This window comes from Streptomyces sp. Y2F8-2 (genome assembly GCF_014905555.1).
In the GTDB taxonomy this organism is placed as follows: domain Bacteria; phylum Actinomycetota; class Actinomycetes; order Streptomycetales; family Streptomycetaceae; genus Streptomyces; species Streptomyces cynarae.
The window spans coordinates 171,873-226,014 of sequence record NZ_BNGS01000007.1 but is presented as its reverse complement, the minus strand read 5'-3'; the positions used below and the strand labels follow the sequence as shown (position 1 = coordinate 226,014).

The 54,142-nt window shown below is 71.7% G+C and carries 58 protein-coding genes and 5 tRNA genes (2 of these 63 only partly in view); 38 read left to right on the top strand and 25 right to left on the bottom strand.

Annotation, left to right across the window (positions count from 1 at the left end; genetic code table 11):
* On the top strand, positions 1 to 510 hold the final stretch of the coding sequence (locus SY2F82_RS24275; RefSeq protein WP_200421290.1) for a glycoside hydrolase family 10 protein. Its footprint begins 711 nt before the window's first position; the window shows 510 of its 1,221 coding nt (coding positions 712–1,221); its start codon lies off the left edge, out of view; the stop codon is at positions 508 to 510.
* 9 nt (positions 511 to 519) lie between these two features.
* On the opposite strand, the gene SY2F82_RS24270 is transcribed toward SY2F82_RS24275, so the two are convergent.
* Both SY2F82_RS24270 and SY2F82_RS24265 read right to left on the bottom strand, forming a co-directional pair.
* A complete protein-coding gene (locus SY2F82_RS24270; protein ID WP_200421289.1) occupies positions 520 to 729 on the bottom strand; it encodes a DUF1918 domain-containing protein in 210 nt (69 codons plus the stop codon).
* A gap of 149 nt (positions 730 to 878) precedes the next feature.
* Entirely contained in the window at positions 879 to 1,811 is a 933-nt protein-coding gene (locus SY2F82_RS24265; protein ID WP_200421288.1) for a DMT family transporter, read from the bottom strand.
* Between SY2F82_RS24265 and SY2F82_RS24260 the strand changes: the two genes are divergently transcribed.
* The 3 genes from SY2F82_RS24260 (at position 1,810) to SY2F82_RS24250 (ending at position 4,440) form a co-directional block, all read left to right on the top strand.
* Positions 1,810 to 3,252 carry a PLP-dependent aminotransferase family protein gene (locus tag SY2F82_RS24260; protein WP_200421287.1) on the top strand — a complete coding sequence of 481 codons (1,443 nt, stop codon included), beginning with the start codon at positions 1,810 to 1,812 and terminating at the stop codon, positions 3,250 to 3,252. The two genes, SY2F82_RS24265 and SY2F82_RS24260, sit on opposite strands and share 2 nt — an antisense overlap.
* 59 nt (positions 3,253 to 3,311) lie before the next feature.
* Positions 3,312 to 3,779, top strand: a complete 468-nt coding sequence (locus SY2F82_RS24255; protein ID WP_200421286.1) for a GNAT family N-acetyltransferase — start codon at positions 3,312 to 3,314, stop codon at positions 3,777 to 3,779.
* Between the two features lie 73 nt (positions 3,780 to 3,852).
* On the top strand, positions 3,853 to 4,440 hold the full coding sequence (locus SY2F82_RS24250; protein ID WP_200421285.1) for a histidine phosphatase family protein: 588 nt from the start codon (positions 3,853 to 3,855) through the stop codon (positions 4,438 to 4,440).
* Here the strand turns inward: SY2F82_RS24250 and SY2F82_RS24245 are convergent.
* Positions 4,428 to 4,901, bottom strand: coding sequence for a DUF6314 family protein (locus tag SY2F82_RS24245; RefSeq protein ID WP_374707201.1), 474 nt, complete (start codon positions 4,899 to 4,901; stop codon positions 4,428 to 4,430). The two genes, SY2F82_RS24250 and SY2F82_RS24245, sit on opposite strands and share 13 nt — an antisense overlap.
* A gap of 58 nt (positions 4,902 to 4,959) precedes the next feature.
* Between SY2F82_RS24245 and SY2F82_RS24240 the strand changes: the two genes are divergently transcribed.
* Complete coding sequence (locus SY2F82_RS24240) at positions 4,960 to 5,136, top strand: hypothetical protein (protein ID WP_200421518.1); 177 nt, start codon at positions 4,960 to 4,962, stop codon at positions 5,134 to 5,136.
* Here SY2F82_RS24240 and SY2F82_RS24235 read toward each other — a convergent pair.
* Both SY2F82_RS24235 and SY2F82_RS24230 read right to left on the bottom strand, forming a co-directional pair.
* Positions 5,123 to 5,560 (bottom strand): carboxymuconolactone decarboxylase family protein, encoded by a 438-nt coding sequence (locus SY2F82_RS24235; RefSeq protein ID WP_200421284.1) that lies wholly within the window; start codon positions 5,558 to 5,560, stop codon positions 5,123 to 5,125. The genes SY2F82_RS24240 and SY2F82_RS24235 overlap by 14 nt on opposite strands.
* Complete coding sequence (locus SY2F82_RS24230) at positions 5,557 to 5,988, bottom strand: MerR family transcriptional regulator (protein WP_200421283.1); 432 nt, start codon at positions 5,986 to 5,988, stop codon at positions 5,557 to 5,559. Before SY2F82_RS24230 ends, SY2F82_RS24235 begins: the two co-directional genes overlap by 4 nt.
* A gap of 171 nt (positions 5,989 to 6,159) precedes the next feature.
* Between SY2F82_RS24230 and argC the strand changes: the two genes are divergently transcribed.
* From argC to SY2F82_RS24205, 5 genes are read left to right on the top strand one after another with little or no spacing between them, the layout of a single operon-like run.
* Positions 6,160 to 7,188 carry an N-acetyl-gamma-glutamyl-phosphate reductase gene (argC, locus tag SY2F82_RS24225; RefSeq protein ID WP_200421282.1) on the top strand — a complete coding sequence of 343 codons (1,029 nt, stop codon included), beginning with the start codon at positions 6,160 to 6,162 and terminating at the stop codon, positions 7,186 to 7,188.
* Positions 7,185 to 8,336, top strand: coding sequence for a bifunctional glutamate N-acetyltransferase/amino-acid acetyltransferase ArgJ (gene argJ, locus SY2F82_RS24220; RefSeq protein WP_200421281.1), 1,152 nt, complete (start codon positions 7,185 to 7,187; stop codon positions 8,334 to 8,336). Before argC ends, argJ begins: the two co-directional genes overlap by 4 nt.
* Positions 8,333 to 9,268, top strand: coding sequence for an acetylglutamate kinase (argB, locus tag SY2F82_RS24215; RefSeq protein ID WP_200421280.1), 936 nt, complete (start codon positions 8,333 to 8,335; stop codon positions 9,266 to 9,268). Before argJ ends, argB begins: the two co-directional genes overlap by 4 nt.
* Positions 9,265 to 10,470 carry an acetylornithine transaminase gene (locus tag SY2F82_RS24210; protein WP_200421279.1) on the top strand — a complete coding sequence of 402 codons (1,206 nt, stop codon included), beginning with the start codon at positions 9,265 to 9,267 and terminating at the stop codon, positions 10,468 to 10,470. Before argB ends, SY2F82_RS24210 begins: the two co-directional genes overlap by 4 nt.
* A 7-nt stretch (positions 10,471 to 10,477) precedes the next feature.
* Positions 10,478 to 11,014, top strand: coding sequence for an arginine repressor (locus SY2F82_RS24205; protein ID WP_200421278.1), 537 nt, complete (start codon positions 10,478 to 10,480; stop codon positions 11,012 to 11,014).
* A gap of 208 nt (positions 11,015 to 11,222) precedes the next feature.
* On the opposite strand, the gene SY2F82_RS24200 is transcribed toward SY2F82_RS24205, so the two are convergent.
* From SY2F82_RS24200 to SY2F82_RS24180, 5 genes are all read right to left on the bottom strand, one after another.
* On the bottom strand, positions 11,223 to 11,960 hold the full coding sequence (locus SY2F82_RS24200) for an FAD:protein FMN transferase (RefSeq protein ID WP_200421493.1): 738 nt from the start codon (positions 11,958 to 11,960) through the stop codon (positions 11,223 to 11,225).
* A gap of 60 nt (positions 11,961 to 12,020) precedes the next feature.
* Positions 12,021 to 12,827, bottom strand: coding sequence for an FMN-binding protein (locus tag SY2F82_RS24195; RefSeq protein ID WP_200421277.1), 807 nt, complete (start codon positions 12,825 to 12,827; stop codon positions 12,021 to 12,023).
* A 29-nt stretch (positions 12,828 to 12,856) separates the two neighbouring features.
* On the bottom strand, positions 12,857 to 14,194 hold the full coding sequence (locus SY2F82_RS24190; RefSeq protein ID WP_200421492.1) for a ferric reductase-like transmembrane domain-containing protein: 1,338 nt from the start codon (positions 14,192 to 14,194) through the stop codon (positions 12,857 to 12,859).
* 124 nt (positions 14,195 to 14,318) lie between these two features.
* A complete protein-coding gene (locus SY2F82_RS24185; protein ID WP_200421276.1) occupies positions 14,319 to 14,864 on the bottom strand; it encodes an FMN-binding protein in 546 nt (181 codons plus the stop codon).
* Positions 14,865 to 14,871: 7 nt separating this feature from the next.
* Complete coding sequence (locus SY2F82_RS24180) at positions 14,872 to 16,221, bottom strand: ferric reductase-like transmembrane domain-containing protein (RefSeq protein ID WP_200421275.1); 1,350 nt, start codon at positions 16,219 to 16,221, stop codon at positions 14,872 to 14,874.
* 208 nt (positions 16,222 to 16,429) lie between these two features.
* Between SY2F82_RS24180 and SY2F82_RS24175 the strand changes: the two genes are divergently transcribed.
* Together SY2F82_RS24175 and SY2F82_RS24170 are read left to right on the top strand one after the other, a co-directional pair.
* Entirely contained in the window at positions 16,430 to 17,170 is a 741-nt protein-coding gene (locus SY2F82_RS24175) for a response regulator transcription factor (RefSeq protein WP_200421274.1), read from the top strand.
* Positions 17,167 to 18,669, top strand: a complete 1,503-nt coding sequence (locus SY2F82_RS24170) for a cell wall metabolism sensor histidine kinase WalK (RefSeq protein ID WP_200421273.1) — start codon at positions 17,167 to 17,169, stop codon at positions 18,667 to 18,669. Before SY2F82_RS24175 ends, SY2F82_RS24170 begins: the two co-directional genes overlap by 4 nt.
* Here the strand turns inward: SY2F82_RS24170 and SY2F82_RS24165 are convergent.
* From SY2F82_RS24165 to SY2F82_RS24155, 3 genes are all read right to left on the bottom strand, one after another.
* Entirely contained in the window at positions 18,656 to 19,360 is a 705-nt protein-coding gene (locus SY2F82_RS24165; RefSeq protein WP_200421272.1) for a L,D-transpeptidase, read from the bottom strand. The two genes, SY2F82_RS24170 and SY2F82_RS24165, sit on opposite strands and share 14 nt — an antisense overlap.
* 3 nt (positions 19,361 to 19,363) lie before the next feature.
* Positions 19,364 to 19,951, bottom strand: a complete 588-nt coding sequence (locus tag SY2F82_RS24160) for a pyridoxamine 5'-phosphate oxidase family protein (RefSeq protein ID WP_200421271.1) — start codon at positions 19,949 to 19,951, stop codon at positions 19,364 to 19,366.
* A gap of 136 nt (positions 19,952 to 20,087) precedes the next feature.
* Positions 20,088 to 21,005: a hypothetical protein gene (locus SY2F82_RS24155; RefSeq protein WP_200421270.1), complete on the bottom strand. Its 918-nt coding sequence runs from the start codon at positions 21,003 to 21,005 to the stop codon at positions 20,088 to 20,090.
* A 236-nt stretch (positions 21,006 to 21,241) separates the two neighbouring features.
* On the opposite strand from SY2F82_RS24155, the gene SY2F82_RS24150 reads away from it, so the two are divergent.
* From SY2F82_RS24150 to SY2F82_RS24125, 6 genes are all read left to right on the top strand, one after another.
* Positions 21,242 to 22,444 carry an argininosuccinate synthase gene (locus SY2F82_RS24150; protein ID WP_200421269.1) on the top strand — a complete coding sequence of 401 codons (1,203 nt, stop codon included), beginning with the start codon at positions 21,242 to 21,244 and terminating at the stop codon, positions 22,442 to 22,444.
* 97 nt (positions 22,445 to 22,541) lie between these two features.
* Entirely contained in the window at positions 22,542 to 23,972 is a 1,431-nt protein-coding gene (gene argH / locus SY2F82_RS24145) for an argininosuccinate lyase (RefSeq protein ID WP_200421268.1), read from the top strand.
* Positions 23,973 to 24,181: 209 nt separating this feature from the next.
* Positions 24,182 to 25,024, top strand: a complete 843-nt coding sequence (locus SY2F82_RS24140; protein ID WP_200421267.1) for an alpha/beta fold hydrolase — start codon at positions 24,182 to 24,184, stop codon at positions 25,022 to 25,024.
* Positions 25,025 to 25,085: 61 nt separating this feature from the next.
* Positions 25,086 to 26,096 (top strand): aldo/keto reductase, encoded by a 1,011-nt coding sequence (locus tag SY2F82_RS24135; RefSeq protein WP_374707200.1) that lies wholly within the window; start codon positions 25,086 to 25,088, stop codon positions 26,094 to 26,096.
* A gap of 81 nt (positions 26,097 to 26,177) precedes the next feature.
* A complete protein-coding gene (locus tag SY2F82_RS24130) occupies positions 26,178 to 26,729 on the top strand; it encodes a TetR/AcrR family transcriptional regulator (RefSeq protein WP_200421265.1) in 552 nt (183 codons plus the stop codon).
* Positions 26,726 to 28,288, top strand: coding sequence for an MFS transporter (locus tag SY2F82_RS24125; protein ID WP_200421264.1), 1,563 nt, complete (start codon positions 26,726 to 26,728; stop codon positions 28,286 to 28,288). The genes SY2F82_RS24130 and SY2F82_RS24125 overlap by 4 nt, the downstream gene beginning before the upstream one ends.
* A gap of 26 nt (positions 28,289 to 28,314) precedes the next feature.
* On the opposite strand, the gene SY2F82_RS24120 is transcribed toward SY2F82_RS24125, so the two are convergent.
* Positions 28,315 to 28,944, bottom strand: coding sequence for a 1-acyl-sn-glycerol-3-phosphate acyltransferase (locus tag SY2F82_RS24120; protein ID WP_236041779.1), 630 nt, complete (start codon positions 28,942 to 28,944; stop codon positions 28,315 to 28,317).
* 385 nt (positions 28,945 to 29,329) lie between these two features.
* Here SY2F82_RS24120 and SY2F82_RS24115 point away from each other — a divergent pair, with 385 nt between their 5' ends.
* The 3 genes from SY2F82_RS24115 to SY2F82_RS24105 all read left to right on the top strand — a co-directional run bounded on the left by SY2F82_RS24115 (position 29,330) and on the right by SY2F82_RS24105 (position 31,649).
* Positions 29,330 to 30,511 (top strand): glycerophosphodiester phosphodiesterase, encoded by a 1,182-nt coding sequence (locus SY2F82_RS24115; protein ID WP_200421262.1) that lies wholly within the window; start codon positions 29,330 to 29,332, stop codon positions 30,509 to 30,511.
* Between the two features lie 88 nt (positions 30,512 to 30,599).
* A complete protein-coding gene (locus SY2F82_RS24110; RefSeq protein WP_200421261.1) occupies positions 30,600 to 31,106 on the top strand; it encodes an RNA polymerase sigma factor in 507 nt (168 codons plus the stop codon).
* A 45-nt stretch (positions 31,107 to 31,151) separates the two neighbouring features.
* Positions 31,152 to 31,649 (top strand): GNAT family N-acetyltransferase, encoded by a 498-nt coding sequence (locus tag SY2F82_RS24105; RefSeq protein WP_200421260.1) that lies wholly within the window; start codon positions 31,152 to 31,154, stop codon positions 31,647 to 31,649.
* 37 nt (positions 31,650 to 31,686) lie between these two features.
* On the opposite strand, the gene SY2F82_RS24100 is transcribed toward SY2F82_RS24105, so the two are convergent.
* Together SY2F82_RS24100 and SY2F82_RS24095 are read right to left on the bottom strand one after the other, a co-directional pair.
* On the bottom strand, positions 31,687 to 32,118 hold the full coding sequence (locus SY2F82_RS24100; RefSeq protein ID WP_200421259.1) for a hypothetical protein: 432 nt from the start codon (positions 32,116 to 32,118) through the stop codon (positions 31,687 to 31,689).
* A 1-nt stretch (position 32,119) separates the two neighbouring features.
* Entirely contained in the window at positions 32,120 to 32,479 is a 360-nt protein-coding gene (locus SY2F82_RS24095; protein ID WP_200421258.1) for a hypothetical protein, read from the bottom strand.
* A gap of 451 nt (positions 32,480 to 32,930) precedes the next feature.
* Between SY2F82_RS24095 and SY2F82_RS24090 the strand changes: the two genes are divergently transcribed.
* The 8 genes from SY2F82_RS24090 (at position 32,931) to SY2F82_RS24055 (ending at position 43,979) form a co-directional block, all read left to right on the top strand.
* Positions 32,931 to 33,965: a methionine ABC transporter ATP-binding protein gene (locus SY2F82_RS24090; protein WP_200421257.1), complete on the top strand. Its 1,035-nt coding sequence runs from the start codon at positions 32,931 to 32,933 to the stop codon at positions 33,963 to 33,965.
* On the top strand, positions 33,962 to 34,699 hold the full coding sequence (locus tag SY2F82_RS24085; protein WP_200421256.1) for a methionine ABC transporter permease: 738 nt from the start codon (positions 33,962 to 33,964) through the stop codon (positions 34,697 to 34,699). The genes SY2F82_RS24090 and SY2F82_RS24085 overlap by 4 nt, the downstream gene beginning before the upstream one ends.
* Before the next feature lie 80 nt (positions 34,700 to 34,779).
* Complete coding sequence (locus tag SY2F82_RS24080; RefSeq protein ID WP_200421255.1) at positions 34,780 to 35,613, top strand: MetQ/NlpA family ABC transporter substrate-binding protein; 834 nt, start codon at positions 34,780 to 34,782, stop codon at positions 35,611 to 35,613.
* A 176-nt stretch (positions 35,614 to 35,789) separates the two neighbouring features.
* Positions 35,790 to 36,428 carry a GNAT family N-acetyltransferase gene (locus SY2F82_RS24075; protein ID WP_200421254.1) on the top strand — a complete coding sequence of 213 codons (639 nt, stop codon included), beginning with the start codon at positions 35,790 to 35,792 and terminating at the stop codon, positions 36,426 to 36,428.
* A gap of 128 nt (positions 36,429 to 36,556) precedes the next feature.
* Positions 36,557 to 37,765, top strand: coding sequence for a precorrin-6y C5,15-methyltransferase (decarboxylating) subunit CbiE (cbiE, locus tag SY2F82_RS24070; RefSeq protein WP_200421253.1), 1,209 nt, complete (start codon positions 36,557 to 36,559; stop codon positions 37,763 to 37,765).
* Positions 37,766 to 38,108: 343 nt separating this feature from the next.
* Positions 38,109 to 41,717: a nicotinate-nucleotide--dimethylbenzimidazole phosphoribosyltransferase gene (gene cobT / locus SY2F82_RS24065; protein WP_200421252.1), complete on the top strand. Its 3,609-nt coding sequence runs from the start codon at positions 38,109 to 38,111 to the stop codon at positions 41,715 to 41,717.
* A gap of 147 nt (positions 41,718 to 41,864) precedes the next feature.
* A complete protein-coding gene (cobA, locus tag SY2F82_RS24060; RefSeq protein WP_200421251.1) occupies positions 41,865 to 43,097 on the top strand; it encodes a uroporphyrinogen-III C-methyltransferase in 1,233 nt (410 codons plus the stop codon).
* A gap of 63 nt (positions 43,098 to 43,160) precedes the next feature.
* Positions 43,161 to 43,979 carry an RNA methyltransferase gene (locus tag SY2F82_RS24055; RefSeq protein ID WP_200421250.1) on the top strand — a complete coding sequence of 273 codons (819 nt, stop codon included), beginning with the start codon at positions 43,161 to 43,163 and terminating at the stop codon, positions 43,977 to 43,979.
* A 57-nt stretch (positions 43,980 to 44,036) separates the two neighbouring features.
* On the opposite strand, the gene SY2F82_RS24050 is transcribed toward SY2F82_RS24055, so the two are convergent.
* A complete protein-coding gene (locus SY2F82_RS24050; RefSeq protein WP_200421249.1) occupies positions 44,037 to 45,347 on the bottom strand; it encodes a serine/threonine-protein kinase in 1,311 nt (436 codons plus the stop codon).
* A 196-nt stretch (positions 45,348 to 45,543) separates the two neighbouring features.
* Between SY2F82_RS24050 and SY2F82_RS24045 the strand changes: the two genes are divergently transcribed.
* The 4 genes from SY2F82_RS24045 (at position 45,544) to SY2F82_RS24030 (ending at position 47,789) form a co-directional block, all read left to right on the top strand.
* Positions 45,544 to 45,819, top strand: a complete 276-nt coding sequence (locus tag SY2F82_RS24045) for a hypothetical protein (protein ID WP_200421248.1) — start codon at positions 45,544 to 45,546, stop codon at positions 45,817 to 45,819.
* Positions 45,820 to 46,018: 199 nt separating this feature from the next.
* Positions 46,019 to 46,225 (top strand): hypothetical protein, encoded by a 207-nt coding sequence (locus SY2F82_RS24040; RefSeq protein ID WP_103840860.1) that lies wholly within the window; start codon positions 46,019 to 46,021, stop codon positions 46,223 to 46,225.
* Between the two features lie 269 nt (positions 46,226 to 46,494).
* Positions 46,495 to 47,412, top strand: coding sequence for a phosphotransferase family protein (locus tag SY2F82_RS24035; protein WP_236041763.1), 918 nt, complete (start codon positions 46,495 to 46,497; stop codon positions 47,410 to 47,412).
* A gap of 86 nt (positions 47,413 to 47,498) precedes the next feature.
* A complete protein-coding gene (locus SY2F82_RS24030; protein ID WP_103840864.1) occupies positions 47,499 to 47,789 on the top strand; it encodes a zf-TFIIB domain-containing protein in 291 nt (96 codons plus the stop codon).
* A gap of 45 nt (positions 47,790 to 47,834) precedes the next feature.
* Here SY2F82_RS24030 and SY2F82_RS24025 read toward each other — a convergent pair.
* The 5 genes from SY2F82_RS24025 to SY2F82_RS24005 all read right to left on the bottom strand — a co-directional run bounded on the left by SY2F82_RS24025 (position 47,835) and on the right by SY2F82_RS24005 (position 48,291).
* Positions 47,835 to 47,906, bottom strand: a tRNA-Val gene (locus SY2F82_RS24025).
* 35 nt (positions 47,907 to 47,941) lie between these two features.
* Positions 47,942 to 48,013 (bottom strand) — tRNA-Val (locus SY2F82_RS24020).
* 19 nt (positions 48,014 to 48,032) lie between these two features.
* A tRNA-Val gene (locus tag SY2F82_RS24015) sits at positions 48,033 to 48,104 on the bottom strand.
* A 1-nt stretch (position 48,105) separates the two neighbouring features.
* A tRNA-Cys gene (locus tag SY2F82_RS24010) sits at positions 48,106 to 48,179 on the bottom strand.
* A 39-nt stretch (positions 48,180 to 48,218) separates the two neighbouring features.
* Positions 48,219 to 48,291 (bottom strand) — tRNA-Gly (locus SY2F82_RS24005).
* Positions 48,292 to 48,470: 179 nt separating this feature from the next.
* On the opposite strand from SY2F82_RS24005, the gene SY2F82_RS24000 reads away from it, so the two are divergent.
* The 3 genes from SY2F82_RS24000 (at position 48,471) to SY2F82_RS23990 (ending at position 51,317) form a co-directional block, all read left to right on the top strand.
* On the top strand, positions 48,471 to 49,517 hold the full coding sequence (locus SY2F82_RS24000; protein ID WP_200421246.1) for a chorismate-binding protein: 1,047 nt from the start codon (positions 48,471 to 48,473) through the stop codon (positions 49,515 to 49,517).
* 100 nt (positions 49,518 to 49,617) lie between these two features.
* On the top strand, positions 49,618 to 50,439 hold the full coding sequence (locus SY2F82_RS23995; protein WP_200421245.1) for an aminotransferase class IV: 822 nt from the start codon (positions 49,618 to 49,620) through the stop codon (positions 50,437 to 50,439).
* Positions 50,440 to 50,492: 53 nt separating this feature from the next.
* Positions 50,493 to 51,317, top strand: coding sequence for an N-acetyltransferase (locus SY2F82_RS23990; RefSeq protein WP_200421244.1), 825 nt, complete (start codon positions 50,493 to 50,495; stop codon positions 51,315 to 51,317).
* Positions 51,318 to 51,329: 12 nt separating this feature from the next.
* On the opposite strand, the gene SY2F82_RS23985 is transcribed toward SY2F82_RS23990, so the two are convergent.
* Positions 51,330 to 51,854 carry a DsbA family protein gene (locus SY2F82_RS23985; protein WP_200421243.1) on the bottom strand — a complete coding sequence of 175 codons (525 nt, stop codon included), beginning with the start codon at positions 51,852 to 51,854 and terminating at the stop codon, positions 51,330 to 51,332.
* A gap of 274 nt (positions 51,855 to 52,128) precedes the next feature.
* Between SY2F82_RS23985 and SY2F82_RS23980 the strand changes: the two genes are divergently transcribed.
* A complete protein-coding gene (locus tag SY2F82_RS23980; RefSeq protein ID WP_200421242.1) occupies positions 52,129 to 52,572 on the top strand; it encodes a hypothetical protein in 444 nt (147 codons plus the stop codon).
* A gap of 181 nt (positions 52,573 to 52,753) precedes the next feature.
* Entirely contained in the window at positions 52,754 to 52,906 is a 153-nt protein-coding gene (locus SY2F82_RS23975) for a hypothetical protein (RefSeq protein ID WP_200421241.1), read from the top strand.
* A gap of 218 nt (positions 52,907 to 53,124) precedes the next feature.
* Here the strand turns inward: SY2F82_RS23975 and SY2F82_RS23970 are convergent, their stop codons facing one another.
* Positions 53,125 to 53,682 (bottom strand): CGNR zinc finger domain-containing protein, encoded by a 558-nt coding sequence (locus SY2F82_RS23970; RefSeq protein ID WP_200421240.1) that lies wholly within the window; start codon positions 53,680 to 53,682, stop codon positions 53,125 to 53,127.
* A 259-nt stretch (positions 53,683 to 53,941) separates the two neighbouring features.
* On the bottom strand, positions 53,942 to 54,142 hold the 3' portion of the coding sequence (locus tag SY2F82_RS23965) for an SsgA family sporulation/cell division regulator (RefSeq protein WP_003959770.1). It continues 213 nt past the right edge of the window; only the last 201 of its 414 coding nucleotides appear in the window; its start codon lies off the right edge, out of view — the gene reads right to left on this strand; it ends in the stop codon at positions 53,942 to 53,944.

Below are 54,142 nucleotides of genomic sequence, written 5' to 3'. Positions count from 1 at the left end.
CTGGTGCGCGAGACTGCGAGCCGTGTGCGGCAGACCAGACCGGCAGCGCGCTTCGGGATCAGCCCCTTCGGGGTGTGGCGCAACGCCGGCACCGACCCCCGCGGCTCGGACACCCGGGCCGGGGTGCAGACGTACGACGACCTGTACGCGGACACCAGGACCTGGGTGAGGTCGGGGTGGCTGGACTACGTCTGCCCGCAGATCTACTGGAACATCGGCTACGCCGTGGCCGACTACGCGCGACTCGTGCCCTGGTGGGCAGGTGTCGTCCAGGGCACGGACGTACAGCTGTACGCGGGTGAGGGGCTGTACAAGGCCAGTGCCGCGGCCGAGCCCGCCGCCTGGCAGGACCCGGCCGAACTCTCCCTGCACCTCACTCTGGCCAGGCGCTACCCGCAGGTCCGCGGGCATGTCTTCTTCGCCGCTCAGGACGTGGCCCGGGACCCGATCGGCGCGATGACGCGAGTGGTCGCCGATCACTACCGACAGCCGGCGACGCCGCCGCGCTGAACCCGGTCCCTAGTGTCCGATCGGCCGCCCGGCGTCCTCCTTGTGGCGGATCTCGGTGTCCGGGCCGGGTGAGCACACCCCTTCGTGCCCGTCCTGGAAGCGGACCCGGTACGGCGGGTTGCCGTCCGCGCCCATCACTTCGACGATCTCGCCGACCTTGTCGTGCTGCCCGACGATCCTGCCGTGCTGCACCAGCTTGTCGCCCACAGTTGCGCGCATCTGTTGGGCCCTCCTCGTCGCGTTGCGGGAGTGTCGGTCCCGTTTTCAGGCGGCTCGCCTCCGGAACGCTACAGCCCCTTCGGCTCACTCGCTGCGGCCGCGAGCCGCGGCCGGTGGCGCCGGACGTCCCGGTCCCACCCCTGCCCCGGTCAGCCCCGCGCCCGCTGGGTGACCGCGATGCACACGAGGACCGCGGCGGCCGTGAGCGGTGCGGCCGGGGTGAGGTGCTCACCGAGGAGCAGTACCGACCACACCAGTGTGAGCAGGGGCTGGGCCAACTGCAACTGACTGGCCTTGGGGATGCCGATGGCGGCCATGCCCCGGTACCAGACGACCAGCCCGAGGAACTGCGATCCGGCCGCCACCCACAGCAGCCCGGCCACGCCGTGCGCAGTGAGGTGGACCGGCTCGTACGACAGCGCCACGGCCGCGGCGGGCACGGTGAGCGGCAGGCACAGCACCAGGGCCCAGCCGATGACCTGCCAGCCGGGCATGACCCGGGCCAGCCGGCCGCCCTCGGTGTAGCCGGCGGCGCAGATCAGCAGGGCGCCGAAGAGGTAGGCGTCCGCGCCGGTCAACGCGCCGCCGCTCTGCTGCACGGTGAAAGCGATGACGGCGGCGGCGCCGGCGAGGGCGGCGAGCCAGAAGGTGCGGGAGGGCCGGGTGCGGACGCGCAGTGCGGAGAGGAGGGCGGTGGTCAGGGGGAGCAGCCCGACGACCACGGCGGCGTGCGCGGTGGTCGAGGTCTTCAGGGCGAGGGTGGTCAGCAGCGGGAAGCCGAGCACCACGCCGGCCGCGACCACGGCGAGCCCCGCCCAGTGGGCCCGCGCGGGCACCGGAACACGGAGTGCGAGCAGGCACCCGCCGGCGATGAGGGCGGCGAGCACACTGCGCGCGGCGACGAGCGACCAGGCGCCGAATCCCTCGAGCCCCCAGGCGGTGGCGGGGAAGGTGAGCGAGAAGGCGACCACGCCGAGGGCGGCCTGGAGGGTTCCGGTGCGGCGGCGGGCCGTGTCGGCCCCTGTGACGGCCGCGGTCACCGCTATCGATGTAGGAGCAGTAGCGCTATCCTGTGTCCTCATGCAAGAGAGTAGCAGCGTCTCCGACCTGGCGAAACGTCTCCGGTACGAGCTGAAGCGCTACTCGCCCGGAGAGAAGCTGCCGTCCAGCCGTGCGCTCGTCGAGCGGTTCCGGGTGAGTCCGGTGACCGTGTCGCGCGCGCTCGCCCAGCTGGCCGCCGAGGGGCTGGTGGTCACGCGCCCGGGAGCCGGGGCCTTCCGGGCGGAACCGCGGGCCGCGGCCCCGGCCGTGGGAGACACCGCCTGGCAGGAGGTCGCGCTCAGTGCCGATGCCGCCGCCGAGCTCGTGCCGCGCAGCGTCGACGCGTCAGGAGTGGTCGTCTCGCTGGCCGCCCCGCCCGCCGGTGTCATCGAGTTCACCGGCGGCTATCTGCACCCCTCACTGCAGCCCGAGCGGGCCATGGCCGCGGCCCTCTCGCGCGCCGGCCGCCGCCCCGGCGTCTGGGCCCGGCCGCCCGTCGAAGGCGTCGCCGAACTGCGCGAGTGGTTCGCGCGGGGCATCGGCGGCGCGACCACCGCCGCCGACGTGCTGATCACCGCGGGCGGCCAGTCCGCGCTGACCACCGCACTACGTGCCCTCGCACCGCCCGGCGCCCCCGTCCTCGTCGAGTCGCCCACCTATCCCGGCATGCTCGCCATCGCCCGCGCGGCCGGCCTGAGGCCCGTACCCGTGCCGGTGGACGCGGACGGGGTCAAACCCGTCCTGCTCGCCGACGCGTTCCGCGCGACCGGAGCCCGTGTCGTCGTCTGCCAGCCGCTGTTCCAGAACCCGACCGGTGCCGTCCTCGCCCCTGAGCGCCGACGCGAGGTGCTGCGCATCGCGCGCGACGCCGGAGCGTTCGTCATCGAGGACGACTTCGTCCGCCGACTGGTGCACGAGGACGCCGGCCCCCTGCCGCCCCCGCTGGCCGCCGAGGACCTCGACGGCGTCGTCGTGCACGTCAACTCCCTCACCAAGGCGACCTCGCCCAGCTTCCGGGTCGGCGCCCTGGCCGCCCGCGGCCCTGTCCTGGAACGGCTGCGCGCCATCCAGATCGTCGACACCTTCTTCGTGCCGCGCCCCCTCCAGGAGGCCGCGCTGGAACTCGTCGGCTCGCCCGCATGGCCCCGGCATCTGCGCGCCGTCGCCGCCGAGTTGAGGCACCGCCGCGACACGATGACCGCCGCCCTGCGCCTGCACCTGCCCGAACTCGCCCTGCCGTACATCCCGTCCGGCGGCTACCACCTCTGGGCACGCCTGCCCGAGGGCACCGACGAGTCCGCCCTCACCGCGGGCGCCCTGCGCGCCGGCGTCGCGGTCACCCCCGGCCGCCCCTACTTCAGCGCCGAACCCCCGGCCCCGCACCTGCGGTTGAGCTTCGCGGCCGCCGCGGGGGAGGGGGAGATCACCGAGGGTGTACGCCGCCTTCGCGCGGCCTGCCACGAGGTGTTCCGGACCCGGTAGCGAGAGCCGTCCGCCCGAATTGGTTCGACAGCACCGCCCCGACCTGCGAGTCTCCCGTCATGACAGCCACCACCGACGCGCCCCGCCTCCCGGACGGCTACGAATTCTCCGCCGACTCCGCCCGGATCGACATCGACCGCACCCACCGCTGGCTCGCCACCGACGCGTACTGGGCGATCGACCGGCCCCGGGACAAACACGAGCGCGCCGTCGCGAACTCCCTCAACTTCGGGGTCTACGACACCGCTTCGGGCGAGCAGGTGGCGTACGCGCGCGTGGTGACCGACGAGGCGTCCTTCGCCTGGCTCTGCGATGTCTACGTCGACCGTTCGGTACGCGGCAAGGGCATCGGCACCGCCATGGTCGGTGCCGTCCGCGACCACCTCGCTCCGCTCGGGCTGCGCCGCTTCCTGCTGGCGACGAGCGACGCGCACGGGGTCTACGCCAGGCTCGGGTTCGAACCGCTCGACCGGCCGGACCAGTGGATGGTGCATCGGTTCGACACGTCGAACAAGGTCCGTGTGTGACGTCGGCGATACCGTTGGTAACTCCTGAGTAATCCCTCTTGACCTGCGCACTTGCGCGCTCGACGATCGCCGCATGCATCTTCGGGTCACGTTCGTCGCCGCCGCGCGCAGTTCCTCGCTGCTCGCGGAGCGCTTCGAGGACGACCGGCCGCTGGACCAGGCCGGCTGGGACGAGGTGCAACGTGTCGCCCCCGACCTGGTGCCGCTGGCGGCGGCCGAGCTGCGCTACTGCTCGCCCACGCCACGCAGCCGGGCGACCGGGGACGCGCTCGGGTACGCGCCGCTGGTGCAGCCGGCGCTGCGGGACTGCGACATGGGCCGCTGGCGTGGGTTCACGCTGGGCGAGGCGATGGCCCGGGAGCCCTCGGCGGTGGACGCCTGGCTCGCGGACCCGCGCTCCGCGCCGCACGGCGGTGAGTCGCTGCTGGCGTTCATCTCCCGCGTGGGCGGCTGGCTGGACACGCGCCCCGTGGAGGACGGCAGCCGTATCGTCGCCGTGGCCGAGCCCTCGGTGGTGCGGGCGGCCCTGGTGTACGCGCTGAGGGCGCAGCCGTCGTCGTACTGGAACATCGACGTCCGCCCCCTGTCGACGGTGACGCTGGCCGGGCACGGAGGCCGCTGGAACCTGCGCCTCGAGGCCCTGTCACATCAGCGCGCCTGACGTTCCGGCGGCCGGCGCTCGCGTGTGTAGTCGGTGGTCAGGAGCAGGTCCTTCGCGGGCCCGCCGACCCGCCACACCGTGCGCCAGTGATCCTCGTCGTACACGGTGAACTCGCCTCGGTAGCGGTCCGCCGCGCACGGATGCTCGGCGACGTGGTGGCCGGTCGTGAGGTCGAGGTGGTGGAACGGGCGGCCGTCCGCGAACGCGACGTCCGAGGTGCCCGGCGAGGCCCCGGGCAGGAACAGCAGCGTCCGCTCGGCGGGCCGGGACGCACCCTGCCAGAGGAACGTGCCGGACTCGTGGTGCAGCAGCCCGCCGCCCTCCCTCGGTGAGAACACCGTCGTCCCGCTGAACCGGCCTTCCTCGCCGCTCGCGAGATCCCGCACGGCGCGCTCCACGTGCCATCGCCCGGCCAGGTGGGCCAGTACGTCCTCGACCGGCCAGAAGGTGTCCACCGCCATGACTCTCCGCCCTCCTGTCCTCGCACGCCCATTGACGCGATCATGCCGCCTCTCCATCTTGCCGTTCGAAGTGCACTACGACCTGCAGGTGAAGGCCACCAAGAAGTCCGGCAAGGAGGGCTTCCTCGTCGCCTTCGGCGTCAAGGACACCGGGAACTACTACTGGGTCGCCGACAGGTTCACGTACGCCTTCCCGGCCGACTCGATCACCTTCCTCAGGATCAAGCAGACGTAGCCGCTGCCGGCGCGGGCTGCTGCCCCAGCGGCAGCAGCCCGCGCTCGGCGAAGACCTTCTTCGCGGCGAAGGTCGCGTTCAGCGCCTTCGGTATGCCGCAGTACACCGCCGAGTGCAACAGGGCCTCGACGATCTGCTCGGGTGTGAGGCCCACGTTCAGTGCCGCGTTCACGTGCACATCGAGCTGGGCCTCGCAGCCGCCGAGCGCGGTGAGCATGCCCAGCGTCACCAGCTGGCGGTCGCGTGGGGCGAGCCCGGGCCGGTCGTAGATCTCGCCGAAGGCCCAGGAGACGATCTGGTGGCCGAGCTCGGGACTGATGTCGGCGAGCGAGTCGACGACCCGCTGCCCGGCCTCGCCGTCGACCTTCCTCAGGACCTCGAGGCCGTGGGCGAAACGCTCGTCACGGGTGGTGCTCTCGCTCATGTCCGCTCATCCGTTCCCGGCTGCGGGGGCATGTCGCCCAGCAGCCGTTCGTAGTGGTCGATCTTGTCGTCCAGCGCGGCCGCGTTGCGGCGCAGTGCGCGAATCCGTTCCGCCAGCTCCGCGCGGTGCTTCCGCAGCATCGCGAGCCGGTCCGCGACCGTGTCGTCCCCCTGCGTCCGCAGCTGCGCGAAGCGCTGCATGTCGGCGATCGACATGCCCGTCTCGCGCAGTCGCAGCAGGAACTCCAGCCAGGCCAGGTCGGCCGCGTCGTAGCGCCGCTGGTTGCCTGTGGTCCGGCCGACCCGCTCGATCAGGCCCGCCCTCTCGTAGTAGCGCAGGGTGTCGTGCGAGAGGCCGGTGCGCTCGGCGACCTGGGCGATGGTCAGGGTCGGTTGCCGATCCGGCGGCAGGGGTTGTCCGCTGGTCATGACAAGACCGTAGAACCTGGAGCACGCTCCAGGTCAAGCGATGCCCGCAAGCGGTGGGTGGCCGTGTGATCGTCGACGCAACCGGTCACACGGCTCGTCATGGAACCTGATCTCCGGGATTGCATAAACCTGCGGCGATACGTATAGTCATGCCATCCAGGAGGAGGTTCCATGACGGTACGTGCCGCAGTCGCCGGAGCGAGCGGATACGCGGGTGGAGAGGCTCTGCGTCTGCTCCTCGCGCACCCCGAGGTGGAGATCGGCGCCCTCACCGGCAACTCCAACGCCGGCCAGCGGCTCGGTGCGCTGCAGCCGCATCTGCTGCCCCTGGCCGACCGGGTGCTCGCCGAGACCACCCCCGAGGCCCTCGCCGGGCACGATGTCGTCTTCCTCGCCCTGCCCCACGGACAGTCCGCCGCCGTCGCCGAGAGGCTCGGGCCCGACGTCCTCGTCATCGACATGGGTGCCGACTTCCGGCTGAAGGACCCGGCCGACTGGGAGAGCTTCTACGGCTCCCCGCACGCCGGTACCTGGCCCTACGGCCTCCCCGAACTGCCGGGTGGCCGCGCTGCGCTGGAGGGGTCCAAGCGCATCGCGGTACCCGGTTGCTACCCGACGGCCGCCTCCCTGGCGCTCTTCCCCGCGTACGCCGCCGGGCTGGCCGAGAACGAGGCTGTGATCGTCGCCGCCTCCGGCACCTCCGGCGCGGGCAAGGCGCCCAAGCCGCACCTGCTGGGCAGCGAGGTCATGGGGTCCATGTCCCCGTACGGCGTCGGCGGCGTCCACCGGCACACCCCCGAGATGATCCAGAACCTCAGCGCGGCCGCCGGGGAGCCGGTCACCGTCTCCTTCACGCCCACCCTCGCGCCGATGCCCCGAGGCATCCTCGCCACCTGCAGCGCCAAGGCCCGGCCCGGCGTCACCGGCGAGTCGGTGCGCGCCGCCTATGAGAAGGCCTTCGCCGACGAGCCCTTCGTGCACCTGCTCCCCGAGGGGCGGTGGCCGGCCACCGCGTCCGTCTACGGTTCCAACGCCGTTCAGGTGCAGGTCGCGTACGACGCCGCCGCGCACCGCATCATCGCGATCAGCGCCATCGACAATCTGACCAAGGGCACCGCGGGCGGTGCCGTGCAGAGCATGAACATCGCGCTCGGCCTCGACGAGACCACCGGGCTTTCGACGATCGGAGTCGCACCGTGAGCGTCACGGCAGCCAAGGGATTCCAGGCTGCGGGCATCGCCGCCGGAATCAAGGAGAACGGCAACCCGGACCTGGCCCTCGTGGTCAACACCGGGCCGCGCCGCGCCGCCGCGGGCGTCTTCACCTCCAACCGTGTGAAGGCCGCGCCCGTGCTGTGGTCCGAGCAGGTCCTCAAGAGCGGCCAGGTCTCGGCGGTCGTCCTCAACTCCGGCGGCGCCAACGCCTGCACCGGCCCCAAGGGCTTCCAGGACACCCACGCCACCGCCGAGAAGGTGGCCGAGGTGCTCGGCCGCGGCGCCATCGAGGTCGCCGTCTGCTCCACCGGCCTCATCGGTGTGCTGCTGCCCATGGACAAGCTGCTCCCGGGCGTGGAGACCGCCGCCGCTCAGCTCTCCGAGCACGGCGGCGAGAAGGCCGCCATCGCCATCAAGACCACCGACACCGTCCACAAGACGTCCGTCGTGACGAAGGACGGCTGGACCGTCGGCGGCATGGCCAAGGGCGCCGGCATGCTCGCCCCGGGCCTCGCCACCATGCTGGTCGTCCTCACCACCGACGCCGACCTCGACAGCGAGACCCTGGACAAGGCCCTGCGCGCCGCCACCAAGGTCACCTTCGACCGCGTCGACTCCGACGGCTGCATGTCCACCAACGACACCGTGCTGCTGCTCGCCTCGGGAGCGTCCGGGACCGCCCCCGGGTACGACGAGTTCGCCGAGGCCGTGCGCGAGGTGTGCGCCGACCTCGGCCGGCAGCTCATCGGCGACGCCGAGGGGGCCAGCAAGGACATCAAGGTCGAGGTGATCAACGCCGCGACCGAGGAGGACGCCGTCGAGGTCGGGCGCTCCATCGCCCGCAACAACCTCCTCAAGTGCGCCATCCACGGCGAGGACCCCAACTGGGGCCGCGTCCTGTCCGCCATCGGCACCACCAGGGCCGCGTTCGAGCCCGACCAGCTCAACGTCGCCATCAACGGCGTGTGGGTGTGCAAGAACGGCTCGGTCGGCGAGGACCGCGAACTGGTCGACATGCGCTACCGCGAGGTCCACATCGTGGCGGACCTCGCCGCCGGCGCCGAGACCGCCACCATCTGGACCAACGACCTCACCGCCGACTACGTCCACGAGAACAGCGCGTACTCCTCATGAGCGACACTTCTCCCAAGTCCGGCACGACGCGCAGACACACCGCGCTGCCCAAGGCCGAGATCCTCATCGAGGCGCTGCCCTGGCTGGTCCGGCACAACGGCAAGACCGTCGTCATCAAGTTCGGCGGCAACGCCATGATCGACGACGAGCTGAAGGCCGCGTTCGCGCAGGACGTGGTGTTCCTGCACCACGCCGGACTCAAGCCGGTCGTCGTGCACGGCGGCGGCCCCCAGATCAGCGCCGCCCTCGACCGGCACGGCATCGTCAGCGAGTTCAAGGCGGGCCTCAGGGTCACCACCGAGGACGCCATGGACGTCGTACGGATGGTGCTCGCCGGTCAGGTGCAGCGCGAACTGGTCGGGCTGCTCAACCAGCACGGCCCGCTCGCCGTCGGCCTCACCGGCGAGGACGCGCACACCATCACCGCCACCAAGCACCAGCCCGAGATCGACGGCGAGCTGGTCGACATCGGGCGGGTGGGCGAGATCACCGCGATCGACACGGGCGCGATCGAGGCCCTGCTCGCCGACGGCCGCATCCCGGTCGTCTCCTCCATCGCCCGCAGTCAGGACGACGGACATGTCTACAACGTCAATGCTGATACGGCGGCTGCGGCACTCGCTGCGGCACTGGGCGCCGAAACCCTCATGGTCCTCACCGACGTCGAGGGCCTCTACGAGGACTGGCCGAACTCCGACGAGGTGATCAGCCGCCTGACCGCCTCCCAACTGGAGAAGCTGCTGCCGGAGTTGTCCTCCGGCATGGTGCCGAAGATGGAGGGCTGTCTGCACGCCGTGCGGGGCGGCGTCCGCACCGCGCGCGTCATCGACGGCCGGGTCCAGCACTCGATCCTGCTGGAGATCTTCACCGACGAAGGCATCGGCACGATGGTCGTGCCCGACAAGAAGCCGGACGAACAGGGGGAGTCGTGAGCAACGAGGAACTGACCGCGCGGTGGCAGGGCGCGCTCATGAACAACTACGGCACCCCGCGGCTGCCCCTCGTCCGCGGTGAGGGCACCGAGCTGTGGGACGCCGACGGCAAGCGGTACCTCGACTTCGTCGGCGGTATCGCGGTCAACGCCCTCGGTCACGCCCACCCCGCGGTCGTCGAGGCCGTGAGCAAGCAGATCGCCTCCCTCGGCCACGTCTCCAACCTGTTCATCGCCGAGCCGCCCGTCGCCCTCGCCGAACGGCTCCTGCAGCTCTTCGGCCGCGACGGCAAGGTCTTCTTCTGCAACTCGGGTGCCGAGGCCAACGAGGGCGCCTTCAAGATCGGCCGGCTGACGGGCCGCCGGCACATGGTCGCCACCCAGGGCGGCTTCCACGGCCGCACCATGGGCTCCCTCGCGCTGACCGGCCAGCCCGGCAAGCAGGAGCCGTTCCTGCCGCTGCCCGGCGACGTCACCCACGTCCCCTACGGCGACGCGCAGGCCCTGGCCGCCGCGGTCACCGAGGAGACGGCACTCGTCATCATCGAGCCCATCCAGGGCGAGAACGGGGTCGTGGTCCCGCCCGCCGGATACCTGAAGGCGGCCCGCGCGATCACCGCCGCCACCGGGGCGCTGCTCGTGCTCGACGAGGTGCAGACCGGCGTCGGCCGTACCGGGCACTGGTTCGAGTACCAGGCCCACGAGGGCGTCCTGCCGGACGTCGTCACCCTCGCCAAGGGACTCGGCGGCGGGCTGCCGCTCGGCGCCACCGTCGCCTTCGGCCGCGCCGCCGAGCTGCTCCAGCCGGGCCAGCACGGCACGACCTTCGGCGGCAACCCCGTCGCGTGCGCCGCCGGCCTCGCCGTGCTCGACACCATCGCGGCCGAGGGCCTGCTGGAGAACGTCAAGCGGCAGAGCGAGAAGCTGCGGGACGGAATCGAGTCGCTGGGCCACCCGTTGATCGAACATGTCCGGGGCGCGGGCCTTCTGCTGGGTATCGTGCTCACCGAGCCGCTCGCGCCGCAGGTGCAGCAGGCGGCTCAGGACGCCGGCCTCCTGGTGAACGCGCCCGCCCCGAACGTCGTACGGCTGATGCCGCCGCTGAACCTCGGCGACGACGAGGTGCAGGCGTTGCTCCAGGCGCTTCCCGGTGTCCTCGAGGCAGTGCACCCAGCGAATGGGGACGGACGATCCGGAGAATGAGACGACGATGAGTCAGGCGCAGGACCACGAGCACACGGGGCCCGCCGTGCCGCAGACCCGCACCGCACGCCACCGCCGGATCGTGGACATCCTCAACCGGCAACCGGTGCGCTCCCAGAGCCAGTTGGCGAAACTCCTCGCCGACGACGGGCTGAGCGTCACGCAGGCGACGCTCTCCCGGGACCTGGACGAGCTGAACGCGGTGAAGATCCGCAACACCGACGGCGACCTGATCTACGCGGTGCCGAGCGAGGGCGGTTTCCGCACGCCTCGTGCGCCGCTGGGGGGGTCGGCCAAGGAGGAGCGGATGCGGCGGCTGTCGCAGGAGCTGCTGATCTCGGCGGAGGCCTCCGCGAACCTGGTGGTCCTGCGCACCCCTCCGGGGGCCGCGCAGTTCCTGGCATCGGCGATCGACCAGGCGGAACTGCACGACATCCTGGGGACGATCGCGGGGGACGACACGGTGCTGCTGATCAGCCGGGAGCCGACGGGAGGGCAGGCGCTGGCGGACCACTTGCTGCGGCTGGCGCAGAACGGGCACTGAACCCGACGCAACTGCGGGCAGTCGTGCCTCCCCCGGTGCCCCAACGGCCTGGGGGCCCCAGGCGCGGCAGGGATGGGCGCTGGGGGTCCTCCCTGCTCGAAGAGCTTGGCTGGGGGCCCCTGCTCGAAGAGCTTGGGGAGGCCCCGCAAGCGCGGGCAAGCGCAACCCCCCCACGGCCGGCCCCGGCGCCGGGCGCCCAGCCCGACGCTCACCCCAGGCGCGCGGCGAGACCCCCCGTGCACCGCACCTCGTCACCGGCGGTGATCAGCAGCGCCTCAACGTCCGGCAGTGACTCCAGCCACGCCAGCCCCGCCCGTGACCCCATCGCGAACGCCGCCGTGGCCCAGGCGTCCACCCAGGTCAGGCTGGGGCCCACCACCGTCACCGCCACCAGGTCGGTCACCGCTGAGCGCCCCGTGCGCGGGTCCACGATGTGCGCGCCGCGCTCCGCGGTCCCCGAGGTGGCCACGGCAAGCTCCTCCGCGCCGGCCGCGGACACCACCGCCGCCAGCCCGCCGGGCCGCAGCGGGTCCGACACACCGACCCGCCAGGGCCGGTGCGGTTCCGGCATGCCGTACATCTGCACGTCCCCGCCGCCGTTGACGCTCACCCCGCTCGCCCCGGCCGCCGCCAGACGCCGGGCCGCGCGTTCCACCGCCCAGCCCTTCACGATCCCGGTCGGATCGATCCGGCCACCGAACCGGGTGCTGAACCAGCCCTCGCTGATCTGTTCCGCCTCCGCCCCCAGGGCCAGCACCTCGGCGACCTCCGGGTCACAGTCCTCCGAACTCACCTCACCGCGGGCGAGCCGCGATATCTGGCTGTCCTCGCGGTAGGGGCTGAACACCTCGTCCACCCGGTGGAGATGGGCGATCGCCTCCTCCAGCGCTGTCTGTACGGCCTCGGGTTCGCCGCCGCGTACGTCGAAGGAGAAGACGGTGCCCATCACCTCCTCCGCGTGGCGCAGCACGGGCGGAGCCTCGGGGTCGGTCACCTGGTCCGCCACTCAGCCACCGGCCTTGTCCAGGGCCGACTGCAGGGACTGCTTGTATCCGGTGCTGGTATAGGTCGCGCCGGAGACCGCGTCGATGTTCGCATTCTGTGCGCTCACCGCCTCCTGGTTGAGTTTGGGCACGGCCATGGCGGTCTTCTGGTCGCTGAGCCCGCCCTTGGGCGCCTGCACCGCCTCGGCTTTGGTGATCTTCCCGCCGCTCACGGTCACGCGGACCTGGACGGGGCCGTACTGCGTCTGCGCCACGTTACCGGTGACCGTACGCGCCTGGGCCGCCGCCCCTGTCGACCCCGCCGCCCCGGAACCGCCCGCGGACCCGGACGAGGCCGCGCCGCCGGAGGTGGCCTTCGCCTTGTCCAGGGCCGACTGCAGGGACTGCTTGTATCCGGTGCTGGTATAGGTCGCGCCGGAGACCGCGTCGATGTTCGCACTCTGTGCGCTCACCGCCTCCTGGTTGAGTCTGGGCACGGCCATGGCGGTCTTCTGGTCGCTGAGCCCGCCCTTGGGCGCCTGCACCGCCTCGGCCTTGGTGATCTTCCCGCCGCTCACGGTCAGGCGCACCTGCACCGGGCCGTACTGCGTCTTGGCCACCTCACCGGTGACGGTCCGGGTGCCGGTCTGCTGTCCGCTGCCGCCCTGCGGCGACTCCTGGGCGGCGGCGGTCTGCTGCGGTGCGGCACCGCCTCCCGCCTGGGCCGAGGCGGGACCCGAGGCCGGCTTCAGGGACAGCAGCAGCACGATCCCGGACACGGTGGCGGCGGTGGCGAGCACGACACGCCGCACGGGGTGGCTCTTCCTCATCTTCTTCCAGGCTCCTGGTTTCCCGTCGCTCACATCTCGAACGACTCGTGATGGATGCGGCGGGCGGGGACCCCCGCGCCGCGCAGTGCTTCGTACACCTGCTGCGCGAAGCCGGGCGGCCCGCACATGAAGACGTCGTGGCGGTCGATGTCCGGCAGCTTCCGGCTCAGGGTCTCCGCCGAGATGTCGGGGCGCTCCCCGTCCGGGCTGTTGACCGCGTACATCAGCCGGGCGCCGCGCTCCTCCGCGATCTGCGCCAGCTCGTCCCACAGGGCCAGATCCTGGGTGGTGTTGGCGCGGTAGAGGAGCGTGATGTCTCCGGGAGCGCCCGGCAGGGTCTCGAACAGGGCCCGCATCGGCGTGATGCCGACACCGCCGGCCACCAGCAGCACCTTGCCCCTGCTGCGCCGGTCGGCGGTCAGGGCCCCGTACGGGCCCTCCGCCCACACCCGCGTCCCGGGCTCGAGGTCCCGCAGCGCGGAGCTGTGGTCACCGATCGCCTTCACCGTGATCCGGAGCATGTTCGGGCGGGGCGCCGCCGACAGCGAGTACGGGTGCGAGCTGAACCGCATCCCGGGCGCGAGGAACCGCCAGCGGAAGAACTGCCCGGCCTCCGCGCCCATCCGGTGCAGCTTCCGCCCGGTCATCAGCACCGACACCACCCCGGGCGTCTCCTCGATGACCGCCTCCACCCGCAGCCGGTGCCGCAGGTTGAGCCGGATCGGCGTGAGGATCCGGTACCAGATCACCAGCGCGGTCACCGACCCGTACAGCGCGTACCAGGCGGTCTTCGCCTCCGGCTGCACGGCGAACTCGTTGCCCGTCGAGAGCTGGTGCCAGAACGACAGGTACGTGGCCGCGTAGGTGAGCAGATGGACGTGGTACCAGAGGTCGTAGGAGATCCTGCGCCGGACCGGTCCGATCGAGAGCAGGCCGATGAGGACCAGCAGGCCCGTGCCGATGGCGGCCTTGCCCACGTCCGGCAGCTGGTCGATCGAGTCGATGGTCTGCTGGACGATCCCACCGAGCCCCCTGCCGCTCTGCAGCGCGTAGCCCCACATGGTCAGGAACAGGTGGGCGAGGACCAGGCAGACGGTGTACCGGCCGGTCATGGCGTGCCAGCGGGCGACCCGGTCGGAGCCGACCCGGCGCTCCAGCGCGGGCACCCGGGCCATCTGCAGCACCACGAGGGCCATCAGATAGCCGGCGAGCAGGCCGGTGATCCGCCCCGCGTTGAGGATTCTGCTGTTGTTGTCGGCGATGGACGGCGTGTTCGTCCACCACAGCCAGATGACGCCCGCCGCGCCCGCCCAGACGGCGAGCAGCAGCGGGACGGCGGGGGAGCGGCGTGGGCGGATGGCGCGCATCGTCTGGCGCCGCGCGGCGCGGCCACCGGCGATCGTGGACACGGTCTCCTCCGTGTTCCTCCATGGGACGGGTGAGGCCAGTGGCCCCCTTGGCCCAGAGGTACGTGGCGGAGCCGCCGTGCGTTCAACCCTTCACGGAGTCCAGCGCCGACTGGAGTGACTGCTGGTAACCCTGGCTCGTGTAAGTCGCACCGGAGACCACGTCGATGTTCGCGCTCTGCGCCGTCAACGCCTCCCGGTTCAGCTGGGGGACGGCGTAGCTGTTGATCTCCTGGTCCCTCGGGTTGTCCTGGGGGTATTCCACGGCGGTGACGTCGGTGAGCTTGCCGTTCTTCACCGTGATCCGCACCTGGACGGGGCCGTAGCGGGTCTGGGCCTCTTCTCCCGTGACGGTCTTGGTGCCGGTGGACCCGGCGGATCCGCTCGTGCTGCCCGAGTCGCTGGAACCGGTGGATCCACTGGAGCCGGTCGAGCCGGTCGAGCCGCCGGACCCACCGGACCCGCTCGACCCGTTCGACCCGGCCGCACTGCTCGACGGCGCGGGCGCGGCCACGGCGATGCCGGGCGACGAGTGCGGCTTCATCGACAGCAGCAGCACCATCCCCGAGACGGTCGCGGCGCTCGCCAGCACGATCCGGCGCAGCGGGCTGTTCCTCTTCAACGCGTGCATGACGGCCTCACAGCTCGAACGACTCGTGGTGGATACGGCGGTCGGGGACCCCGGCCGCCCGCAGCGCCCCGTACATCTCCTCCGCGAACCCGGGCGGGCCGCACAGATAGACGTCGTGATCGGCGAGTTCGGGCACCGCGCCGTGCAGCGCGCCGGGGGTGAGGCGGGGCCGCGAGCCGTCCTCGCCGTTGAGGGCGTACAGCACCTTCGCGCCGCGCCACCGGGCTATGGACTCCAGCTCGCCGCCCAGCGCCAGGTCCTGCGCCGAGCGCGCCCGGTACAGCAGCGTCACCTCGCCCGGCAGCGTCTCGAACAGGGCGCGCAGCGGGGTGACGCCGACGCCGCCCGCGATCAGCAGGGACCTGCCGGTGGTCTGCCGGTCGGCGGTCAGCGACCCGTACGGGCCCTCCGCCCACACCCGGGTGCCCGGCCGCAGGAGGGCCACCGAGGCGCTGTGGTCCCCGAGCGCCTTGACGGTGATGCGCAACTGGGTGCGGCGGGGCGGCGCCGACAGCGAGTACGGCGTGGACGTCCAGCGCAGCCCGTCCGTGAGGAACCGCCAGCGGAAGAACTGGCCCGGCTCGGCGCCCAGTTCGTCCAGGTGCCGGCCGCGCATGACGACGGACCACACGCCCGGCGCCTCCTGGTGCACCGACTCCACCCGCAGCCGGTGCCGCAGGTTCAGCCGCACCGGCGTGAGGAGGCGGAACCACAGCACCAGGGCCGCGACGCCCAGGTACAGCGCGTACCAGGCGGCCTGCGCGAACGAGTTCCCGGTGAACTCGGCGCCCAGAGCCGGCTGATGACCGAAGGCGAGGAACACCGCCGCATACGTCAGCAGGTGCACGTAGTACCAGAACTCATGGCTGACCTTGCGGCGCACGGCCCGCGCCGAGGTGATCCCGACGGCGAACAGGATGATCGTGCCGATGGTGGCCTTCAGCATCTCCGGGTAGTCCAGGACCACCGTGACCGTTTCGTGCACGAGCGAGGCCCGGTCCTGAGCGGCGTACCCGGTCAGGATCAGCACGATGTGCGCGACGAGCAGACAGACCGTGTACCGCCCGGCCATCGCGTGCCAGCGCGCCACCCGGTCCGAGCCGATCCGCCGCTCAAGAAGCGGTACCCGGGCCATCAGGCCCACGAGCACCGCGCAGGAGTACCCGCACAGCAGCCCCGCGATCCGCCCGGCCCCGGTCAGCCAGCCCGCCGTGCCCACCACCGAGCCGGTGTTCTGCCACCACAGGGCGACCACGGCGGCGGCCCCGGCCCACAGCAGGGCCAGCAGGGGGGCCGCCGGAGAGCGCCGGACGACCGGCGACAAAGGTGGCGCCTGCTGCTGGTAGACCGTGGTCATGATCTGTTCCTTTCGGGCGTTTCGACGCCGCAACTGTGCAGGCGGAACTTCTGAGGCGGCTCTGAGGAGCCTGAGCCTGCGCTGAAGACGGCGGCGGGGAAGCGCCCTGGTCAGGGAATCTCGGCGGGCGCGCCCGGGACGCTCATAGGGAACTCAGAGCGGCCCGCGTCCTCGGCCGCTGCCGGCAGAGTGGATCCTTGTAAGTGCGATGAACACACCCCGCTCCGGCCGCCCCGCCCTCGCCCGCCCCGACGGCACGCCCTTGCGCGTCCTCGTCGTCGACGACGACCCCGATCTCGCCGAGGTGCTGTCCGGGGCCCTGCGCTACGAGGGCTGGGAGGTGCGCACCGCCGGTGACGGCGCCGCCGCCGTCGCCGAGGCCCGTGACCTGATGCCCGACGCCGTCGTCCTGGACGTGATGCTCCCCGACACCGACGGCTTCGCCGTGCTGCGTGAGCTGCACCACGTGAAACCGGACGTGTGTGTGCTCTTCCTCACCGCCCGCGACGCCGTCGAGGACCGCATCGCCGGCATCACGGCGGGCGGCGACGACTACGTGACCAAGCCGTTCAGCCTGGAGGAGGTCGTCGCGCGGTTGCGCGGCCTGCTGCGCCGGGCCGGCATGGCCCGTCAGCTGGAGGACGGGCCCCGGCTGACCGTCGGCGACCTGGTCATGGACGAGGAGGCCCGCGAGGTCACCCGGTCCGGCGAGCTGATCGAGCTGTCACCGACCGAGTTCGAGCTGCTGCGCTTCCTGATGCGCAACCCGCGACGCGTCCTCAGCAAGGCCCAGATCCTCGACCGGGTCTGGTCCTACGACTTCGGCGGCCAGGCCCATGTCGTCGAGCTGTACATCTCCTACCTGCGCAAGAAGGTGGACGCGGGCCGCGAGCCCATGATCCACACGGTGCGCGGGGCCGGGTACGTGCTGAAGCCGGTGGCCCGGTGAGGGCCCGGCCGCGCGAAGCGGTACGGCGCCTGCCCCGGCCGCGGACCCTGCGGGCCCGGCTCACCGCCGGGCTCGTCCTGCTGCTGGCGCTCAGCTGCGCCGCCGTCGGGGTGGCCGCCGTGATCGAGCTGAACGGTTTCCTCACCGGCCGGCTGGACCAGCAGCTGCGGGACGTCGGCCCGCGGTTCGCGGCGAGCCTGGAGCACGGCGTCAAACCGTCGGACCACGACGGCGACGAGCACGCCGACACCCGCAAACAGTCCTCCGGGACCTTCGGCGCCCGGCTGGTCGGGCGCAGGGTCACCAATGTGGGGCTGGTGCACCCCGGCAGCGACAGCACCGATCTCAGCGCCCCGCTGAACGCGGGGGACGAGCGCACGCTCGCCGCGGTGCCCGTGGACGGCAGGGGCCACAGCGTCTGCCTGTCCTCGCTCGGTGAGTACCGCCTCGTGGCGAGCAGCGGCATGGACGGTGACGTACTGATCACCGGACTGCCGCTCGAGCCGGTGGATGCCGCGGTGCACCGCCTGGAACTGGTCGCTGCGGTCGTCTTCGGCGCTGCCCTCGCGGTCACCGGTGTCGCGGGCGCCCTCTGGGTGCGGTGGTCCCTGCGTCCGCTCAGCCGGGTCGCCGCGACCGCCACCCGGGTCAGCGAACTCCCGCTCGCCAGCGGCGAGGTGGCGTTGCCCCCGCGCGCCCCCGAGAGCGACCCGCGCAGCGAGGTGGGCCGGGTCGCCGGCGCCTTCAACCGCATGCTCGGCCATGTCGAGGACGCGCTCACCAAGCGGCACGCCAGCGAGGAGCGGCTGCGCAGCTTCGCCGCCGACGCCAGCCACGAGCTGCGCACGCCGGTCGCCTCGGTCCGGGGGCACGCCGAGCTGGCGCTGCTGCATCCGGGTCCGGTGCCGCCGGAGGTGACCCGTGCCCTGGAGCGGATCGCCGCGGAGTCGGGGCGCATGGGCGAGATGGTCGACGATCTGCTGCTGCTGGCCCGCCTGGACGCGGGCCGCCCCTTGGAGCGGCGTCCGGTCGACCTCACCCGTCTGGTCCTCGACGCGGTCACGGACGCGCGGGCCGCGGGTCCCGGCCACGGCTGGACGATGGAGCTGCCGGAGGAGCCGGTGACGGTGACGGGGGACGCCTACCGTCTCCATCAGGTGCTGGCGAACCTGTTGGCCAACGCGCGTTTGCACACACCTGTGGGCACCAAGGTGACCGTATCCCTGGAGACGGACGGCACGGCAGCCGTCCTCACGGTCCACGACGACGGACCGGGAGTACCCGCCGAGATCCAGTCGGGGGTGTTCGAACGCTTCACCCGGGCCGAGCACCGCCGCCGCCCGGAACACCGGGGCGGCGGAGCGGGCCTGGGCCTGTCCATCGTGGCGGCGGTGACGGAGGCGCACGGCGGGAGCGTGAGCCTGGAGAGCCGTCCGGGGGCGACGACGTTCACGGTGCGCCTGCCCGTCGCCGGCCCGGGCCGCTCTAGTAACGAGTGATCGCGGTCGCCCCGCTCACCGTCCCGATCGCGATGTGCGGCCGGCGCCCGGGTTCCGCCCACGTCAGGATCCGCTCCATCGCGTCCTCCGGCACCGACACACAACCCTCCGTCGCCCCCCTGCCGTTGACGTGCAGGAAGATGCCGGCGCCACGGCCGCGCACCGGCAGGTGGTAGTTGAACCCGATGACGAGGGCGTAGTCGTACTGCGGGTCGTACGCGATCAGGTGTTCCGACTCGGAGGCGCGGCAGTCGGCCGGGAGGGGTTCCGTCCAGCGGTTGTACGAGAGCGAGTCGTTGTCCTGGCACCACCAGGTGTGCTCACGCACCCGCCGGTAGGGCTCCCTCGCACCCGAGGGCGCGGCCTTGATGCCGAACGCGAACGGCAGGTCGTACAGGCCCGTCGGTGTCGTGCTCGTGCCCTGCCGACGTGAGCCGCCCTCGACGAGCCCCTTCGCCCCGAAGCGCGCGGGTGCCGAACCCGCCTTGATCCAGCGCCCGCCGGAGCGGTCCCACCAGCTGACCGTGCCCGAGGTCGCTCCGGTCGTGGCGGCCTCCGCGGTGATCAGCTGGGTGCCGCCGCCGGTGTCCGCCATCCGCTCGGGCAGCGGGGCGTCCTCGGCGGGGTCCGGTGCGGCACCGAGCAGGAAGAGGGAGGCGGAGGCGAGAGCGGCGACGACACCGGGGCGCATGCCTCAGAACGTAGACGGAGGCAGGGGCAACGGCAGTCCCGGCAGGCCGTCGAGACTCGTTCGGACGTGTTCTTTCCTCCGGAAGTACTCATCGAGGGAGGCGTCGTCCTCGCGCGCGAAGCGCTTGGCGTGCAGGTCGCGGTCCTCTTCATAGGCCATGAAGGGCACCGCGTAGCCACAGGTGTCCCGGATGAGCTCGGCCGTCACGACGATGACGGCGCGCAGACCGTGCAGGGTGGGATCGATGTCCGGGAAACGCGTGAGCAGTTCCTGGAAGCGGGGGTCGTCGCGGAAGACCGGCTCGCCGCGGCCGTGCACGCGCACGATGTTCGGCGGGCCCTGGAAGGCGCACCACATGAGGGTGATCCGGCCGTTCTCGCGCAGGTGCGCGATCGTCTCGGCGTTGCTTCCGGCGAAGTCCAGATAGGCCACGGTGCGTTCGTCGAGCACGGCGAACGAGCCCTTGAGGCCCTTGGGGGAGAGGTTGACCGTGCCGTCGGCCGACAGGGGGGCGGTCGCGGTGAAGAACAGGGGTTGTGCCTCGATGAACGTGCGCAGTCTGCCGTCTATGCGCTCATAGGTCTTTCCCATGTCCACGAGTATCGGGGCACATCGTTCGACTGTCTAAGGAATTCACCGGAATCACTGGGGACCGCCTCGAACGGCGGCGTCCGGTCGCTCGTGGCCGCCCCGGCCGGCGCGCGGGGCGGCCACGACGCCTGTCACGTCACTTGGTGAGCGTGCAGGCGGCCAGGGAGTCCAGGCCCTGCGGCTTGGCGGACGTCCGTCCGATCGCGATGGCGATGCGGTCGATGGTGGACTTCCGCTTGTCCGCCAGCGGGCCGAGGATCGCGTTCTGGACGAAGTTGGGTCCGCCCTGGCCCACCGAGGAGGCGAGCCGCTTGTCGGCCTCGTCGATCTGGGTGTTGAGCAGGGTCAGGTTGCGGTCGACCTCGGCCTGGGCGGAGGCGGGGATCGCGGGCAGCTTCGACTTGACGTCCGGGCAGGAGACGGTGCCCGCGGCGCCGGCACCGCCGCCGGCGTTCCCGTTGTTGCCGCCCTTGCCCGCGTTCCCGTTGCCTGCGTTTCCGTTGCCTGCGTTTCCGTTGCCCGCGTTCCCGCTGTCGTTCTTCCCGTCGGTCTGCTGGGTCGCCGCCGCGCCCGGCGCGGCGGTGTTCGTGCCGCCGCCGCTCGCGGCCCCGCCGGTGTTGAGGGTGCACGGCGCCAGCGCGTCCAGTCCCTGCGGCTTGGCGGCGGTGCGGCCGATCGCCGTCGCGATGCGGTTGATCGTCGCCACCCGCTTGTCCTTGAGGGGACCGAGGATCGCGTTGTTGACGAAGTTGGGTCCGCCCTGGCCCACGGTGTCCACCAGGCGCTTGTTGGCCTCGGCGATCTGGGTGTCGAGCAGCTGGAGGTTGCGGTCCACCTCGGCCTGGGCGGATGCGGGGATCGCGGGGAGCTGTGACTTCACGTCCTGGCAGGTGATCGTGCCGGGCCCCGCCGCCAGGGTCCGGGCGCCGTTGCTCTTGGACGTCTCCCCGGCGAGGGCGGAACCGGCGATGACCGCGCCGGAGAGCACCACAGCGGCGGCGCCGCCGATGATCGCCACGCGGCGCTTGTTGTACTTCGGAAGAGCCCTGGACATGAAGATGCCTCACTCGGGTCGGGGTGACTGCTGTGACGGACGCGGCGGTCACGGGTGTGACTGCCGTGAAAACGCGGCGCCTGCGTTCGGCGAGAGATACGGGAAAGCGATTGCTCCCGTTCAACGGATTCGCAAAGAGCCGCTCGCACAGCAGGTCGTGAGCGTGCCGCATTGACGAATCATGCAGAGTTCTGCATACTCATGCATGTCAGTGAGCGCAGTGTGAGGAGAATCCCGTGACCGAGCGCGTCGTACTCGCCTACTCGGGCGGTCTGGACACCTCCGTCGCCATCGGCTGGATCGCCGAGGAGACGGGCGCCGAGGTCATCGCCGTCGCGGTGGACGTCGGCCAGGGAGGCGAGGACCTGGACGTCATCCGCAAGCGCGCGCTCGCCTGCGGTGCCGTGGAGGCCGAGGTCGCGGACGCCAAGGACGAGTTCGCCGAGGAGTACTGCCTCCCGGCGATCAAGGCCAACGCCCTCTACATGGACCGCTACCCGCTGGTCTCCGCGCTCTCCCGGCCGACGATCGTCAAGCACCTGGTCGCCGCCGCCAGGAAGCACGGCGCCACCACGGTCGCCCACGGCTGCACCGGCAAGGGAAACGACCAGGTCCGCTTCGAGGCCGGCATCGTCGCCCTCGCACCGGACCTGAAGTGCATCGCCCCGGTCCGGGACTACGCGATGACCCGCGACAAGGCCATCGCGTTCTGCGAGGAGAAGAACCTCCCCATCGCGACCACCAAGAAGTCCCCGTACTCCATCGACCAGAACGTCTTCGGCCGCGCCGTCGAGACGGGCTTCCTCGAGGACATCTGGAACGCCCCGATCGAGGACATCTACGAGTACACCTCCAACCCGGCCGTCCCCCGCGAGGCCGACGAGGTGGTCATCTCCTTCAAGGAGGGCGTCCCGGTCGCCGTCGACGGCAAGCCCGTCACCGTCCTGCAGGCCGTCCAGCAGCTCAACGAGCGCGCCGGCGCCCAGGGCATCGGCCGGATCGACATGGTCGAGGACCGTCTTGTGGGCATCAAGTCCCGCGAGGTGTACGAGGCCCCGGGTGCGATCGCGCTCATCACCGCCCACCAGGAGCTGGAGAACGTCACCGTCGAGCGTGAACTCGCCCGGTACAAGCGGCAGGTCGAGCAGCGCTGGGGCGAACTGGTCTACGACGGCCAGTGGTTCTCCCCGCTCAAGCGCGCCCTGGACGGCTTCATCAACGAGGCCAATCAGCACGTGAACGGCGACATCCGGATGACCCTGCACGGCGGCCGCGCGGTCGTCACCGGCCGGCGTTCCGAGTCGTCGCTGTACGACTTCAACCTCGCGACCTACGACACGGGCGACACGTTCGACCAGTCCGCGGCCAAGGGCTTCATCGACATCTACAGCCTGTCGTCGAAGATCGCGGCACAGCGCGATCTCGCAGGCGAAGCCTGACGCGGATACGGCCAGACCGGCCCACTGGCCCGACGACCGCCTCCTCACCAGCCGTGGGGAGGCGGTGGCACACCGACACCCTCTAGGAGCGACCCAAGTGAGCAGCAACACCGGTGACGTACGGCTCTGGGGCGGCCGTTTCGCCGACGGCCCCGCCGAGGCCCTGGCGAAGCTGTCCGCGTCCGTCCACTTCGACTGGCGGCTCGCGCCGTACGACATCGCCGGCTCCCGGGCCCACGCGCGCGTGCTGCACAAGGCGGGGCTCCTCACGGACGACGAGCTGACGCGGATGCTGGCGGGGCTCGACCGGCTCGAGGCGGACGTCGCCGACGGCTCCTTCACCGGCACGATCGCCGACGAGGACGTCCACACGGCCCTGGAGCGGGGTCTGCTGGAGCGCCTCGGCCCGGAGCTGGGCGGCAAGCTGCGCGCGGGCCGTTCCCGCAACGACCAGGTCGCCACCCTCTTCCGCATGTACCTGCGCGACCACGCCCGGATCATCGGCGGTCTGCTCGCCGACCTCCAGGACGCCCTCATCGGCCTGGCGGAGGCCCACCCGGATGTGGCGATGCCCGGCCGCACCCACCTCCAGCACGCCCAGCCGGTGCTCTTCGCGCACCACGTGCTCGCCCACGTCCAGTCGCTGTCCCGGGACGCCGAACGGCTGCGCCAGTGGGACGAGCGGACGGCGGTGTCGCCGTACGGCTCCGGTGCCCTGGCCGGGTCCTCCCTCGGCCTGGACCCGGAGGCGGTCGCCGAGGACCTGGGTTTCGAGCACGGCAGTGTGGCCAACTCCATAGACGGCACGGCATCCCGTGACTTCGTCGCCGAGTTCGCCTTCATCGCCGCGATGATCGGAGTGAACCTCTCCCGGATCGCCGAGGAGGTCATCATCTGGAACACGAAGGAGTTCTCCTTCGTCACGCTGCACGACGCCTTCTCCACCGGCTCGTCGATCATGCCGCAGAAGAAGAACCCGGACATCGCCGAGCTGGCCCGGGGCAAGTCCGGCCGCCTGATCGGCAACCTGACGGGCCTGCTGGCGACGCTCAAGGCCCTCCCGCTCGCGTACAACCGCGACCTCCAGGAGGACAAGGAGCCGGTCTTCGACTCCATCGACCAGCTCGAGGTCCTGCTGCCGGCCTTCACCGGCATGATGGCCACGCTGACCGTGCACCGCGAGCGCATGGAGGAGCTGGCCCCGGCCGGGTTCTCGCTCGCCACCGACATCGCCGAGTGGCTGGTCAAGCAGGGCGTGCCGTTCCGGGTGGCGCACGAGGTGGCCGGTGAGTGCGTCAAGGTCGCCGAGGCCGAGGGCAAGGAGCTGGACGGACTCACGGACGAGCAGTTCGCGAAGATCAGCGCCCATCTCACCCCCGAGGTGCGCTCCGTCCTCAACGTCCCCGGCGCCCTCGCCTCCCGCAACGGCCGCGGCGGCACGGCCCCCGAGGCGGTCGCCGTGCAACTCGCCGAGGTGAAGGCGGACCTCGCCGCGCAGCGGAACTGGGCCACGGCCAAGCAGGCGTAGCAGGAGTTCCTCCCGAGGGGCCCGGACATCACGTCCGGGCCCCTCGTGCTGTCCGGTTCCGTCTGGTCGTGCCGTCCGTCGCGCCGATAACGGATGGGTTTCAGCCACTGTCCGAATCCTTGACGCCCGTCTACTCGGAGGTAACTATTCCGGTTGCGGTCGGCAATGCCGAACATTGGTCGGCCGGCACCGAGTACGAAAGGGACATCATGCGCGAACCAAGGGGAAGAAGCGGACGGCAAGCAGCCCGGCTCCTCGCCGTCGCGGTGACCGCGGTGCTGTGCACCGTCGGCCTCGCCGCGCCGGCCGGCGCCGACACCGTCGACATCGCGCCACCGGGCGCCAACGACTGGTCGTGCAAGCCGGACTCGGCCCACCCGCAGCCGGTGGTCCTGGTGAACGGCACCTTCAAGACCTCCTCCGAGAACTGGCTGACTCTCTCGCCCGCGCTGGTGAACGCCGGTTACTGCGTCTTCTCCTTCGACTACGGCGACATGGAGACCGCCCCGATCCCGGACTCGGCGGCCCAGCTGCGGGACTTCGTGAACGCCGTGCTCGGCGCGACCGGCGCCAAGAAGGTCGACATCGTCGGCCACAGCCAGGGCGGCATGATGCCCCGCTACTACGTCAAGTTCCTCGGCGGTGCGACCAAGGTCGACGACCTCGTCGGCATCGTCCCCTCCAACCACGGGACCACCAACCCGCTGGCCCTCGCCGCCGGCGCCACCGTCTGCCCCTCCTGCGTCGACCAGACCGCCGGCTCGGCCTTCCTGGCGAAGCTCAACTCCGACCCGGAGACCCCGGTCGGCCCGGACTACACGGTGATCACCACCCGGGACGACGAGGTCGTGGTTCCGTACACCAGCGCCTTCCTCGACGGCCCGGCCTCGTACGTCACCAACGTGCTGCTCCAGGACCGCTGTCCGCTCGACACCACCGAACACGACCAGGCCCCCAAGTCGCCCCTCGTCGAGCAGTGGGTGCTCGACGCCCTGAACCGGAAGGGTCCGGCCGACCCGGCCTTCGAGCCACGCTGCGTCGGCACGGGCTGAATCGGAGCGCCGGTAGATTGGGGCGGGTCACCGGGTCCGCCGAGAGTGCAAGGAGCCCGCCATGCCGTTCAGCCTTCCCCAAGCTCTCGGCTTCGCTCGAGCAGGGGAGAACCCAATGGCCGACGCCACCACGGCCACCGCGCACATCGGCCTCGGTCTGGCCGCCGTCGGCCGCCCGGGCTACATCAACCTCGGCCGTGACCGGGACCTTCCCGCCGACCGCACCGTCGACGCCCTGCGCGAGCGCACGCATCAACTCCTGGACGCCGCCTACGCGCAGGGCGTCCGCTATTTCGACGTGGCCCGCTCCTACGGCCGTTCGGAGGAGTTCCTCGCCGAGTGGCTGTCCGCCCGCCCCGGCATCGACGACGTGGTGGTCGGCAGCAAGTGGGGCTACACCTACACCGCGCAGTGGACCACCGACGCCGAGCGGCACGAGGTCAAGGACCACAGTGTCGCCACCTACGAGCGGCAACGCGCCGAGACCGCCGCCCTGCTCGGCGACCGGCTCGACCTCTACCAGATCCACTCCGTCACCCCTGACAGCCCGGCCCTGACCGACAAGGAACTCCACGCCCGGCTGGCCGAGGCGGCCGCGCACGGGCTCACCGTCGGTTTCTCCACCAGCGGTCCGGCGCAGGCCGACGCGATCCGCGCCGCGCTCGGCGTGACGGTCGACGGCGAGCCCCTCTTCCGTACCGTCCAGTCCACGTACAACCTGCTGGAGACCTCCGCCGAGCCCGCCCTCGCCGAGGCCCACGACGCCGGGCTCACGGTGATCGTCAAGGAGGGCATGGCCAACGGACGGCTGGCGGACCCGCACGCGCCGGACGCCTTGAAGGCCGTGGCCGCTCAGACGTCCCTCGGCTGCGACGCGGTCGCCCTCGCCATGATCCTGCGCCGGCCCTGGGTGGGCGTCGTCCTCTCCGGCGCGGCCACCACCGGCCAGCTCGCCTCGAACCTGCAAGCCGCCGCCGTCGACCTCGACGAGGACCAGCTGGCCCGCCTCCAGACGCTCGTCGAGGACCCGCGCGCGTACTGGGAGCGCCGCGGGCAGTTGCCCTGGCACTGAGAGCACGCCGAAATCCGGCACCGGTGAGACGAACATGCCTGTTGTGAGACAGCAATGTCTCACATGGTCTATGGTTGTCTCATGGCCCTCGACCGTGACCACGTGCTGCGCAGCGCAGCCGCCCTGCTGACCCGCAAATCCACGGCGACCATGGACGAGGTCGCCAAGGCGGCCGGGATCAGCCGGGCCACGCTGCACCGCCACTTCGCGGGGCGTGACGCGCTCGTACGGGCCCTTGAGGTGCTCGGTATCGAAGAGTGCGAGGCGGCGCTGGACGCGGCCCGGCTGGACGAGGGCTCGGCGACCGACGCCGTACGCAGGCTCGTGCGCGAGATCCAGCCCGCGGCCGGGCTGCTCGCCTTCCTTTACGGCGAGAACCAGCTGTGGGAGGGCGAGGGCCAGAACGAGGGCTGGTTGCGGATCGACACCCGGATCACCGCGGTCTTCCTGCGCGGCCGGCACAGCGGCGAGTTCCGCGTCGACCTCCCCCCGGCCTGGCTCACCGAGGCGCTGTACGGACTGATCGCCTCGTGCGCCTGGGCCGTACTGGACGGCCGTGTGGCCGCCAGGGACTTCCCCATCATGATCGCCGAGCTGTTGCTCGGCGGCGCCCTACGGAGAGAGGAACCATGACCAGCACCCTGCAGCATGGGGGTGCCCCCCGCTCGAGCGAAGCCGAGAGCTTGAGGGAGACAGCGCCGCAGGCGGAGAAGCGCCCGGGCCGGTGGCTCGCGCTCTGCGTCCTCGTGCTCGCCGTGCTGCTGGTGGCCGTGGACGCGACCGTCCTCGGCCTCGCGACCCCCTACATCAGCGAGGACCTGAAGCCCTCCGGCACCCAGCTCCTGTGGATCGGCGACGTCTACTCGTTCGTCATCGCCGGTCTGCTCGTCTCCATGGGAAGCCTCGGCGACCGCGTCGGCCGCAAGCGCATCCTGCTCGGCGGCGCCACGGCCTTCGGCGCGATATCCGTCCTGAACGCCTACGCCCGGTCGCCGGAGACCATGATCCTGGCCCGGGCGCTCCTCGGTGTCGCGGGCGCGACCCTGATGCCGGCCACGCTCGCCCTGATCCGCAACATCTTCCACGACCCGCGCGAGCGCAGCCTCGCCGTCGGCATCTGGGGCGCCACCGCCTCGGCGGGCACGGCGGTCGGCCCGATCGTCGGCGGTCTGCTGCTCGAGCACTTCTGGTGGGGCTCGGTCTTCCTCATCAACCTGCCGGTGATGGCGGTCCTGGTCCTGGTCGGCATCAGGACCCTGCCCGAGTCCCACGACCCGGACCCGGGCCCGTGGGACCTGGCGAGCGTCGCCCTGTCGCTCGTCGGGATGATCGGCGCGGTGTACGCCGTGAAGGAGGCGGCCGCCCACGGATTCACCTGGCCGGCCTTGGGCACCGGGCTCCTCGGTGCCGCCGCGCTCCTCGCCTTCGTGCGTCGCCAACTGACGCTGCCGGTTCCGCTGCTGGACATGCGGCTGTTCCGGCGCCGGGGCTTCAGCGGTGCGGTGCTCGCGGACCTGCTGACCGTGCTCGGCATGTCCGGACTGGTCTTCTTCCTCTCCCAGTACCTGCAACTCGTCCAGGGCAGGCGCCCCTTCGAGGCCGGTCTCGCCGAACTGCCCGCCGCCCTCGGCGCGGTGGCGGCGGGCCTGGTCGCGGGCGCGGCGGCCCGGCGCTACTCGGTACGGGCGGTGGTCTCGGGCGGCCTTGCCGCGGTGGGCCTGGCGCTGGCCGTCCTCACCCTGCTCGACCGGACCACGGGCTACTCGCTGATCGGGACCGCGCTGCTGGTCGTGGGCGTCGGCGCGGGCCTGTCGTTCACCGTCACCGCGGACGTGATCCTCGCCGGCGTGCCCAAGGACCAGGCGGGCGCCGCCTCCGCGGTCTCGGAGACGGCGTACGAACTCGGCGCTGCCCTCGGCATCGCCCTGCTCGGCTCGATCGTGACCGGGATCTACCGGGACTTCCCGGCGCCACCGGGCACCCCGGCCGAGGCGCACGCGTCACTGGGCGGCGCGGTGGAAGCGGCGGCGAGCCTTCCGCCGACCACCGCCCAGGCACTGCTGACGTCGGCCCGCGAGGCGTTCGTCGAGGGCCTCAGATGGGCGACGGGTGCCGGAGCGGTGATCCTGCTCGCGACGGCGGTGGCAGCGTGGTTCCTGCTCCGGGGCCAGCGGCTGGAGAGTACGTCGTAAGCCGTTGCGGGCTGGGCCCCCTGCGGCTACGCCGCCTTCGCCTTCGTGGCGTACATGTCCACGTACTCCTGCCCCGAGAGCCGCATGACCTCCGTCATCACGGAATCGGTGACGGCCCGCAGCACATAGCGATCCCGGTCCATCCCCTCGTACCGGGAGAACTCCATCGGCTCACCGAACCGCACGGTGACCCGCCCCGGACGGGGCATCCCCCGCCCGCCGGGCTGCAACTTGTCCGTGCCGATCATCGCGAAGGGCACCACGGGCGCCCCTGTCATCAGCGTCAGCCGCGCGATACCGGTGCGGCCCCGGTACAGCCGCCCGTCGGGCGAGCGTGTGCCCTCCGGGTAGATGCCGAAGACCTTGCCCTCCTCCAGCACGCGGCGCCCGGTCATCAGCGCGGCCACACCGCCGCTCGCGCCGTCCCGGTCGACCGGGATCATGCCCACGCCCGTGAAGAACCAGGCCATCAACCGGCCCTTGATGCCCTTGCCCGTGACGTACTCGTCCTTGCCGATGAAGAACACCTGCCGCTTGGTCACCAGCGGCAGCACGATCGAGTCGATGAACGTCAGGTGGTTGCCGGCCATGATGACCGGGCCGTCGGCCGGGATGCGCTCCGCGCCCTCCACCTGTGGGCGGAACATCAGGCGCATGATCGGTCCGAGCACTGCCTTGATGAGCGCGAAGCGGGACAACGGGCCCTCCGGTGTCAAGGGATGCGGTATGAGTCTGTGCAGGTGAGGACGATACTCGGGACGACCGGGGTGTCGCACACCGGGTTCACCGAGTGGATACGCGTCATTGACGAGTGTTTACCTGCGATGGTGGTTTTTGTTGCACGTTCGTCATCCGCCGGACGGGTGTGGCGAACGCCGCACCGACGGTTGACGGGCCGTCAGTCCGGGTATCCGCCAACGCCGTCACCATGCACACAGGAGGACGGCCCCCGTCCGCCGCGCGTTCCCGCACACGTCTCCCGGCCGTCACTCGTCCGCACCTACGATCGAGCCGTTTCGACGGGTGTGGCGAGAGGAACACATGAGCGCGCAGGAGTCTTACGGGCAGGGGCAGGGGCAGGGGCAGGGGCAGGGGACGGGCCGGCGGGCGCTGCTCGGGGCCGCGGTGCTCGGCGCCGGCGGAGCAGTCCTCGGGCTGCCCGGCGTCGCGCGAGCGGACGCGCGGCACACGGCCGGCGGGCTGAAGGGCCTGCCCGTGCCGACGATCATCGGTCACCGCGGAGCCAGCGGCTACCGCCCCGAGCACACGTTCGGCTCCTACAATCTGGCGCTCGACCTGGGCGCCGACATCGTGGAGGCCGGTGACCTGGTGCCCACCAGGGACGGCCACCTGGTGTGCCGGCACGAGCCGGAGATCGGCGGGACCACCGACGTCGCCGACCACCCCGAGTTCGCCGACCGCAGGAAGACCAAGGTCCTGGACGGTGTCTCCACCACCGGCTGGTTCACCGAGGACTTCACGCTCGCCGAGCTGAAGACGTTGCGCGCGATCGAGCGCATCCCCGCCACCCGTCAGCACAACACCCTCTACAACGGTCGCTGGGAGATCCCCACCTTCGAAGAGGTCCTGAAGTGGCAGGACGAGCAGACCCGCAAGCGCGGCAAGCAGGTGTGGATCTACCCCGAGACCAAGCACCCCACCTACTTCCGCAAGCAGGGTCTCGACATGGAGCAGTTGCTCTCCAAGGCACTGCGCAAGCACGGCAAGGACCGTAAGAACTCACCGGTCGTCATCCAGTCCTTCGAGCCGAGCAGCATCCAGCGCCTGAACAAGCTCGTGGACAACCCGCTCGTGGTGCTCCTGTCCGCCGCGAACACCCGCCCCTTCGACTTCGTCGAGTCGGGCGACCCGCGCACGGTCGCCGACCTCATCACGCCGAAGGGCCTGAAGGAGATCGCGTCCTACGCCCAGGGCATCGGCCCCACCCTCGACCTGGTCATCCCGAAGGACGCGAAGGGCAACCTCACCAAGCCCTCCACTCTGGTCGCCGACGCGCACGCCGCGGGCCTGATCCTGCACCCGTACACGATGCGCGACGAGAACACCTTCCTGCCCGCGAACTTCCAGAAGGGCACCGACCCGACGGCCTACGGCGACGTCTTCGGCGCCTTCCGGACGTACTTCGCGACCGGCATCGACGGCGTGTTCACCGACAACGCCGACACCGGCGTCCTCGCCCGCGAGGACTTCCTGCGCGGCTGAGCGGTCGACACGCGCCACGGGTACCCCGTCGGGGTGACTCCCGTCCGCCCCGGCAACCCGCCGCCGGGGCGGACGCGTCCCGTCGCGTATGAGGCACGAGATGGTCAGCACCCTGCGTCCGCTGCTCGCCGCCGAGGCCTCGGCGGAGGCGCACGCGGCCGGGATGGAGCCGAGCGATCTGGAACAGGCGGTGTGGCTACGGCTCCTGGAGCGGCTGGAGACCGACCGGCCGCTCGCCGACCCGCAGGAATGGCTGCGCCGGGCGGTGCGCCTGGAGGCACGCCGCGGCCGACGCGCCGCCCGCCTCGAACTGCCGTACAGCGGTGACCCGGCCGACGACACCCGACCCGGCCCCGAGCAGCAGGCGCTCCTCGCGGCCCGCCGCCGGGCACTGCACGCCGCCGTACGCCGCCTGCCCGGCCGCTGTCCCCGCCTCATGGCGGCGTTGCTCTCCCCGCACGACCTGACCTATCGGGAAATCGCAGGGGAGTTGGGTATCTCACAAGGGAGTCTTGGTCCGGAGCGCTCCAAATGCCTGGGATGTCTGCGTCGATTGCTTGCGGCGGAGGTTGCGGCGCCCGGACCGCGGGGATAGGAGTGAGGGACGACCGGTGATCAGGTGAGCGGGAGGCGTGCGCACATGGGCATGAGCGTGACCATCTCTGTGGCGACCGAGCAGGACGCCGAGCAGATCTTCAAGCTGCAGTACCTGTGCTTCCAGAGCGAGGCCGCGCTGTACGGCAACTACCGCATCGCCCCGCTCGTCCAGACCCTGGACTCGGTTCGCGAGGAGGTCGCCTCCGACTGCGTCTTCGTGGCGCGGCTGGGCGACGAGGTGGTCGGCTCGGTACGCGGCCGCCTGACGGAGGACGGGGCCGCCCTGATCGGCAGGCTCTGCGTGCACCCCCGGCTGCAGGGCCACGGCATCGGCGCCCGGCTGCTGCGCGCGGCCGAGGCGGCACTGGTGGAGCGGCACGGCGCGAAGAAGTTCCGCCTCAGCGCAGGCCACCGCAGCGAGGGCAATCTGCGCCTGTACCGCCGGGTCGGCTACGAGACGGTGGGCACGGCTCAGGGAGCGGACGGCGTACCGATGATCGTCCTGGAGAAGCCGGCGAGTACGTACGCCACGACGGCGTAGGGGAAGAGCGCCCCGAAAGGGGCGCGTCCCGCCGGGCTCAGGCCGCCTCCGCCTGACGCGCGGCCCCCTTCCGCAACCAGTACATGGCCGACAGCGGCAGCAGCACCGGAATGAAGACGTACCCCATGCCGTAGTCCGACCACACGGTCGCGTCGGGAAAGGCGGACGGCTCGACCAGGGTCCACGTCCCGACGGTGAGCACACCGACCAGCTCGGCCGCACAGCACACCAACGCCGCCCGGCGGGCCGTCTCGCCGCCACGCACCAGCGAGTACGTGATGAATCCGTAGACGACGCCGGCGACCGCGGACAGGGAGTACGCGAGCGGAGCCTTGTCGAACTGCGTCGAGATCTGTACGACCGACCGCGACACCGCCCCGACCACCATCACCCCGTACAGCCACACCAGCAGCATGCCGGGCCCGCCGATGAGCCGCGTCCTGGTCGGCTTCTCCTGCGTGGCCGTCATCTCAGCCTCCCCAGATGTCATAGAGCCGCACCTCCAGCACGGCGAGGACCACACCGCCGGCCGCGACCGTCACCGAACCCCACCGGGTGCGCTCGGCCAGCGACATGAAGCCCGCCGCCGGGATGCACGCGAAGGCGCCCAGCAGATACGCCACGAAGATCGTCGTGCCCTGCGCAGGCTTCTCGCCCCGCGCCAGTTGGACGATGCCCACGACCAGCTGGACGAGGGCCACCAGCGTCACCACGGCCATGCCGATGAAGTGCCAGTCCTTCGTGGGCTGATCACGGTACGCGGCCCAGCCGCACCAGGCGGCGAGCAGCAGCGCGGCGACACCGGTCGCCAGCGTCAGGGCATCAAGCATGCCGCGACCCTATTACGGGCCAAAAGCACTGATGTCCCCGCCCCCGTGGCCGGCCGCGGCACCGCCCCGCCGGCCGTGGCGTTGACCACAACCGGCGCCATCCGTCCGCTATTCGGACAGTCGTGTCAGGTCACGGTCCGGCGTCTGCTTTACTTGCATCCATGACCACGACGAGCTGCCGCACTGCTGCGACCGAGGCGACCATGACGCCCGGTGCTCGTTGTATGTGTCGAATGTGCGCCTGCTAGAGGGCCCCCGCACCACCCAGAGTCCCGCGCCCCGAAGCGAGACCGCCGTGGCATGTCCGTACGCACGCGTCGTACGCGACTGACCCCCCGCGCACACGTTCTCCCCGGTTCCATCGCCCTTGCGAGAACCGTGCCGCGTTGCCATGCACGCACCCGTGCCCGGCGCACACCCACGCCCTGCACTCGACAGTGACGGAAACCCAGTGATCACCACATCGGGCCTGACCAAGGTCTACCGTTCGCGCGGCCGCGAAGTGACCGCCCTCGACGGCGTCGACCTGCACGTACGCGAAGGCGAGGTGTACGGCGTCATCGGCCAGTCCGGCGCCGGCAAGTCCTCGCTCATCCGCTGCGTCAACCTCCTGGAGCGCCCCACCTCCGGCACGGTCACCGTGGCCGGCCAGGACCTGACCGCGCTCGCCGGTCGCGGGCCACGCGCCGGCAAGGAGCTGCGCAGGGCGCGCAGCCGGATCGGCATGGTCTTCCAGCACTTCAACCTGCTGTCCTCGCGCACCGTCCAGGACAACGTCGAGCTGCCCCTGGAGATCCTCGGCAAGTCCGGGAAGGAACGCTCCCGCAAGGCCCTCGAGCTCCTCGACCTCGTCGGTCTCGCCGACAAGGCCAAGGCCTACCCGGCCCAGCTCTCCGGCGGCCAGAAGCAGCGCGTCGGCATCGCCCGCGCCCTCGCCGGCGACCCCAAGGTGCTGCTCTCCGACGAGGCGACCAGCGCTCTCGACCCGGAGACGACCCGTTCCATCCTCCAGCTGCTGCGCGACCTCAACCGGCAGCTCGGCCTGACCGTCCTGCTCATCACCCACGAGATGGACGTCGTCAAGAGCGTCTGCGACTCGGCCGCCCTCATGGAGAAGGGCCGCATCGTCGAGTCCGGCACGGTCGGTGAACTGCTCGCCACCCCCGGCTCCCACCTGGCCTCCGCCCTCTTCCCGGTGGGCGGTGAGGCGTCCGGCGGCGACCGGACCGTCGTCGACGTCACCTTCCAGGGCGAGACCGCCACCCAGCCCGTCATCTCCCAGCTGTCCCGCACCTACAACATCGACATCTCGATCCTGGGCGCTGCCATCGACACCGTCGGCGGCCTCCAGGTCGGCCGGATGCGCATCGAACTGCCCGGCCGCTACGAGGACAACGTCGTGCCGATCGGCTTCCTGCGCGAACAGGGTCTGCAGATCGACGTGGTGGGGCAGGAGCGCGCACTGGTGAAGGAAGGTGCCAAGTGACCTGGTCCGAGATGCAGCCCCTGCTGTCCCAGGCCTCCTGGGACACCCTCTACATGGTCGGCTGGTCCACCCTCATCGCCGTCGTCGGCGGTCTGCCGCTCGGCGTGCTCCTGGTGCTGACCGACCGTGGCGGACTGCTCCAGAACATCGTGGCCAACAAGGTCCTCGGGCAGGTCGTGAACATCGCCCGCTCGATGCCGTTCATCATCCTGATGGTCGCGCTGATGAACTTCACGCGCTGGGTCACGGGGACGACGATCGGCCGCGAGGCCGCCATCGTGCCGCTCGCCATCGGCGCCATCCCGTTCTTCGCGCGCCTCGTCGAGACGGCTGTCCGCGAAGTGGACGGCGGCCTCGTCGAGGCCGTGCAGGCGATGGGCGGCAACACCTGGACCGTCGTGCGCAAGGTCCTCGTACCGGAGGCCCTGCCCTCCCTGATCTCCTCCGCGACGACCACCGTCGTCGCCCTCATCGGCTACTCGGCGATGGCCGGCACGGTCGGCGCCGGCGGCCTCGGCGACATCGCCATCCGCTACGGCTACCAGCGCTTCGAGACCCAGCTGATGTGGATCACCGTGGCGGTCCTGGCCGTCGTCATCTCGCTCATCCAGTTCGCCGGCGACTTCGCGGCCCGCGCCCTGCACCGCCGCGGCGGCCGCTCGGGACCGGCGCCGAAGCTGCGGCTGCTGAAGGCGAAGGAGCCCGCGACGGCCGATGTGAGCAAGGTCGCCTGAGCCACGCCACGCCCGCATATCCCCTGAACTCCCCGTGAACCATGACGGGGTCGCACCACCCATAAGGAAAGGCACTTTTCGTGCGTAACACCGCCAAGATCACCACCGCCGTCCTCGCCGCGGGAGCCCTCACCTTCGGGCTCAGCGCCTGCGGCTCCGGCAAGAGCAGCTCCGCCTCCTCTGGCTCCGACGGCCCGCTCGTCGTCGCCGCGAGCCCCACCCCGCACGCCGAGATCCTCAACTTCGTCAAGGACAACCTGGCGAAGAAGGCGGGCCTCGACCTTCAGGTCAAGGAGTTCACCGACTACGTCACGCCGAACACGGCGACCGAGGACGGGTCGGTCGGTGCCAACTACTTCCAGAACCAGCCGTACCTCGACGACTTCAACAAGAAGAACGGCACCCACATCGTGCCCGTCGTCACGGTGCACCTGGAGCCGCTCGGCCTGTACTCCCACAAGATCAAGAAGGCCGACGAGCTGAAGAGCGGTGCGACCGTCGCCATCCCGAACGACACGGTCAACGAGGCGCGTGCGCTCAAGCTGCTCGACGCGAACGGGCTCATCACGCTCAAGAGCGGCGTGGGCAACGAGGCGACCCCGCGGGACATCTCCAAGAACCCGAAGAACCTCAAGTTCAAGGAGCTGGAGGCGGCCCAGACTCCGCGCTCCCTGGACGACGTGGACGCCGCGGTGATCAACGGCAACTACGCCATCTCCTCCGGTCTCAAGCCCGCCAAGGACGCCCTCGTCCTTGAGTCCGCGAAGAACAACCCCTACGGCAACTTCCTCGCGGTCAAGAAGGGCGACGAGGACGACCCGCGGGTCAAGAAGCTGGCCAAGCTCCTGGTCTCGCCCGAGGTCAAGAAGTTCATCGAGGACAAGTACCAGGGATCGGTCATCGCGTCCTTCTGATCCCGCCCGTCGACCGCCGTCGGCGCCGCGTACGACCGCGTACACCGCGTATCGCCACGCACCGGGTCCGCGCCCTCACCGGGTGTGGACCCCGTGGTGCGTTTCGCCGCCTCGATGCTGCATGCTGGGCAGTTCAGCAGGCCCTGACGGTTTTTCGAAGGTTACGGAGCGGCGCAATGACGAGCACCTTTCCCAACGTCTCCATCAGCACGGAGCGTTTGGTCCTGCGCCCTCTCGACGAGGACGACGTTCCCGCGCTGGCCGAGATGATGAACGACGAGCTGGTCGGCGCCTGGACCGACGTGCCCCAGCCGTTCACCGAGGAGGGCGCCCGCACCTGGATCACCGAGCACGCGCCCGCCGAACGCGCCGCGGGCCGCGGCCTCGACCTCGCCGTCACCGAGTTCCTCACCCAGCGCCTGGTGGGCGTCATCCAGCTCACCAAGACCAACTGGCATGTACGGTCCACCGAACTGTCGTACATCATCGCGCCCTGGGCACGCGGCGAGGGCTACGCCTCCGAAGCCGCGCTCGCGACCGCCCAATGGCTCTTCGGCGACCAGAACTTCGAACGGATCGAACTGCGCACCGCGGCCGACAACACCGCCTCCCAGCAGGTCGCCCAGAAGATCGGCTGCATCAGCGAGGGCGTCCTGCGCAACGCCTGCATAGCGCACGTCCGTGCGGAGGACGGCACCTGGACGGACGTACGGACCGACTTCATCGTGTGGAGCCTGCTGCCGGAGGACCTCGACGGGGTCAGCGACGAGCTGGCCGACACGGGGGGTTTCACGTCGTTCCCCAACTGGAACTGACCGCGAGGGACCGCTCCCACGGGCCGAGCCCGGGGCGAGTGCACCCAGCCGAACGGGATACCCTCACGGAGCCCGCCGTACGGGCTGCCCCCTGACGACCTGCGCGAAAAACCTGGAGACTGACGACGATGGCCGACCGGGTCACGGTGATCGGCTGGGACGGCTCGCCGCTGACCGCCGCGGCGCGCTCCGCCCTCGGGGCCGCCACGCTCGTCGCCGGCGCGGCCCACCACCTCGCCCTTCCCGAAGTGCCTCCGGCCGCCGAGCGCATCCGCCTCGGCAGTGTCGCGCTCGCCGCCCGCCGTATCGCCGCCCACCGCGGCACCGCCGTCGTCCTCGCCGACGGCGACCCGGGCTTCTTCGGTGTCGTACGCACGCTGCGCGCCCCCGAGTACGGACTGGAGGTCGAAGTCGTCCCCGCGGTCTCCTCCGTGGCCGCCGCCTTCGCGCGCGCCGGGATGCCATGGGACGACGCACAGGTGGTCGTCGCACACCGCCGCACCCTGCGACGCGCGGTCAACGTATGCCGCGCCCACGCCAAAGTCGCGGTCCTCACCTCACCGGGCGCCGGACCCGCCGAACTGGGACTGCTCCTCGACGGCGTCCACCGCACCTTCGTCATCTGCGAGGAGCTGGGCACCGGACGCGAACAGGTCACCGTCGTCACCTCGGACAAGGCCGCCGACCACACCTGGCGCGACCCCAACGTCGTCATCGTCATCGGCGGACCGGTCACCGCGGCCGACGGCGGCTGGATCGCCGGCCGCGACCCGGGCGCCGGACCGCGCGGCTGGGCCCTGCCCGCCGAGGCCTACGGCGGGGGACTCGGCGAAGGGGAAACGGACCTGCTGCGGGCCACCCAACTCGCCCGCCTCGGGCCCAGGGTGGGCGACCTGGTGTGGGACATCGGCAGCGGCAGCGGCGCGTTCGCCGTGGAGGCCGCCCGTTGCGGGGCCGCCGTCATCGCCGTCGACCAGGACGGCGACGCATGCGGCCGTACCACGGCCGCCGCACGCCACTTCGGCGTCCAGCTCCAGGTCGTGCACGGCACCGCCCCGCACATCCTGGAGAACCTGCCGGAACCGGACGTCGTCCGCGTCGGCGGCGGGGGAGCGGCGGTCGTCTCCGCGGTCGCCGACCGCCGTCCGCAGCGCATCGTGACCCACGCCGCGACCCGCGACGCGGCCGAACTCGTCGGCAGGGACCTCACGGAACACGGCTACGACGTCGAGTGCGCCCTGCTGCAGTCCGTCGAACTCGACACGCGGGCCTGGACGGAGAAGGAGCGGAGCGTCGCGTTCCTGCTCAGCGGCCGATTGGCCGAACGCTCCCCGTGATCCGGTTGTCGTACCGGCGCGGTAGGCTGGCCGACTGTCGTACCGTACTCGGGTGATCCGGCATTCATCAGTCAATGTCCGGAAAGCGCACCTCTTTTGGGGTGGAGACGGTGCGGCCGGACCGGAGGGCGCGCAACGTGGCGCAGTCCACAGCGGGCCGTCGCGGATCACCCTGTCGCGACGGCGGGACGACCGGGACAATGCCGTTCAATGGCTTTGTCGTCATTGTGGGCGGGTCGTTCGTGCCGCTGGGCACGCACGCTCGTTCTTCACTGCGGGCGGTCGGCGTGCCGTTCCGGGCCAGCTGGTCGTAGAAGCACTAACCGATGGGCGAGGGGTACGCATGACCGACACCGGCCAGGTCCCGGGCGAGGGGCTGCCGGAGAACGCAGGCATGGTGGAGCAGCCGGGCGTCCTCGCGCCGGGCGCGTACACCTACCTCGACCCTTCCGACAGCACCCCCGAGGACGACGACCTGCTCCTGATGCCGGGCCAGCAGGGCCCATGGAGCAACGAGATGCCGCAGCACGCCCCGGCTCCGGCGCCGTATCCCCACGAGCCGGGTCCGCACGAGGCGGCCGGCCGGGACAGCGGCTCCATCGACGTCGGCGCGGTCCGCACGCCGCCTCCGGGGCCCGCTCAGCAGCCGACGCCGCGCCGCCCGCTGCACCTCGGCCCGCCCATCCCGGACACCTCCGCGAGCCCGGTGCGCACGCTCTCCGACCGTGGTCCGGCGGACGCCCCGATGCGCCCCTCAGGGCCGCCCACGACCGGTCCCGAGTACCTCGACGTGCCGCAGCCGGGGGAGAACTCCCCGCAGGGAGCGGTCCCCTGGGGGCCTCCGCCGCAGCAGCACACCGTGCCGCCGGTGGGCACCGAGGGGACGGCCGCAGAAACGGTCGTTCCGGCACCGGCGCCCGAGCCCGCGCCGACGGTTCAGCCGACCGCCGCGCCGGTCGCCCCGGAGGCCGCGCCCGAGACCGCCGAGGCCGCGCCCGAGGCCCCGCAGGGCTCCGGGCCGCTGGTCGACTCTGAGCCGCAGCAGATGCCGCAGCCGACGCCGGCGGCCCCGCAGGCCGCTCACGGTGTGCCGGCCCCGGAGGGCGCGCTCGGCATGCCCGAGCAAGGCCAGGCCGAGGTGTTCGACGACGCCGGGCACGTCCTGTCGGACGGTGTGCCCAACGGCGGCTCGCACGGCGACGCCTGGCACAACGACGGCTCCCAGCATCCCGGAGCCGTACCGGCACCGGATGCCGCACCGGCGCAGGACGGGCCCCCCGCAGGGCTCGCCCCGCAGGTCCCGGACGCCGTGCCCGTGGCGGATGCCGCCCCTGACTTCGGGGCCGTACCGCCCGTGGACAGTGACGCGCACATCGGCGTGCCCGCGCCCGCGGCCGAAACAGGGCCGGCCCCGCAGACCGCAGAGGCCCCCGTTCCGGCGCCTGCCGCGCACCCGACGGCCCCCGCCGCCGAGGACCACGAACCCGTCGCCGAGGCCCCGGCCCCGCAGGAGGTCCACGATCCGGGCCAGGCCCCGGCCGAGCAGGTCCACCCCAGCGGAACCCCGGCCGAGCAGGCCCACGACACCAGCGGGACCCCGGCCGCGGACCAGCACGTGCCCCTGACGGACACCGAAGCCCGGACTCCCGACGCCCCGGCACTGTTCACCGAGCCCGCGCCGCAGCAGGCCCCCGAGGAGGCGCAGCCCGCGGTCGCCGAGCCCGCGCAGGCCGTGCCGGTGGGCGGACCCGCCCAGGCGCACGGCGAGCAGGAGGCGGGTGACGAGCCGGCCGCCGTACCCGCTGTGCCCGCCGACGCACCCGGCGTCCCGGCCGATACCGCCGGTGCGCAGGCGGAAGCGCCCGTGGAGCCCCAGGCGGACCAGTCGTTCGGCCGGTTCGTGCCCGTCGAGGGCACCGTGCCGACCACCCCGCACCTGGCCCCCACCCCGCCGCACGCGCTGACCGTGCCGCCCCTGCCCGCCCAGGAGCAGCAGCCCGCTGAGGAATCCGCTCCGGCCGTCGCCCAGCAGGAGGAACCGGCGGTGCAGGAGACCGTCGCCATGGTTCCCGGCCCCCGCGAGGGCGAGGCGCCCGCGCCGGAGCCGCATGCCGAGGACCCGGAGCCCGTGGTCGCACAGCAGGCGGACGACCTCGACACCCGGGCCGCCGACCAGGAAGAGAGCACGGCCGCCGTGGAAGAAGCACGACAGTCCACCGGCCCGGCGGCGCCCGGATACGACGACGCCGAGCGCGAAGCCGTCCTGCGCGTGATGCGCGAGCGCCGCGACATCCGCAACGGCTTCCGCAGCGACCCGATCCCGCACGACGTGCTGCTGCGCGTCCTGGAGGCCGCCCACACCGCACCCTCCGTGGGCCACTCCCAACCGTGGGACTTCGTCGTCATCCGCTCCGCCGAGACGCGCCGCACCATGCACGAACTGGCCATGCGTCAACGCGAGGCGTACGCCAAGTCGCTGCCCAAGGGCCGGGCGAAGCAGTTCAAGGAACTGAAGATCGAGGCCATCCTCGACACACCGGTGAACATCGTGGTCACCGCCGACCCCACCCGGGGCGGCCGCCACACCCTCGGCCGGCACACCCAGCCGCAGATGGCGCCGTACTCCTCCGCGCTCGCCGTCGAGAACCTGTGGCTCGCGGCCCGCGCCGAGGGCCTCGGGGTCGGCTGGGTCAGCTTCTTCGACGAGCGCGAGATGGTCCGCGCCCTCGGGCTGCCCGAGCACCTGGAGGTCGTGGCGTACCTGTGTGTCGGGTACGTCGACGAGTTCCCGGAGGAACCCGAGCTGATGCAGGCGGGCTGGTCCAAGCGCCGCCCGCTGTCCTGGGTCGTGCACGAGGAGACGTACGGCCGTCGCGCGCTGCCCGGCGAGGAGCCGCACGACCTGCTCGCCGAGACCGTCGCCGGCATCCGCCCGCTGGACGCCAAGGCGCTCGGCGAGGCCTGGGAGCGGCAGAAGCGGATGACCAAGCCCGCGGGCGCGCTCGGCATGCTGGAGATCATCTCCGCGCAGCTGTCCGGCCTGTCCCGGCAGTGCCCGCCGCCGATCCCGGAGCCCGCGGCCGTCGCCATCTTCGCGGGCGACCACGGCGTGCACGCCCAGGGCGTCACCCCGTGGCCCCAGGAGGTGACGGGCCAGATGGTCGCCAACTTCCTCGGCGGGGGAGCGGTCTGCAACGCCTTCGCGGGCCAGGTCGGAGCCGAGGTCTGTGTCATCGACGTGGGGGTGGCCGCCGACCTGCCCGCCACCCCCGGCCTGCTGCCGCGCAAGGTCCGCGCCGGCACGGCCGACATGACGACCGGCCCCGCGCTCACCCGCGAGGAGGTCAAGCAGGCGATCGAGGTCGGCATCGAGACGGCCCGCGACCTGGTGGCGGCCGGCAACCGCGCGCTGCTCACCGGTGAGATGGGCATCGCGAACACGACGGCCTCGGCCGCCCTGATCGCCGTCTTCACGGACACCGACCCGTCCGAGGTGACGGGCCGCGGCACCGGCATCAACGACGAGACCCTGGCCCGCAAGACCGAGGTCGTGCGCCGCGCCATCGAACTCCACCAGCCGGACCCGGCCGACCCGATCGGCGTCCTGGCGGCGTTCGGCGGCCTGGAGCACGCGGCGATGGTGGGCCTGCTGCTCGGCGGCGCGTCCCTGCGCACGCCGGTCATCCTGGACGGCGTCAGCGCGGGCGCCGCCGCCCTGGTGGCGCGCGCCATCGCCCCCGAGGTGCTCGCGGCGTGCATCGCAGGCCACCGCAGCGCGGAGCCGGGCCATGTGGCCGCCCTGAACAAGCTGGGCCTTCGCCCCCTGGTCGACCTGGACCTCCGCCTGGGCGAGGGCACCGGCGCCCTGCTGGCCCTGCCGCTGGTCCAGAGCGCGGCGAGGGCGATGCACGAGGTGGCGACGTTCGACTCGGCGGGCGTCACCGAGAAGTAGCACCACTCCACGTCCGCGTGCAGGGGCGGCTCAGCCTTCGACCAGGTGAGCCGCCTCTGACGTCCGCACCATAGAATTCCGCACGTCAGGCCCCTCCAAAGCCGCAGAGGCCGCCGTCCCCACCGCCGCACGAGGAGCCGCACCTCCATGGCCGAACACCCCCCGTACCCCGTAGGGCTCCGCCTGACCGGACGCCGCGTCGTCGTCCTCGGCGGCGGCCAGGTCGCCCAGCGCCGCCTCCCGGCGCTCATCGCGGCAGGCGCGGAGATCGTCCTCGTCTCACCGGAAGCGACCCCCTCGGTCGAAGCCATGGCGGACGCGGGCGAGATCAGCTGGGAGCGGCGCCCGTACGAGGACGGCGACCTCGCGGAGGCCTGGTACGCCCTGATCGCCACCAGCGACCCCGAAGCGAACTCCCGGGCCTCGGCGGAGGCAGAGGCGAACCGGGTGTGGTGCGTCCGCTCCGACGACGCCGACGCGGCCACCGCATGGACCCCCGCGACCGGCCACAGCGAGGGCGTCACGGTCGCCGTGCTCACCACCGAGGCCAGGGGCCGCGACCCCCGGCACACCGCCGCCATCCGTGACGCCGTGGTGGAGGGGCTGCGCGACGGCACCCTGGTCGCCCCGCACCACCGCACCCGCACCCCCGGTGTGGCGCTCGTCGGCGGCGGCCCCGGCGACCCGGACCTGATCACCGTCCGCGGGCGTCGGCTGCTCGCCGAGGCGGACGTGGTCATCGCCGACCGCCTCGGCCCCCGCGACCTGCTCGCCGAACTCCCGCCGCACGTCCAGGTGATCGACGCGGCGAAGATCCCGTACGGCCGTTTCATGGCCCAGGAGGCCATCAACAACGCGCTGATCGAGCATGCCAAGCAGGGCAAGTCGGTCGTGCGGCTCAAGGGCGGCGACCCGTACGTGTTCGGCCGCGGCATGGAGGAGGTGCAGGCGCTCGCCGAGGCGGGCATCCCGTGCACGGTCGTCCCGGGCATCTCCAGCTCGATCTCCGTGCCGGGCGCGGCCGGCATCCCCGTCACCCACCGCGGGGTCGCACACGAGTTCACAGTGGTCAGCGGGCATGTCGCCCCTGACGACGAGCGTTCGCTGGTCGACTGGCCGTCCCTGGCGCGGCTGACGGGCACGCTCGTGATCCTCATGGGGGTCGACAAGATCGGCAAGATCGCCGAGACGCTCGTCTCCCACGGCAAGGCGCCCGACACCCCCGTCGCCCTGGTCCAGGAGGGCACGACGGCCGCCCAGCGCCGGGTCGACGCGACGCTGGCGACGGTCGCGGAGACCGTACGGGAGAAGGACGTGAAGCCGCCCGCGGTCATCGTCATCGGCGAGGTCGTGACGGTGGGGCCGCGGCCGGTCGAGTAACCCGGGGTAACACGTCCCGTTCCAGCCGTTGGCACCGCTCCCCCGACAAGGCAGTATCACCCTGTGGCCGATCTCATCACCGTTGAGGATCCCGACGACCCGCGCCTCACCGACTACACGGGTCTGACCGACGTGGAGCTGCGCCGCAAGCGCGAACCCGCCGAGGGACTGTTCATAGCCGAGGGCGAGAAGGTCATCAGACGGGCCAAGGCGGCCGGCTACGAGATGCGTTCCATGCTGCTGTCCTCGAAGTGGGTCGACGTCATGCGGGACGTCATCGACGAACTCCCTGCCCCGGTGTACGCGGTCAGCCCGGAACTGGCCGAACAGGTCACCGGCTACCACGTGCACCGCGGCGCGCTCGCCTCCATGCAGCGCAAGCCGCTGCCGACGGCGGACGAACTCCTCGCCTCCGCCCGCCGGGTCGTGATCATGGAATCCGTGAACGACCACACCAACATCGGCGCGATCTTCCGCTCCGCCGCCGCCCTCGGCATGGACGCGGTCCTGCTGTCGCCCGACTGCGCCGACCCGCTCTATCGGCGCAGCGTGAAGGTGTCCATGGGCGCGGTCTTCTCGGTGCCGTACGCACGCCTCGACACCTGGCCCAGAAGCCTGGAGTCGGTCCGCGAGGCCGGTTTCACGCTCCTCGCGCTCACCCCCGACGAGAAGGCCAAGACCCTCGACGAGACGGCTCCCCACAAGATGGACCGGGTCGCGCTGATGCTCGGCGCGGAGGGCGACGGGCTGTCCACCCAGGCCCTGGTCGCCGCGGACGAATGGGTTCGCATCCCCATGGCCCACGGCGTCGACTCCCTGAACGTGGGCGCGGCGGCCGCGGTCGCCTTCTACGCGGTCGCCACCGGCCGCCCCCAGTCCTAGGGCCCCGTCTTCCGGGTCGGCCCCGTCGGTGGCCCCCGGTTGGCCGCCTGTGCCCGGTCAGCCGTCCCGGTCCAGCTCGCTGTGCTGCTGCACGGCCATCAGATCGCCGGTCAGGGGCGTGAACGACTGCTCCGGTCGTACGTCCTTGCGTACGTGTCCGTCGTCCATGCCGCGCGCCGGTCCCTGGCACCCCTGGGCCGCCGCGATGCCCAGCGCCACCAGCAGCGTGACCACCACGAACACGAAGATCCGCTGGCGCAGCAGCCGCGGGTTGGCCGGGCGCCGCCCCGTGCCGGTGGTACGGGGCGCCGGCCGCCCGGCGCCACTGCGCGGTGCGGGACGGCCGCCCGAGCGGGTCGAGGTGCCGCGCTGCGCGGGCGTCGGTCGCGTCCCCGGCCGCGAGCCGCTGCTGCGGGGCGGGGGAGTGCCGGGCCCCTGCGGGCGTCGCACGGTGCGCTGCTCCGCGTACTGCTGCGCGAGCCGCCCCGACGGCCGGTCCACCTCGCCGCGCCGGTCGGACGGCCGCACGTCCGTGAGGCCCTGGGTCTCCCGGGCCGCGATCTCCTTGAGCCTGAGCGAGAGTTGGAGGGTGCTCGGCCGTTCGTCGGGGTCCTTCGCGAGACAGGCGCGGACGAGCGGAGCCAGGGCGTCCGGCACGCCGTGCAGCTTGGGCTCCTCATGCACCACGCGGTAGAGCATCACCTCGGAACTGCCGTGTCCGAAGGGCGAGTCCCCGGTCGCCGCGTACGCCAGCGTGGCGCCCAGCGCGAACACGTCCGTGGCCGGCGTGACGGCGGCCCCCCGCACCTGCTCGGGGGCGAGGAAGCCGGGCGACCCCACGGCCGTGCCGACGTGGGTGAGCGTCGAGGCACCGGTCGCCCAGGCGATGCCGAAGTCGATGATCCGGGGCCCCTTCGGGGACAGCAGGATGTTGGACGGCTTCAGATCCCGGTGCACGACCCCGGCCTCGTGCACCGCCACAAGACCCTCGGACAGGGCGGCACCGACGGCGGCCACCTCGGCGGCCGTGAGGGGGCCCTCCTCGGCGACCTTGTCGTGCAGCGACGGCCCCGGCACGTACTGCGTGGCGAACCACGGGCGATCCGCCTCCAGATCGGCGGCCACCAGCCGCGCCGTGCACCCGCCACGAATCCGCCGTGCCGCCGAGACCTCCCGTGCGAACCGCGACCGGAACTCCTGATCCTCCGCGAGATCCGGCCGGATCACCTTCAGCGCGACCCTCTGGCCCCGCTTGTCGGAGCCCAGGTAGACGACGCCCATCCCGCCCGCGCCGAGTCGCCGGTGAAGCCTGAACGAGCCGACGACACGCGGGTCCTCACGCCTCAGGCGCATCATCGCCATGTCCATCCCCGCTGCCCGGTCCGTTTGACGAGCCACAGCTTACGTTTCCACGGCCGGGTGCGCGCAGAGGCCGCGCCCTCTCGCCCCGATCGATTGTCAGTGCCCAGTGGGAGACTTGAGAGGTGGTCAGGACAGGCGCGAGCAGGTCCGTATCGCGCCGTCCATGATCCCAAACACCCGCTGGGGAAGGGGGATTGAACCCGTGAAGGGTGATCGTGTGGAGATAGTCGTGGACGCGGGGGACACGACGCGTACGTACGAGGTGGTGGCGAGCAGGGCGGGCCGCCGGGTGGAGACGGCGGTGCGCAGGGGGGTGGTGGAAGTGAGCGAAGTCACGCGTTCCGGGACGGTCGTACGGACCGCCCGCTTCATGGCGAACCGGGTGCTGGCGCTGGTGGAGCAGCCGGTTCCACGGGAGGACGGGTCAGAGCAGAAGGGGTACACCGGGCGTCCCCTCCGGGAAGACCCTGAGACCTAGGACCTCGTCTCCACCCAGGGGAGTACGCCGCAGGCCATGGCTCCTCCTCGGGGAGGCCAGGGAATCGATACGAGGGCATGACGACCGGGGATCGCCCGAAGCCTAGATTTGAGGTCAAGCGGCGGGTGCAGCACTCGTCCCCCGAGGTCAGACACCCGCCGCTGCCGACGACAACAGCACCACGGTCAGGAGAGGGACCATGGCCCACACGGCACCGCGGACACTGATCCGCACGCAGGGGCGCAGGGCGTACGCCGCGTTCGGCACCCGCCGACAGGGCCGCCGCCACCCCCTGGTGGCGACCGCGATGGTCCTCCCCCTGGCGGCCCTGCTCGTGTACGCCTTCGGCGGCTGGGATGCAGTGGTCACACAAGCGTCGTCCGTGGGCGTGATGCTGGGGCGCTGAGCGGCGCCCCAGGCCCGGAAGAGCGGTCCGGGCGGGGACATCCACCCATGCAACCCCGTGGGGACGGGGGTACGACGGACGGCACCAACGCCCGCGCAGCTGGGGAGCTGCGCGGGCGTTTTTGCGCCTGAACCGGCGCCGCTCTCGCGGACGTGGCTGGTCGCCGTCGTGGTTCCTCAATCGATGGTTGCTGTGGTCCTGGGTGAATGACCACGGCTTCGGCGTCCTACGTACGCTCTGGGGCGAGCCTGTACCACCCAGGGAGACCCGTGACCGCCGACGTATTGTCCGCCCTCACCGCCGCAGCCCGGTGTGCGGCTCATCCTCGAGGAGGCTGTGGTCATCCGGACGCCGTGCTGGCCGAGCGGGAGGATGGCACGGTCGTGCGGCACGGTGACACGGTCGCCAAGGCGCATGCCCCGGGTACGGACCACGGGGAGCTCTCCCTCCGTCTCGGGATCGCCGCCGACCTCCCCGAGATCTTCCTGGCGCCCCTCCGCTGCGTGCCCGCCGACCTCCACGGTCGCCCGGTGACCGTCTGGCCCTACGGCACTCCCGTGGATCCCGAGACTCCGGACGCCGCCCCGTGGGAGGCCGCCGCCACCCTTCTCGCCCGGCTGCACCAGGTCCCCGCCCCCGCGGGCCTCCCCGCCATGCGCGGCCCCGCCAAGGCCGCCCGGGCCGTTCAGCGCCTCCAGGCCGCCGGTCCCCACCCGGCCGCCGCAAGCGTCCTCCGCGCCTGGGCCGGCCTGCCGGGGTGGGCCCGCGCCGAGGCGCCCATGCTCTTCGCGCGCGCTCTCTGTCACGGCGACCTCCACCTCGGCCAGCTCGTGCGCCACCCCGCGCAGACCGGCCCCTGGCTCCTCATCGACGTCGACGACCTGGGCCTCGGCGAACCGGCCTGGGACCTGGCCCGCCCGGCCGCCTGGTACGCCTGCGGTCTGCTCCCGCCGGACGAGTGGGCCCGGTTCCTCGACGCGTACCGCAGGGCGGGCGGTCCCGCGGTCCCCTCCATCGGCGACCCCTGGCCGGCCCTGGACGTTCCCGCCCGCGCCCTCACCGTGCAGACGGCCGCCCGGGCCGTCGCCAAGTCCGCCGCCGCAGGCCGCGCCTTGGACGAGGTGGAACAGGCCGTGGTCGACGCCTGCGACCGAATGGCCCCGATTCCTCCGGAGTTGGCGCAGTGATCTGCCCCCCAGGTTGCAACCGTTCCGGCCCGTATCGAGTCCCTATCTGGCGAAGCCCCACCGACCGGCGAGGAGTTGAGCCGAGCATGCAGTGTCCGAAGTGTCATGCGCCGATGCACACGTACAACCGCAACGGCGTTCAGATCGAGCAGTGCAGCGGCTGTCGCGGCATCTTCCTCGACTACGGGGAGCTGGAGGCGCTCACCCGTCTGGAGGCCCAGTGGGCACAGCCCGCCCCGCCGCCCCCGCCCGCCTACCCGTCCGCTCCCGCCTGGGGCGCCCCGCACGGCGGCCACCACGAGGGCCATCACGGGGGCCACGGTCACTACGGCCACCACCGCCACAAGAGCTTCGGTCACATGCTGTTCTCCAGCTGAGCCCATGAAGAAGCCCCCGGCCGTGCGGCCGGGGGCTTCGATGTGTGGACGATACTGGGATTGAACCAGTGACCTCTTCCGTGTCAGGGAAGCGCTCTCCCGCTGAGCTAATCGTCCTCGGGGACCGCGATCCGAAGATCACGGGCAGTGCGTGCGCGATACTGGGATTGAACCAGTGACCTCTTCCGTGTCAGGGAAGCGCTCTCCCGCTGAGCTAATCGCGCGGGGGATCCGAAGATCCAGTGGACGATACTGGGATTGAACCAGTGACCTCTTCCGTGTCAGGGAAGCGCTCTCCCGCTGAGCTAATCGTCCTTGGAGGTGGAGACGGGATTTGAACCCGTGTAGACGGCTTTGCAGGCCGTTGCCTCGCCTCTCGGCCACTCCACCAGGAGTGCAGGAGATCGGGAAGATCCCCTGGTTCCTTCGAGCGGACGACGAGGCTCGAACTCGCGACCTCAACCTTGGCAAGGTTGCGCTCTACCAACTGAGCTACGTCCGCTTGTCGTTTGTCGGTCCGCTTCCGCGTCCCGGCGACGTGTTGAACTCTAGCGGATTCCCGGGCCAGTACAAAAACGCGTTTGCGCAGCGTGCTGCCTTGCGCCTGGTCAAGGACACGGCCGGACCACCGTCAGGACACTCGCGGGCCACCCTCGGGACACCCGCCCTAGACTCGACAGCGTGCCCGACCTGCCTCCTCTCGCCCGTTTCGGCGACCGCGTAGCCACCGGTCTCCTCGACGTCACCAGTGACCCGGCCGCCCTCGACTCCACCGGTTTCTGGGCGGTCTGCGCGGACTACGAGGGGCGTCTGACCTGCGCCCGCTTCGCGGACGTACGGGAAGAGCCGGTGCCCGCGCCCGTGCCCGGCGGGTGGCGGGGCCCCGAGGCCGGTGACTGGACGTCCTCCCTCGACCGCGCCGCGTACACGGCGGGCGTGCGCCGGATCCGTGAGCACATCGCCACCGGGGAGGTCTACCAGGTGAACCTCTGCCGTGTGCTGTCCGCGCCGCTCGAGCCCGGCGCCGACGTGGACGCCCTGGCCGCCGTGCTGGCCCGCGGCAACCCCGCCCCGTACGCAGGAACGATCCGCCTGCCGGAACAGGGCGTGGAGATAGCCACCGCGTCCCCCGAGCTGTTCCTGCGCCGCGCCGGCCGCACCGTCGAGTCCGGCCCGATCAAAGGCACCGCCCGCACCGAGGCGGAGCTGCTGAAGAAGGACTACGCGGAGAACGTGATGATCGTGGACCTGGTCCGCAACGACCTCGGCCGCGTCTGCGTCACCGGCAGCGTCACCGTCCCCGACCTGTGCGCCGTCGAGAAGCACCCCGGCCTCGTCCACCTCGTCTCCACGGTCCGCGGCGAGCTGCGCCCGGACGCCGGCTGGCCGGAGCTGCTCGCCGCCGCCTTCCCGGCCGGCTCGATCACCGGCGCCCCCAAGTCGAGCGCGCTGCGGATCATCGACGCTCTGGAGAGGGCGCCCCGCGGCCCCTACTGCGGCGGCATCGGCTGGGTCGACGCCGACCGGGGCGTGGGCGAGCTGGCCGTCGGCATCCGCACCTTCTGGATCGACCGGAGTGCCGACGGCGCGGCCGTCCTGCGGTTCGGCGCCGGCGCCGGCATCACCTGGGACTCCGACCCGGAGGGTGAGTGGCGCGAGACCGAACTGAAGGCGGCCCGGCTGCTCGCGGTAGCGTCGGGGGAGTACCAGGACCTGGGGCCGGAATGACCCCTCATACGCGGCACACGTCCAGGGCTCCGCGGCTCGGCCACGGGCCGGACGACACGTCGCACGACGCTTTCGCCACGATCTTGCGAGGTAAAGACCAGTGAAGCTCTGGCTCGACGGCGGGCTGCAGGACATCGAGTCCGCCCGCGTCTCCGTCTTCGACCACGGACTGACCGTCGGCGACGGCGTCTTCGAGACCGTCAAGGCCGTCGAGGGCCGGGCGTTCGCACTCACCCGCCACCTCGACCGGCTCACCCGCTCCGCCCGCGGACTCGGCCTTCCGGACCCGGACCTGGACGAGGTGCGCCGCGCCTGCGCCGCCGTCCTCCAGGCCAACCCGATGCCGCTCGGGCGCCTGCGCATCACGTACACCGGCGGCCACGGCCCGCTCGGCTCCGACCGCGGCGACCAGGGTCCCACTCTCGTCGTGGCCCTCGGCGCGACCACCCGGCGTCCCGACTCCACAGCCGTGATCACAGTGCCGTGGACCCGTAACGAACACGGTGCGCTGACCGGCCTGAAGACCACCTCGTACGCCGAGAACGTCGTCGCACTCGCCCGGGCGACCGGGCAGGGTGCGACCGAGGCCCTGTTCGGCAACACGGCCGGCCGGCTGTGCGAGGGCACGGGGTCGAACGTCTTCGTCGTCCTCGACGGCGAGATCCACACCCCTCCGCTCGCCTCCGGCTGTCTCGCGGGCATCACGCGCGCGCTCACCGTGGAGTGGACCGGCGCCAAGGAGACCGATCTCCCGCTGGACGTCCTCGAGCACGCGGACGAGATCTTCCTCACCTCCACGCTGCGCGACGTGCAGGCCGTGCACCGGGTCGACGGCCGTGAACTCGCGGGCGCGCCGGGTCCGGTGACCGCCAAGGCCATGCGGATCTTCGACGAGCGGTCCGGGAACGACCTGGATCCGTGAGCCCCGGGAAAACCGGCTGACGCGGGTCGCCGGCCGCGGGTAGAACACCCGTGATGACCACGACCCTGCGGCCGACCGAGCCGCTTCAGCATCACACCGACGGGACGCGTTCACGTCGCTACCAGGTGTGCGTGAACAGCCGTCCCGTCGGGGCGGTACACCTCGGCACCTCGCCGTCCCTGGGCGAGTCGGTGGCCCGCATCATCGACCTGAGCATCGAGGAGTCCGACCGTCGGCGCGGCCGGGGCACCGTGGCCGCGCTCGCCGCGGAGGAGGTGGCGCGGGGCTGGGGCTGCCGGCAGATCGAGGCCCGGGTCCCCGCCGATGCGCGGGTCGCACTGCGGCTCACCGAGACGCTCGGTTATGTCCTGCGCAACCGCGGCATGGAGAAGCGGCTCGGTGACACCCCGCCCCCGCTGCCCGAGGGCAGCCGCGCACGCCCCATGACCGAGGCGGAGTTCACGTCCTGGCAGGAGTACCAACGGGAGCACTACGCGCGCACGTGGATCGAGCGCGGCGTGCCCGAGGCCGTGGCGCACGCCAAGGCGCGACGCGACCACGAGCAGCTCCTGCCGCAGGGCATGCGCACCGAGGGCATGACGTTCAGCGTGCTGGAGCACGAGGGCACACGCGTGGGCACCTTGTGGCTGGCGGTGCGCGAGGACAACGCGTTCGTCTTCGACGTGGAGGCCGACGCGGCCCACCGCGGGAGGGGACACGGCCGCACCCTCATGCTCCTGGCGGAGGGCCAGGCGCTCACTGCCGGCCGGCAGGTCCTCGGACTGAACGTGTTCGCGGGCAACACCCCGGCCGAGCGTCTCTACGAGTCACTCGGCTACCGGACGACGGAGTACGCCTTGTACAAACCCCTGCTGTAGGACCGGGCGGGATCAGGCCCCCTGCTCGGCCAGCAGCCGGTCCGCGATCTCCTCGATCCGCTCGCGCAGCCCCTCCTGGCTCTTGCCGCCGTCGAGGCGCTCACCGTCGATCACATAGGTCGGAGTGCCGGTCACGCCGATCGCCTTGCCCTCGGCCTGGTCGGCGTCGACGATCAGGATGTGCCGGCCGTCGATCAGAGCCGTGTCGAACTCCTCGGCGTCCAGCCCGAGTTCGCGGGCCACCTCGATGAGGAACGCCTCTCCCTCGCGGTCCAGCTCCTCGACCCGGCCGAGCACGGCCTCCACGTACGGCCAGCCCTGCCCCTGCGCCAGCGCCTCCTCGGCGGCCTGCGCCGCGGCGAAGGCGTGCCGGTGCTTCTCCAGCGGGAAGTGCCGCAGCCGCAGCTCCAGCCGGTCGCCGTAGCGGTCGCGCAGCGCGCGCAGATCATCGAGGGCGGTACGGCAGTCGGGGCACTGGAGTTCGCACCAGACGTCCAGGACGGGGGCGGCTGCGCGGGCCGGCGAGGAGTCACTCATGGTCACAGTCTTCCAGCACCCGCGACGGCCCCCAAACGGGATCTCCGCTCCCCCAGGTGGAGGCGTGGAGAGCACCGGTGAGGTCAGAGGCGGAGACGGGGCCGCACCCTGGGGAGGAGCCGACCCCGAGATGTCCCGGAGATGTCCCTGACGTGCGTCCGGACCGTGGCCCGCGGGGCGTGGTGCGGTGCAGGATGGAAAGGACGAAGCGCCCGACCGACTACCCCCCCGCTCGACTACCCCCCGCCCGACCGATCTCCGCTTGGAGGACCGGATGATTGCCGAGACAGTCTGTTCCGCCGCCTCCGTGGCCGGCCTCGGCATCGCCGCGGTCACGGCCTTCCGCAAGCGCTTTCTGGCGGCGGCCCGTATCGCCGCGTACGCGCTGGTACCGATCGGCCTGGTGATGACAGGGGTGGTGGGCTGGCTGGCCGACACCGCGTTCAGCCCCACGGCCTGGGCGGGCTTCGGCGTGCTCGGGGTCGCCTGGCTGCTGTTCGCCACCACCCGGGCCGTGGAACGCAGGCGCGGCGGCACCCGCAAGGAGCGAAGGGCGGCGCGTGCCGCGCGGCGGGAGGCGGGTGCTCCCTCGTCCTCCGCGCCGGCGCTCGGCGCCGGGGGCCCTCCCGCGGTTCGTCCCACGGCGGGACCCCGGGCGGCGGACTCCACGGACGACTTCAGCGACATCGAGGCCATCCTGAAGAAGCACGGCATATGACGCCTCGCCCGGCGCGGGCCGGATGAGAACGGCCGAGCGGTCGGGTCGCGGCTCCCTGGCGATCAAGGGTGGGCACGCCTAGATCATCTTCGCTCCACACCTCGCGGAATCGGCGATCACATCGTCATCCCGTGCGTGTTGATCGCACGGCGGGTGCGGGCTGCGCCATCATCACCGCGAGATGCTGGACACAACCCAGAGCGACACCGCCGCTCCTCCCGAGGATCGTCGGGGTTGTCTCTTCGCGCTTTCCCAGCCACCGCTGATGATCTTCCTTGCGGTGATCGGCTGTCTGCTGCTCATGGCATCGCTGCACGACCTGCTGCTGCTGTGAGCCGTATGCGGAGCCCCTGGCGCCACCCGCCGAGGGCTCCGTCAGCCCACCGGGTGAGCGACGAAGGCGGACCGCATGTCTGGTCACGCACGGTGATTGTCTGCGCGGGTCCGGCTCCTCAGTGCCTCCGGCCTCGCGGCTTCTCCGGCCTCGCCGCTTCCCCAGCCCCTCGCGGTCGGCCGCGCCCGTCCGCACCCGTGGTCCGGAAGGGGCCCCGCTCAGCCGGCCGCCTCCTTGCGGCGTGCCCGGTAGGCGGCCACGTGGAGGCGGTTGCCGCAGGTACGGCTGTCGCAGTAGCGCCGTGAGCGGTTGCGGGAGAGGTCCACGAAGGCGCGTCGGCAGTCGGGCGCCTCGCAGCGGCGCAGCCGCTCCTGCTCCCCGGCCACCACGAAGAACGCCAGAGCCATCCCGCAGTCCGCGGCGATGTGGTCGGCCAGGGAGGCGCCGGGGGCGAAGTAGTGCACATGCCAGTCGTAGCCGTCGTGGTCGGTGAGCCGGGGCGTGGTGCCCGCCGCCGCGACCAGTTCGTTGATGAGGCCCGCCGCGGTCCGGGCCTCCGTCGCGGCGAAGACCGCGGCGAACCGTCCGCGGATCTTGCGCACCGCCGACAGGTCGAACTCCGACAGAACGCCGAGATCGCTCACCGCGTGTCTGCGCGCGAAGTCGTCGAGGGCGGCGACATCCGGGAGCCCGTCAGGCTCGTCGCCCTCCGGTGCGGTGTTCACGAGGTCCACCACGAGGTCGAGCGCGCACCGGGTGTCATGGGTGATCAGCACGTGTCGCTCCCTGGCCTGGGGTCGGGCGGACGCCCGCCGATGCTGGCCGAGCCTAGCGGCTTCCCGCCCCGAGAGGACCGCCGCAGGGTCGGCTTCGGACAGGTCACCCAACGCGGGAAGGGCGTCACTGTCCGTAGAAGGCCATGGCGCCGCCTCCGCGAGGGGTCGCGGTGACGGCGCCCGGGTGTGCCGTATGCGGTTGTCCTGACCCGAGCCGTCTCCCCGAGTGGACGGCGCCGGGTGGCGTGGCTGTCTTGCGCTAGCTCTCGGCCAGGATGTGGGAGAGCTCCGTGTCGAGATCGAAATGGCGATGCTCCGTGCCGGGCGGCACGGCCGCGTCGGTCCGCTTCAGGAACGACTCCAGGGCCCGCGCCGGGGCCTCGAGCAGGGCCTCGCCCTCCGGAGAGCTCAGGGCGATGCAGACGACGCCCTGACCGTGGCTGCGCGACGGCCAGACCCG

Coding starts and splice junctions, on each gene's coding strand:
- SY2F82_RS23985 (WP_200421243.1), bottom strand. CDS start 51,854: ATGAGTGACTCCTCGCCGGCCCGCGCAGCCGCCCCCGTCCTGGACGTC.
- SY2F82_RS24110 (WP_200421261.1), top strand. CDS start 30,600: ATGAGGCACGAGATGGTCAGCACCCTGCGTCCGCTGCTCGCCGCCGAG.
- SY2F82_RS24265 (WP_200421288.1), bottom strand. CDS start 1,811: ATGAGGACACAGGATAGCGCTACTGCTCCTACATCGATAGCGGTGACC.
- cobT (WP_200421252.1), top strand. CDS start 38,109: ATGACCGACACCGGCCAGGTCCCGGGCGAGGGGCTGCCGGAGAACGCA.
- SY2F82_RS24115 (WP_200421262.1), top strand. CDS start 29,330: ATGAGCGCGCAGGAGTCTTACGGGCAGGGGCAGGGGCAGGGGCAGGGG.
- SY2F82_RS23975 (WP_200421241.1), top strand. CDS start 52,754: ATGCTGGACACAACCCAGAGCGACACCGCCGCTCCTCCCGAGGATCGT.
- SY2F82_RS24160 (WP_200421271.1), bottom strand. CDS start 19,951: ATGGGAAAGACCTATGAGCGCATAGACGGCAGACTGCGCACGTTCATC.
- SY2F82_RS24030 (WP_103840864.1), top strand. CDS start 47,499: ATGCAGTGTCCGAAGTGTCATGCGCCGATGCACACGTACAACCGCAAC.
- SY2F82_RS24255 (WP_200421286.1), top strand. CDS start 3,312: ATGACAGCCACCACCGACGCGCCCCGCCTCCCGGACGGCTACGAATTC.
- SY2F82_RS24155 (WP_200421270.1), bottom strand. CDS start 21,005: ATGTCCAGGGCTCTTCCGAAGTACAACAAGCGCCGCGTGGCGATCATC.
- SY2F82_RS24075 (WP_200421254.1), top strand. CDS start 35,790: ATGACGAGCACCTTTCCCAACGTCTCCATCAGCACGGAGCGTTTGGTC.
- SY2F82_RS24185 (WP_200421276.1), bottom strand. CDS start 14,864: ATGCACGCGTTGAAGAGGAACAGCCCGCTGCGCCGGATCGTGCTGGCG.
- SY2F82_RS24135 (WP_374707200.1), top strand. CDS start 25,086: ATGCCGTTCAGCCTTCCCCAAGCTCTCGGCTTCGCTCGAGCAGGGGAG.
- SY2F82_RS24195 (WP_200421277.1), bottom strand. CDS start 12,827: ATGAGGAAGAGCCACCCCGTGCGGCGTGTCGTGCTCGCCACCGCCGCC.
- argB (WP_200421280.1), top strand. CDS start 8,333: ATGAGCGACACTTCTCCCAAGTCCGGCACGACGCGCAGACACACCGCG.
- SY2F82_RS24095 (WP_200421258.1), bottom strand. CDS start 32,479: ATGCTTGATGCCCTGACGCTGGCGACCGGTGTCGCCGCGCTGCTGCTC.
- SY2F82_RS24245 (WP_374707201.1), bottom strand. CDS start 4,901: ATGGCGGTGGACACCTTCTGGCCGGTCGAGGACGTACTGGCCCACCTG.
- cbiE (WP_200421253.1), top strand. CDS start 36,557: ATGGCCGACCGGGTCACGGTGATCGGCTGGGACGGCTCGCCGCTGACC.
- SY2F82_RS24165 (WP_200421272.1), bottom strand. CDS start 19,360: ATGCGCCCCGGTGTCGTCGCCGCTCTCGCCTCCGCCTCCCTCTTCCTG.
- SY2F82_RS24200 (WP_200421493.1), bottom strand. CDS start 11,960: ATGGGCACCGTCTTCTCCTTCGACGTACGCGGCGGCGAACCCGAGGCC.
- cobA (WP_200421251.1), top strand. CDS start 41,865: ATGGCCGAACACCCCCCGTACCCCGTAGGGCTCCGCCTGACCGGACGC.
- SY2F82_RS24180 (WP_200421275.1), bottom strand. CDS start 16,221: ATGACCACGGTCTACCAGCAGCAGGCGCCACCTTTGTCGCCGGTCGTC.
- SY2F82_RS24125 (WP_200421264.1), top strand. CDS start 26,726: ATGACCAGCACCCTGCAGCATGGGGGTGCCCCCCGCTCGAGCGAAGCC.
- SY2F82_RS24205 (WP_200421278.1), top strand. CDS start 10,478: ATGAGTCAGGCGCAGGACCACGAGCACACGGGGCCCGCCGTGCCGCAG.
- SY2F82_RS24230 (WP_200421283.1), bottom strand. CDS start 5,988: ATGACCAGCGGACAACCCCTGCCGCCGGATCGGCAACCGACCCTGACC.
- SY2F82_RS24260 (WP_200421287.1), top strand. CDS start 1,810: ATGCAAGAGAGTAGCAGCGTCTCCGACCTGGCGAAACGTCTCCGGTAC.
- SY2F82_RS23990 (WP_200421244.1), top strand. CDS start 50,493: ATGACCACGACCCTGCGGCCGACCGAGCCGCTTCAGCATCACACCGAC.
- SY2F82_RS24175 (WP_200421274.1), top strand. CDS start 16,430: ATGAACACACCCCGCTCCGGCCGCCCCGCCCTCGCCCGCCCCGACGGC.
- SY2F82_RS24250 (WP_200421285.1), top strand. CDS start 3,853: ATGCATCTTCGGGTCACGTTCGTCGCCGCCGCGCGCAGTTCCTCGCTG.
- SY2F82_RS24190 (WP_200421492.1), bottom strand. CDS start 14,194: ATGCGCGCCATCCGCCCACGCCGCTCCCCCGCCGTCCCGCTGCTGCTC.
- argC (WP_200421282.1), top strand. CDS start 6,160: ATGACGGTACGTGCCGCAGTCGCCGGAGCGAGCGGATACGCGGGTGGA.
- SY2F82_RS24235 (WP_200421284.1), bottom strand. CDS start 5,560: ATGAGCGAGAGCACCACCCGTGACGAGCGTTTCGCCCACGGCCTCGAG.
- SY2F82_RS24120 (WP_236041779.1), bottom strand. CDS start 28,944: ATGCGCCTGATGTTCCGCCCACAGGTGGAGGGCGCGGAGCGCATCCCG.
- SY2F82_RS24050 (WP_200421249.1), bottom strand. CDS start 45,347: ATGGACATGGCGATGATGCGCCTGAGGCGTGAGGACCCGCGTGTCGTC.
- SY2F82_RS24270 (WP_200421289.1), bottom strand. CDS start 729: ATGCGCGCAACTGTGGGCGACAAGCTGGTGCAGCACGGCAGGATCGTC.
- SY2F82_RS24100 (WP_200421259.1), bottom strand. CDS start 32,118: ATGACGGCCACGCAGGAGAAGCCGACCAGGACGCGGCTCATCGGCGGG.
- SY2F82_RS24040 (WP_103840860.1), top strand. CDS start 46,019: ATGGCCCACACGGCACCGCGGACACTGATCCGCACGCAGGGGCGCAGG.
- SY2F82_RS24105 (WP_200421260.1), top strand. CDS start 31,152: ATGGGCATGAGCGTGACCATCTCTGTGGCGACCGAGCAGGACGCCGAG.
- SY2F82_RS24130 (WP_200421265.1), top strand. CDS start 26,178: ATGGCCCTCGACCGTGACCACGTGCTGCGCAGCGCAGCCGCCCTGCTG.
- SY2F82_RS23980 (WP_200421242.1), top strand. CDS start 52,129: ATGATTGCCGAGACAGTCTGTTCCGCCGCCTCCGTGGCCGGCCTCGGC.
- SY2F82_RS24140 (WP_200421267.1), top strand. CDS start 24,182: ATGCGCGAACCAAGGGGAAGAAGCGGACGGCAAGCAGCCCGGCTCCTC.